Annotated in this window: 49 protein-coding genes and 2 pseudogenes (2 of these 51 running past the window's edge); 15 read left to right on the forward strand and 36 right to left on the reverse strand. The window is 48.3% G+C overall.

What is annotated here, in order from left to right; translation table 11 throughout:
* Positions 1-433: the 3' end of a putative 2-aminoethylphosphonate ABC transporter permease subunit gene (locus R4537_RS15125; protein ID WP_071179636.1), read on the forward strand. It extends 1283 nt beyond the left edge of the window; the window shows 433 of its 1716 coding nt (coding positions 1284-1716); the start codon falls outside the window, past its left edge; the stop codon is at positions 431-433.
* Positions 434-581: 148 nt separating this feature from the next.
* Here the strand turns inward: R4537_RS15125 and R4537_RS15130 are convergent, their stop codons facing one another.
* Positions 582-2198, reverse strand: coding sequence for an NAD(P)/FAD-dependent oxidoreductase (locus tag R4537_RS15130; RefSeq protein ID WP_071179635.1), 1617 nt, complete (start codon positions 2196-2198; stop codon positions 582-584).
* Between the two features lie 272 nt (positions 2199-2470).
* Between R4537_RS15130 and fdxA the strand changes: the two genes are divergently transcribed.
* Positions 2471-2794: a ferredoxin FdxA gene (gene fdxA / locus R4537_RS15135; protein ID WP_053034133.1), complete on the forward strand. Its 324-nt coding sequence runs from the start codon at positions 2471-2473 to the stop codon at positions 2792-2794.
* Positions 2795-2988: 194 nt separating this feature from the next.
* Here fdxA and R4537_RS15140 read toward each other — a convergent pair whose 3' ends face one another.
* The 7 genes from R4537_RS15140 to citC form a co-directional block, all read right to left on the reverse strand.
* Positions 2989-3723 (reverse strand): RNA methyltransferase, encoded by a 735-nt coding sequence (locus tag R4537_RS15140; RefSeq protein WP_071179634.1) that lies wholly within the window; start codon positions 3721-3723, stop codon positions 2989-2991.
* A gap of 126 nt (positions 3724-3849) precedes the next feature.
* Positions 3850-4791, reverse strand: a complete 942-nt coding sequence (gene citG, locus R4537_RS15145) for a triphosphoribosyl-dephospho-CoA synthase CitG (RefSeq protein WP_071179633.1) — start codon at positions 4789-4791, stop codon at positions 3850-3852.
* Complete coding sequence (gene citX, locus R4537_RS15150) at positions 4769-5305, reverse strand: citrate lyase holo-[acyl-carrier protein] synthase (protein ID WP_000018094.1); 537 nt, start codon at positions 5303-5305, stop codon at positions 4769-4771. The genes citG and citX overlap by 23 nt, the downstream gene beginning before the upstream one ends.
* Complete coding sequence (gene citF, locus R4537_RS15155; protein ID WP_071179632.1) at positions 5302-6831, reverse strand: citrate lyase subunit alpha; 1530 nt, start codon at positions 6829-6831, stop codon at positions 5302-5304. The genes citX and citF overlap by 4 nt, the downstream gene beginning before the upstream one ends.
* 10 nt (positions 6832-6841) lie before the next feature.
* Positions 6842-7717: a citrate (pro-3S)-lyase subunit beta gene (gene citE / locus R4537_RS15160; RefSeq protein ID WP_000164137.1), complete on the reverse strand. Its 876-nt coding sequence runs from the start codon at positions 7715-7717 to the stop codon at positions 6842-6844.
* A complete protein-coding gene (gene citD / locus R4537_RS15165; RefSeq protein WP_000684014.1) occupies positions 7714-8010 on the reverse strand; it encodes a citrate lyase acyl carrier protein in 297 nt (98 codons plus the stop codon). The genes citE and citD overlap by 4 nt, the downstream gene beginning before the upstream one ends.
* A gap of 51 nt (positions 8011-8061) precedes the next feature.
* Positions 8062-9117, reverse strand: coding sequence for a [citrate (pro-3S)-lyase] ligase (gene citC / locus R4537_RS15170; protein ID WP_071179631.1), 1056 nt, complete (start codon positions 9115-9117; stop codon positions 8062-8064).
* A gap of 276 nt (positions 9118-9393) precedes the next feature.
* Between citC and citS the strand changes: the two genes are divergently transcribed.
* The 6 genes and pseudogenes from citS (at position 9394) to R4537_RS15200 (ending at position 16709) form a co-directional block, all read left to right on the forward strand.
* Positions 9394-10740 (forward strand): citrate/sodium symporter CitS, encoded by a 1347-nt coding sequence (citS, locus tag R4537_RS15175; RefSeq protein WP_071179630.1) that lies wholly within the window; start codon positions 9394-9396, stop codon positions 10738-10740.
* A pseudogene (locus R4537_RS15180) lies at positions 10733-11108 on the forward strand (OadG family protein). Before citS ends, R4537_RS15180 begins: the two are co-directional and overlap by 8 nt.
* Before the next feature lie 18 nt (positions 11109-11126).
* Positions 11127-12926, forward strand: coding sequence for a sodium-extruding oxaloacetate decarboxylase subunit alpha (gene oadA, locus R4537_RS15185; RefSeq protein ID WP_071179628.1), 1800 nt, complete (start codon positions 11127-11129; stop codon positions 12924-12926).
* 15 nt (positions 12927-12941) lie between these two features.
* Positions 12942-14243, forward strand: coding sequence for a sodium ion-translocating decarboxylase subunit beta (locus tag R4537_RS15190; protein WP_000427748.1), 1302 nt, complete (start codon positions 12942-12944; stop codon positions 14241-14243).
* Positions 14244-14313: 70 nt separating this feature from the next.
* The gene (locus R4537_RS15195) at positions 14314-16011 is read left to right on the forward strand and encodes an ATP-binding protein (protein WP_080483645.1); all 1698 of its coding nucleotides are present in this window, start codon (positions 14314-14316) and stop codon (positions 16009-16011) included.
* 13 nt (positions 16012-16024) lie between these two features.
* Positions 16025-16709 (forward strand): annotated as a pseudogene (locus R4537_RS15200) (response regulator).
* Positions 16710-16731: 22 nt separating this feature from the next.
* Here the strand turns inward: R4537_RS15200 and R4537_RS15205 are convergent.
* The 3 genes from R4537_RS15205 to R4537_RS15215 all read right to left on the reverse strand — a co-directional run bounded on the left by R4537_RS15205 (position 16732) and on the right by R4537_RS15215 (position 18554).
* Positions 16732-17004 carry a hypothetical protein gene (locus R4537_RS15205; protein ID WP_000961035.1) on the reverse strand — a complete coding sequence of 91 codons (273 nt, stop codon included), beginning with the start codon at positions 17002-17004 and terminating at the stop codon, positions 16732-16734.
* 163 nt (positions 17005-17167) lie between these two features.
* The gene (locus R4537_RS15210) at positions 17168-17497 is read right to left on the reverse strand and encodes a DOPA 4,5-dioxygenase family protein (protein WP_071179627.1); all 330 of its coding nucleotides are present in this window, start codon (positions 17495-17497) and stop codon (positions 17168-17170) included.
* Between the two features lie 148 nt (positions 17498-17645).
* On the reverse strand, positions 17646-18554 hold the full coding sequence (locus R4537_RS15215; protein WP_000920407.1) for a LysR substrate-binding domain-containing protein: 909 nt from the start codon (positions 18552-18554) through the stop codon (positions 17646-17648).
* Positions 18555-18657: 103 nt separating this feature from the next.
* Between R4537_RS15215 and R4537_RS15220 the strand changes: the two genes are divergently transcribed.
* Both R4537_RS15220 and R4537_RS15225 read left to right on the forward strand, forming a co-directional pair.
* On the forward strand, positions 18658-19920 hold the full coding sequence (locus R4537_RS15220; RefSeq protein ID WP_071179626.1) for a D-amino acid dehydrogenase: 1263 nt from the start codon (positions 18658-18660) through the stop codon (positions 19918-19920).
* Positions 19921-20297: 377 nt separating this feature from the next.
* Positions 20298-21848: an alanine/glycine:cation symporter family protein gene (locus R4537_RS15225; protein ID WP_071179625.1), complete on the forward strand. Its 1551-nt coding sequence runs from the start codon at positions 20298-20300 to the stop codon at positions 21846-21848.
* Positions 21849-21927: 79 nt separating this feature from the next.
* Here the strand turns inward: R4537_RS15225 and R4537_RS15230 are convergent, their stop codons facing one another.
* The 7 genes from R4537_RS15230 to fepB form a co-directional block, all read right to left on the reverse strand.
* Positions 21928-23910 (reverse strand): alkyl/aryl-sulfatase, encoded by a 1983-nt coding sequence (locus R4537_RS15230; protein ID WP_057554557.1) that lies wholly within the window; start codon positions 23908-23910, stop codon positions 21928-21930.
* A gap of 104 nt (positions 23911-24014) precedes the next feature.
* Positions 24015-24929, reverse strand: a complete 915-nt coding sequence (locus R4537_RS15235) for a LysR family transcriptional regulator (protein ID WP_071179624.1) — start codon at positions 24927-24929, stop codon at positions 24015-24017.
* 15 nt (positions 24930-24944) lie between these two features.
* The gene (locus R4537_RS15240) at positions 24945-25658 is read right to left on the reverse strand and encodes a vibriobactin biosynthesis 4'-phosphopantetheinyl transferase VibD (protein WP_071179623.1); all 714 of its coding nucleotides are present in this window, start codon (positions 25656-25658) and stop codon (positions 24945-24947) included.
* Between the two features lie 2 nt (positions 25659-25660).
* A complete protein-coding gene (locus R4537_RS15245) occupies positions 25661-26500 on the reverse strand; it encodes an ABC transporter ATP-binding protein (RefSeq protein WP_071179622.1) in 840 nt (279 codons plus the stop codon).
* Between the two features lie 116 nt (positions 26501-26616).
* Positions 26617-27693: a FecCD family ABC transporter permease gene (locus tag R4537_RS15250; RefSeq protein WP_071179621.1), complete on the reverse strand. Its 1077-nt coding sequence runs from the start codon at positions 27691-27693 to the stop codon at positions 26617-26619.
* The gene (locus R4537_RS15255; protein ID WP_071179620.1) at positions 27672-28724 is read right to left on the reverse strand and encodes a FecCD family ABC transporter permease; all 1053 of its coding nucleotides are present in this window, start codon (positions 28722-28724) and stop codon (positions 27672-27674) included. Before R4537_RS15255 ends, R4537_RS15250 begins: the two co-directional genes overlap by 22 nt.
* Positions 28721-29680 carry a Fe2+-enterobactin ABC transporter substrate-binding protein gene (gene fepB, locus R4537_RS15260; RefSeq protein ID WP_071179619.1) on the reverse strand — a complete coding sequence of 320 codons (960 nt, stop codon included), beginning with the start codon at positions 29678-29680 and terminating at the stop codon, positions 28721-28723. The genes R4537_RS15255 and fepB overlap by 4 nt, the downstream gene beginning before the upstream one ends.
* A gap of 195 nt (positions 29681-29875) precedes the next feature.
* Here fepB and vibH point away from each other — a divergent pair, with 195 nt between their 5' ends.
* Positions 29876-31192, forward strand: coding sequence for a norspermidine-2,3-dihydroxybenzoate synthase VibH (gene vibH, locus R4537_RS15265; protein WP_080483640.1), 1317 nt, complete (start codon positions 29876-29878; stop codon positions 31190-31192).
* 11 nt (positions 31193-31203) lie between these two features.
* On the opposite strand, the gene R4537_RS15270 is transcribed toward vibH, so the two are convergent.
* Positions 31204-31983 carry a 2,3-dihydro-2,3-dihydroxybenzoate dehydrogenase gene (locus tag R4537_RS15270; RefSeq protein WP_230610354.1) on the reverse strand — a complete coding sequence of 260 codons (780 nt, stop codon included), beginning with the start codon at positions 31981-31983 and terminating at the stop codon, positions 31204-31206.
* Between the two features lie 176 nt (positions 31984-32159).
* Here R4537_RS15270 and R4537_RS15275 point away from each other — a divergent pair, with 176 nt between their 5' ends.
* Complete coding sequence (locus R4537_RS15275) at positions 32160-33347, forward strand: isochorismate synthase (protein WP_080483639.1); 1188 nt, start codon at positions 32160-32162, stop codon at positions 33345-33347.
* Between the two features lie 10 nt (positions 33348-33357).
* Entirely contained in the window at positions 33358-34989 is a 1632-nt protein-coding gene (locus tag R4537_RS15280; protein WP_071179616.1) for a (2,3-dihydroxybenzoyl)adenylate synthase, read from the forward strand.
* Positions 34990-35089: 100 nt separating this feature from the next.
* Here R4537_RS15280 and vibB read toward each other — a convergent pair whose 3' ends face one another.
* The 3 genes from vibB to R4537_RS15295 all read right to left on the reverse strand — a co-directional run bounded on the left by vibB (position 35090) and on the right by R4537_RS15295 (position 38770).
* Complete coding sequence (vibB, locus tag R4537_RS15285; RefSeq protein WP_000997092.1) at positions 35090-35971, reverse strand: vibriobactin biosynthesis bifunctional isochorismatase/aryl carrier protein VibB; 882 nt, start codon at positions 35969-35971, stop codon at positions 35090-35092.
* 311 nt (positions 35972-36282) lie between these two features.
* Positions 36283-36876, reverse strand: a complete 594-nt coding sequence (locus R4537_RS15290) for an acetate uptake transporter (RefSeq protein WP_000104914.1) — start codon at positions 36874-36876, stop codon at positions 36283-36285.
* Between the two features lie 190 nt (positions 36877-37066).
* A complete protein-coding gene (locus R4537_RS15295; RefSeq protein WP_071179615.1) occupies positions 37067-38770 on the reverse strand; it encodes a chitinase in 1704 nt (567 codons plus the stop codon).
* 393 nt (positions 38771-39163) lie between these two features.
* On the opposite strand from R4537_RS15295, the gene R4537_RS15300 reads away from it, so the two are divergent.
* Positions 39164-39928: an N-acetylmuramoyl-L-alanine amidase gene (locus tag R4537_RS15300; protein ID WP_071179614.1), complete on the forward strand. Its 765-nt coding sequence runs from the start codon at positions 39164-39166 to the stop codon at positions 39926-39928.
* A gap of 186 nt (positions 39929-40114) precedes the next feature.
* Here R4537_RS15300 and R4537_RS15305 read toward each other — a convergent pair whose 3' ends face one another.
* The 3 genes from R4537_RS15305 to guaB form a co-directional block, all read right to left on the reverse strand.
* Complete coding sequence (locus R4537_RS15305; protein ID WP_071179613.1) at positions 40115-41791, reverse strand: GMC oxidoreductase; 1677 nt, start codon at positions 41789-41791, stop codon at positions 40115-40117.
* 326 nt (positions 41792-42117) lie between these two features.
* Entirely contained in the window at positions 42118-43671 is a 1554-nt protein-coding gene (gene guaA, locus R4537_RS15310) for a glutamine-hydrolyzing GMP synthase (protein ID WP_071179612.1), read from the reverse strand.
* 106 nt (positions 43672-43777) lie between these two features.
* Positions 43778-45241: an IMP dehydrogenase gene (gene guaB / locus R4537_RS15315; protein ID WP_000944162.1), complete on the reverse strand. Its 1464-nt coding sequence runs from the start codon at positions 45239-45241 to the stop codon at positions 43778-43780.
* Positions 45242-45448: 207 nt separating this feature from the next.
* Here guaB and xseA point away from each other — a divergent pair, with 207 nt between their 5' ends.
* Positions 45449-46789, forward strand: a complete 1341-nt coding sequence (xseA, locus tag R4537_RS15320; protein WP_071179611.1) for an exodeoxyribonuclease VII large subunit — start codon at positions 45449-45451, stop codon at positions 46787-46789.
* On the opposite strand, the gene R4537_RS15325 is transcribed toward xseA, so the two are convergent.
* The 11 genes from R4537_RS15325 to pepB all read right to left on the reverse strand — a co-directional run.
* Positions 46770-47003, reverse strand: a complete 234-nt coding sequence (locus tag R4537_RS15325) for a zinc ribbon domain-containing protein (RefSeq protein ID WP_000369855.1) — start codon at positions 47001-47003, stop codon at positions 46770-46772. The genes xseA and R4537_RS15325 overlap by 20 nt on opposite strands.
* Positions 47004-47307: 304 nt before the next feature.
* Positions 47308-48192 (reverse strand): alanyl-tRNA editing protein, encoded by an 885-nt coding sequence (locus R4537_RS15330; RefSeq protein ID WP_071179610.1) that lies wholly within the window; start codon positions 48190-48192, stop codon positions 47308-47310.
* A 53-nt stretch (positions 48193-48245) separates the two neighbouring features.
* Positions 48246-49730 carry a ribosome biogenesis GTPase Der gene (der, locus tag R4537_RS15335; RefSeq protein WP_000249400.1) on the reverse strand — a complete coding sequence of 495 codons (1485 nt, stop codon included), beginning with the start codon at positions 49728-49730 and terminating at the stop codon, positions 48246-48248.
* Positions 49731-49922: 192 nt separating this feature from the next.
* Positions 49923-51083 carry an outer membrane protein assembly factor BamB gene (bamB, locus tag R4537_RS15340; RefSeq protein WP_071179609.1) on the reverse strand — a complete coding sequence of 387 codons (1161 nt, stop codon included), beginning with the start codon at positions 51081-51083 and terminating at the stop codon, positions 49923-49925.
* Between the two features lie 12 nt (positions 51084-51095).
* Positions 51096-51710 (reverse strand): YfgM family protein, encoded by a 615-nt coding sequence (locus tag R4537_RS15345; RefSeq protein WP_071179608.1) that lies wholly within the window; start codon positions 51708-51710, stop codon positions 51096-51098.
* A 36-nt stretch (positions 51711-51746) separates the two neighbouring features.
* On the reverse strand, positions 51747-53015 hold the full coding sequence (gene hisS / locus R4537_RS15350; protein WP_001140461.1) for a histidine--tRNA ligase: 1269 nt from the start codon (positions 53013-53015) through the stop codon (positions 51747-51749).
* A 25-nt stretch (positions 53016-53040) separates the two neighbouring features.
* Positions 53041-54165 (reverse strand): flavodoxin-dependent (E)-4-hydroxy-3-methylbut-2-enyl-diphosphate synthase, encoded by a 1125-nt coding sequence (gene ispG, locus R4537_RS15355; RefSeq protein ID WP_001163465.1) that lies wholly within the window; start codon positions 54163-54165, stop codon positions 53041-53043.
* 10 nt (positions 54166-54175) lie between these two features.
* A complete protein-coding gene (gene rodZ, locus R4537_RS15360; protein WP_071179607.1) occupies positions 54176-55246 on the reverse strand; it encodes a cytoskeleton protein RodZ in 1071 nt (356 codons plus the stop codon).
* Positions 55247-55559: 313 nt separating this feature from the next.
* The gene (rlmN, locus tag R4537_RS15365; RefSeq protein ID WP_071179606.1) at positions 55560-56681 is read right to left on the reverse strand and encodes a dual-specificity RNA methyltransferase RlmN; all 1122 of its coding nucleotides are present in this window, start codon (positions 56679-56681) and stop codon (positions 55560-55562) included.
* A 174-nt stretch (positions 56682-56855) separates the two neighbouring features.
* Positions 56856-57284 (reverse strand): nucleoside-diphosphate kinase, encoded by a 429-nt coding sequence (ndk, locus tag R4537_RS15370; RefSeq protein ID WP_001162853.1) that lies wholly within the window; start codon positions 57282-57284, stop codon positions 56856-56858.
* 203 nt (positions 57285-57487) lie between these two features.
* Positions 57488-57671 carry the final stretch of an aminopeptidase PepB gene (gene pepB, locus R4537_RS15375; protein WP_071179605.1) on the reverse strand. The gene runs 1106 nt beyond the window's last position, so 184 of the gene's 1290 nt are visible here — the last part of the coding sequence; its start codon lies beyond the right edge, outside the window; its stop codon occupies positions 57488-57490.

Genomic DNA, 57671 nt, shown 5'->3' on the forward strand with positions numbered 1-57671 from the left:
CTTTTACGGCGGGCTGATGATCATGGTGTTATCGAGCGTGGTGCACTTCTACTCGGTCGCGCATTTAACCGCAGTCACCGCCCTCAAGCAGTTGGATCGTGAATTTGAAGCAGTAGGCGACTCTTTAAAATCGAGCCGGCTCAATTTATTTCAGCGCCTGATCTTACCGCTCTCTTTACCGGCGATTCTCGACATCGCGCTCTACCTGTTCGTCAACGCGATGACCACAGTTTCTGCCGTGGTGTTCTTGTATGGGCCACACTCACGCCTTGCATCTGTCGTGGTCATGAGTATGGAAGAAGCCGGAGGAACGGCACCTGCGGCAGCGATGGCCTTGGTCATTTTTGCCACGTGTGTAGCCGCCAAGGCATTGCATGCGTTATTACACTATTGGCTGACCTTCTCGACAAGTCGCTGGCGTCAGCGCACTTAGCAAAACATTGTTTGCCGTGGCGTAGCCTCTCATCAACGCCAATAAAAAAGCCCCGAGTAATAACAACTTGGGGCTTTTTTGTTGCTAGCGACTTACCGTTGCAAGCTCGCGTAAATGTTGCAAGCTCGCGTAAATTTTAGCTTAGTGTTTATGCTTGCGTTAACTGCGCCATCATGTCACGTGCGACCGCTTCTGCGACTTTGATGCCATCAATCCCCGCTGACAAAATACCACCCGCATAACCCGCACCTTCACCGGCTGGGTAGAAGCCTTTCAGGTTGATGCTTTGGAAATCTTTGCCGCGCTTGATGCACACCGGAGATGAAGTACGCGTTTCCACGCCAGTCAGCAAGCCATCTTCAGAAGCAAAGCCTTTGATTTGACGATCAAACTCAGGGATCGCTTCACGAATCGCTTCTACCGCAAAGGCAGGCAGCGCTTTGGAAAGATCGGTAAGCTTGATGCCCGGAGTGAAAGAAGGTTGTACATCGCCCAGTTCACTTGGGTTACAGCCTTTTAGGAAATCACCGATTTTCTGCGCGGGCGCATCGTAAGTTTCGCCGCCCAGTTTATAAGCGTTCGCTTCCAATTCACGTTGCAGACGAATGCCCGCCAGCGGATCGCCTGGGTAATCTTGCTCTGGCGAAATACCGACCACAATTGCGCTGTTGGCGTTACGTTCGGCACGTGAATATTGGCTCATGCCGTTGGTGACAACGCGCCCTTCTTCCGACGTTGCTGCCACTACCGTGCCACCCGGACACATACAGAAGCTGTACACGGTGCGGCCATTTTTACAATGGTGTACCAGTTTGTAGTCTGCCGCGCCTAGAATCGGGTGGCCCGCACTGGGTCCAAAACGCGCTTCATCAATCATGGATTGCTTGTGCTCAATGCGAAAACCGACCGAGAAAGGCTTGGCTTCCATGTACACGCCACGCGCATGCAGCATCTCAAAGGTATCACGCGCACTGTGTCCGACCGCGAGCACCACGTGACGAGATTGAATCTCTTCACCGTTGGAGAGTGTCACGCCGGTGATTTGACCATCTTGCATGTGGATATCGTCAACGCGGGTGCTAAAACGAATTTCGCCACCCAGTTCGATGATTTTTGCGCGCATTTTTTCAATCATGGTCACCAGTTTAAAGGTACCGATGTGCGGTTTACTCACATACAAAATCTCTTCTGGCGCGCCCGCTTCAACAAACTCGGTGATCACTTTGCGTCCATAGAAGTTAGGATCTTTGACTTGGCTGTACAACTTACCATCGGAAAACGTACCTGCGCCACCTTCACCAAACTGCACGTTAGATTCAGTATTCAGAGTACGCTTACGCCAAAAGCCGAAAGTATCTTTGGTACGCTCACGCACCTCTTTGCCGCGCTCAACGATGATCGGGTTAAAGCCCATTTGCGCCAGCACTAAGCCAGCAAACAGGCCACAAGGACCAAAACCGATCACCAGTGGACGCTCAGGAAGGTTTTCAGGTGCTTTGGCGACAAATTTGTAGGACATATCCGGCGTTGGGCGCACATGCTGATCTTTGCTGAATTTGGCGAGCAGTTTTTCTGGGTTCGCCACTTCAACATCAACGGTGTAAATCAGTTGGATATCGCTTTTTTTACGAGCATCGTAACCACGTTTAAACAGTGTGAAAGAGAGGACTTGCTGAGTAGGAATTTTCAACTTGGCAGCAATGGCATCAAGTAGCGCGCCTTCCTCATGGTTGAGCGGCAGCTTAATTTCAGTTAAACGTATCATGGGATGTCTCGTGGGTCATGGGTGTCTTAGCCTAACCACTGGCGTGGCGGCTCACAATGGCGCGCATTTTACGAGAATTCGCCTTCACTGTCATATTAAAAGCTCAGTCATAGTAAAAGCTCTGTCCTAGTAAAAGTTCAGATTAGAGTTGAAATAGCGACCATCGAAACGGCGTGGGTTGAATTTTAGCGGCGGCGCAGTATCATCCCCGTTCTTGATTTTTGCGTACACTGTAGGTGTGCGAAACGGCTAACTAGATAGAGCGAATTGTCATGGCTTTTGTCGTCACCGATAACTGTATCCAATGTAAATACACCGACTGTGTGGCGGTGTGCCCAGCTGATGCGTTCCATGAAGGGCCGAACTTTATGGTGATCAACCCGATTGAGTGCATCGACTGTGGGCTGTGTGTGCCGGAATGTACCGCGCAAGCCATTTTTCAGGAAGACGAATTGGTGGATGACCAACGGATTTTTATCGAACTCAACGCTGAGTTGGCGGAGCATTGGCCAAATCTGACTGAAGTGAAGCCGGCGATGGAAGACGCCGCAAAGTGGGATGGCGTGCCAAACAAACTGGATATGTTGGAGAAGTAAACCCCAACCGCGAGCTTGAGCGCGCAATCCCTTAAGACCGAAATGCCTTAAGACCGCATTACCTTAAGATCGAAATGCCTTAAGACCACAGCGCCTTAAGAAAAAAGCCTAGAGATGAAAAAAGCGTCGGACAGTCCGACGCTTTTTGGTTTTAGGGATATTCGTTTTAGGTAAATTCGTTTTCGGTAAATGGATTAACTATGCTGACGGCGGATATTGTCGAGAATGATCCCCGTTGCCATCGCCACATTGAGTGACTCTGCGCCGCCAAAAGCCGGAATGGTGATCTTATCCGTCACATACTGCGCCGCTTGCTCGCGAATACCGTGAGATTCACTGCCCATCAGCAAAATGCCTTCGGCTTGAAAAGCGGTTTGATGCACGCTCACCCCTTCCAAAAATGCACCGTACACTGGCAAATTCGCCTTGGCTAAGTAGTCAGGTAAATCCACTTGGCTGACTTGTACGCGGCCAAAACTGCCCATCGTGGCGCTGATGGTTTTCGGGTTATACGGGTCGGCGCAATCTTGGCTGGCGATGATGTGCGAAATACCATACCAATCCGCGACACGAATAATGGTGCCCAAGTTACCGGGGTCGGAAACGCCATCCAACGCAATCATCAACCCTTGTGCTTTCGGCACCTCAATATATGGGATCGCCACCACCGCAATCGCGGCGTTGTTGCTCACCAAGGTGCTGACTTTGGTTAAATCATCCAAGGTTGCTTCAATACACTCGAAACCGGCTAAGGCTTGTGCGTGCTCGGCGAGAAACTCGGCGGTCGCAAAAATGTGTTGTACGTTCAGCGTGCTATTGGTCAGCTCTAGGACGTTTTTCTCGCCCTGAACCAGAAATAAGCCGTGCGCTTTGCGCTGTTTCTTCTGCCCTAAAGCGCGAATCAATTTGAGTTGGGTTTTCGAAATCATGGTGCTGTCCGAGATAAATGCCGGCGAATTATAGTGCAAAGCCCCTACGAGCTAAAGGGGCGCGAAAAAACTAAAAAGCCCTGCTGTCGAGGCAGGGCAGTATGAAAAATGAAGTAACCAGTAAGCTTAGTGACGCACTTTAAATAACTGCACCAATTCGTAAATAAGCCAAGTGGCGGCTAATAAATCGGCGCTGCCGCCGGGGCTTAAGTGTTTTTCAATCAGCGCACTATCGAGCGCGGTAAGAGCTTGCTCGATTTCTTGATATAAAAAGCCACCTTTGGCGAGCAGTTGCTGCGCTTGTTCTTGCACAAAATGTAGCCCTGCTAATCCACCCCGTGAAACAAGATTGCTGTCGTTATTATTGGCCATCAACACCAATAAGGTATGCCACAAGGCTTGCTCGGTGCTGGCACCTTTGGTTAAACAGGCTTGGTAGGCTGGCAGCGCATGTTGCATCACCATCGCAAGGCCTGAAGCAGCTTCACCGCGTGCGCCAGTCAAACCATACTGGCGATAAATGCGCTCGCCTGCGGTTTCAGGTTCACAATCACGCTTGGCTTTTAGCTCATCGATAACCAAAAACTGGCACGCTTGGCGAATGGTTTCACCTATATGCTGCGCATCGATTTTGAGTTGATTGGCTTTAAGCCACCCCACCGAGCCGCAAATAAGCCCCAAGATGAAAATCATCCCTTTGTGGGTATTCACCCCTTGTGTGGCCGCAAACATGGCTTGCTCAGCTTCAATGCCAATCGGGCGCAAAGCGCTCAGTAGCTGGGCAGCCGGATGTCCCGCACTCTCCCAACCAGCACTGACAAAAGAGTGCAGATAAGGCGCGATCGCCTCAGCGCTGGCGATAAAAGTGTTGAGATCCATATCGCGGTGCGCACCATTATTGGCGGTATCCACCAAACCCGGTTTAGGGGTGAGATGCACCTCCAACATCATGGCATGGTAGGCCAGATGCCCCACTAAGCGGGGCAAGCTGAAGGTCTTTGAACCTGAAGAGGAAGACGCTTGGCTAGACAGTTCAAGCAGCAGATCAAGCGCAGCAGGAATAGTCATGCGTCATCTCCTCAATTTTTGCCAACAAAGCTTCGACACTGTGCCGCCGTGAGCGAGCACAGATCACCGCATCTCGTTCACACAGCAGGCAGCGCCGTCTTGGCAACTGCGCACCTTGGCGCGAAATAATATGTCCATCGACATCAATTACATCCAGATCCATCAGTCGCCCCAGCGGGTGCTCGCGTTCAATCTTCATCATGGCTTTTTTCAGCATGCTGGCCGACGGAGCCTGAATCACCACAAAGGCTTCCGGCCCGGTTTTTTCCACCAGCAACTGACAAGCCACTTGCCGCCAGCCCGTTTGCTGACACAGTTCTTGAATGGCACGCATACCTGCATCCATCACGGTTTGGCTGGCAGCGTTGAGCTTAACCGCGCCCGGCATGTTAACCGTGAAAGAAACCAGAGGCAGTGAATGGCGCTTTAGCCACTCACCTTGTTGCCGAACCCGCACTTCTTTACGCAGAAGGAGCTGGTCCAGACTGACTGAAAGATCCGGATGGTGACTCATAGGCTTTTTACCTGCTTGATAACATCAATGATCGAACCGTCACGGTAGTGAACAAAGGCAACGGTTTTGTCTTCAAATTGCAACGGCTGGGGTTTACCCGTCAGCAACTCGGCACGCTGTTGCAACGCTTCAATCTCGACAACGGGCAGTTGCGCCGCGATGAAACGCGCTTTCAGTTCGGGACGATTCGGGTTAACCGCGATACCTTGATCCGTCACTAGTACATCTATGGTGGATCCTGGGGTGATGACATTAGTGACTTTCTCGACCACGGTCGGAATACGGCCACGCACCAAAGGCGCCACAATAATTGATAAGTTTGCCGCGGCCGCCGTGTCACAGTGACCGCCAGATGCGCCACGAATTACCCCATCAGAGCCGGTGATCACGTTAACGTTAAACTGGGTATCAATTTCCAACGCGCTGAGGATAACCACATCGAGCCTATCCACCGCCGCCCCTTTCGAGCTTGGGTTGGCGTATTCGTTAGCAGAAATTTCCAGATGATGCGGATTGCGCGCTAACGAGCCCGCCGCCACCGAATCGAAACACTGCACATCGAGCAAGTAATCAATCAGTCCCTGTTCATGCATTTCCACCATAGTCGCAGTGATACCACCGAGAGCGAAAGAAGCGCGAATGTCTTGACGCAGCATCTTCTCTTTCAAAAAGCGCGCAACCGCAAGCGATGCACCGCCCGAACCAGTCTGCATTGAAAAACCATCATAGAAATAGCCAGAATGCTCAATGACTTCTGCAGCGCGTTTGGCAATCAACAGCTCGCGTGGGTTGGTGGTCATGCGCGTGGCATCCCCACCGATTTTGCTTGGGTCGCCCACTTCCGCCACCTGCACCACCGCATCAACACGATCTTGAGTAATCGATGCAGGGAAATTCGGAAAACCGACGATGGCTTCGGTCAGCATCACCACTTTTTCAGCGTGTTCGGCATCAACTTTGGCATAGCCGAGTGAGCCGCAATTCGATTTGCCTTTAAAGCCGTTGGCGTTGCCAAACTCATCGCAACAAGGTACGCCAATAAACGCCATGTCGATGTACAGCTCACCGCTTTGGATCAAATGCACACGACCACCGTGCGAGTGAATATGCACGGGCTCATCAAGCAGGCCGTTAGAAATGCTGTCGGCCAGCGCTCCGCGGATCCCTGAGGTGTAAATCTTGCTCACTACGCCATTTTTGATGTGTTCAATCAAAGGCGAGTGACAAGAGGTGAGCGAGCTTGAGGCGAGCGTGAGGTTTTTAATGCCCAATTCTGCAATCACCTCCATCACCAGATTGACGGTTTTATCGCCGCCACGAAACGCATGGTGGAAAGAGAGGGTCATGCCATCTTTTAAACCAAGATCGACAATCGCTTCGCGGATCGAACTTTTCACCTTACGGTTTTTCTTGGCAGGCTCATCCAGCAGATGCGGCGTGATCGCGTGCGCTTGGGTGTAAGGCGTCAACGCGTAGCGTTCCACTTCCAGCACAGACAGAGGGTTATTTAATGTATTGATACTCATGAGATGACCTTTAGTGTTTGATGCCGGATTCAGCACGTTGCAGTGTCCAACGTGCGCGTTCGATGATGGGTCCATCGACCATTTTGCCGTTAAGGGAAACCACGCCTAGCCCTTTCGCCGCGGCTTCTTCAGCGGCTTCGATGACTGCGATGGCGTGATCGACCTCTTTTTGGGTTGGAGCAAACACGTTGTGCAGCAGGTCAATCTGGCGCGGGTTAATCAGTGACTTGCCATCAAAGCCAAGCTGCTTGATGTGCTCCGCCTCACGCAAAAATCCCTCTTCGTTGTTAGCATCGGAATAGACGGTATCAAACGCCATGATCCCGGCAGCACGCGCCGCTTGCAGAATAGAGCAGCGTGCAAACAGCAGCTCAATCCCTTCCGCTGAACGCTGAGTGCGCAGATCGCGCACATAGTCTTCCGCGCCAAGCGCAATCCCAATCAGGCGGCGTGAGCTAAAGGCAATCTCAACCGCGTTGTTGATGCCTTGCGCGCTTTCAATCGCGGCCAACATACGCGTGCTGCCGACTTCGCGTCCGCATTCACGCTCGATCTGCTCGATGACTTTTTCCATCTCAATCACATCGTTGGCGTTATCGGTTTTCGGCAGACGCACCACTTTGGCTCCGCCGCGCACCACGGCATTAAGGTCTTTGATACCGAATTCAGAATCGAGCGGATTGACCCGCACCACGGTTTCCATCTCTTGATACATAGGGTGTTGCAGCGCATGGAACACCAACATCCGCGCGGTGTCTTTTTCACGCAGCGCGACCGAGTCTTCCAGATCAAACATGATCGAATCCGGTTGATAGATAAAGGTATTGCTGAGCATGGCGGCATTCGCGCCCGGCACAAATAACATACTGCGACGAAGTTTGGTCATGATAGTTGGCTCCACTCAATGTTCTGAACATCACAAGCGCGCATCACCGCCGCCTGTACGCGCGCGCGGATCACACAATCCAGCGCACCTTTGTCTTCTATGGTGACCAGCGCATCGTGCACTTGCATCGCGTCTAGGGTGTGCAGCACGACCTGACGAATTGCATGACCAAATTGCTGCTCGACGGTACTGTCTAACACCAGTTCAATACCGCCATCGTTATTGGGTTCAATCCGAACCTGAAGATCACTGGATTCCAGTGTTCCCGCAAAGGCGGGATGGGCAATTTTCATGGGTACAACCTTGTTAATGAGTTATTGGATAAAACAGTGTCAGCACCGCGCTCATACCGCTAACCGTTGCGGTGCGGTCTGTAGCGAATGTTCCGCATAGTGCTGGCAAAGGTAGGAATAGGTCGTTTTCGGCACGAGATCGGCAATCGCAGCAACGCCAAATTGTTTGAGCAAGTAACGCACGCGCGATGCTGAAATCGGCTGCGAGGCTTGCTGACTGCGCTCAATTTCAACGACTTGGATCGGCGCACTGACATCGTGCGCTTCTTCTAGCCAGCGGCGCATGGCTTGGTTGTAGTGACGCGTCACCGTACAAATCGGCTCACTGCCGACAAAGCGGTGCGTAATGCCAAGGGCAGGCGCGATAGAATGGCGAAAAATACTTAAATCCAGCGCGGTATGGGATTGATTGACCACTTGCTGATCTTTAATAAAATAACTGGGAAAGGTCGCGCGTGAAATAATATAATCCGAACCGGAATGAATAGTTAAATTCAATAAATGTTTACTACCCGCTTTAATCATTGCCATGCGGTCGGCATAAGAGAAATCTTTATTCTCTGCTTTTACGACAAATAAATGCACCCAATCACATTGTTCACAGGCTTGTTCAATTAAATATTGATGACCTAAGGTAAATGGATTGGCATTCATCACAATACTGCCAATTTTACGCCCAGACATTTTTAACAACTGCAACTGCTTGCAATAAACAGAGAGACGATTAGGGCTATTTTCTAATAAAGCAATATGCGGTTCGACTTTATCGACCAAGAAAAATCCACACTGTCTGAATAAATCAATATTAGCAGGCTTAGTAAATAGAAAGAGTGAAAAACGCCCCATTTCATAAGCGAAGTTGGTTAATTCGGTCATCAGTTTGAGCGCAAAACCAGTGCCTTGCAGCGCAGGAGAAACCGCGATGGACTTCAACACGTGCCCCGCAATTCCGCCGCAAGCGATGATTTGGTTTGTGCCATAAGCCACCACAAAATGCTCGACATCGTCATCCACGGTCAGCTGATGCTGGCAGAGAAACTCTTTGATCTGTAAGAGCTTGGTTCGATTCTTGGTTGAAACTCGCGAGAAGGTATAAATATCCACCATGGTCGGCTTCCTCACCTATTTTTTCTGGCTTTATTATCTAAATTCAGCCGAAAAGGTTTAATGAGGGTAATCACTTTATTTCCCGCCGTTAACGCTCTTTATGGTTTTAATGAATTTAATTCCTATCTCTTTGATTTTTAATTTCATTTAAAATTTAAACCATAAAAACCATTGAGATTTTTAAAGCCACTGGTTTGGATGACTATTTTCACAATTATCACTGACTATTTTATTTAATGTAGTAAAGGTCTTAATAACCTCATTGGACATGGAATTATGAACGAGAAAACCCTACATTTAGATAAAAAGTCCGCAGTCATAGGTGGATTGAATCTAAGCCAAACGAAAATATTTGGCACACCACTCCCTTTATTTTTATTTTTACTGGTCACCGTATTAGCCGCTCATTTTACTGACACTTTACCTAGCGGTCTGGTGGGTGGTTTTGCGTTTATGTTTGTCGTTGGTGCTATATTTGGCGAAGTCGGCAAACGCCTACCGATTTTTAATAAATACATCGGCGGTGCGCCGGTGATGATTTTCTTGGTTGCCGCTTGGTTCGTACACATGGGCTGGCTTAGTGATCGCGAAATCAAAACCGTGACCGAAGTGATGGATAAGAGCAAGTTCTTGGATCTGTTCATCGCAGTGTTGATCACTGGCTCAATTCTGGCGGTCAACCGTAAACTGCTGATCCGCTCTCTGGCCGGCTACATTCCAACCATTCTCGCTGCGGTAGCGGGTGCTGCGGTATTCGGTATCGCTATCGGCCTCGTATTTGGTATCACGCCTGATCGCATCATGATGCTGTACGTGCTACCGATCATGGGTGGTGGTAATGGCGCAGGTGCTATCCCGCTTTCCGAAATTTATGAGTCGGTCACAGGTGGCTCCAAAGAGCAATACTACTCGGTTGCTATCGCGATCCTGACTATTGCCAATATTGTGGCTATCGTCGCTGCGGCAGTCATCAACATCATTGGTGAAAAGATCCCATCCTTAACCGGTAATGGCGAACTGGTACGCAGCTCGAAACTGGATGTGAGCGAAGAAGCGAAAAATCTTACTGTTACTCACCGTGAAATTGCCATCGGTTTAATGCTGGCCGCTTGCGTCTACACCTTCTCTTATTCGCTATCAAAAGAGATTTTGCCTGGTTTTGGTTCGATTCAAATCCACACCTTTGCTTACATGGTGGTGATCATCGCCATCCTTAACGCGGCCGGTTTGTGCAGTGATGAGATCAAAGAAGGCGCGAAACGTCTGTCGAATTTCTTCTCAAAACAGATGCTATGGCTATTGATGGTCGGCGTTGGTATTGCTTACACCGATCTGGCTGAAATCATCAACGCGCTAACTTTTGCCAACGTGATCATTGCTACGGTGATCGTGATTGGTGCGGTTATCGGTGCCGCTTTGGGTGGTTGGGCAATGGGTTTCTACCCAGTTGAATCTTCGATTACTGCAGGGCTATGTATGGCTAACCGTGGTGGTTCGGGCGACCTTGAAGTGCTTGCCGCCTCTAACCGTATGAGCTTGCTCTCTTACGCACAAATCTCTTCACGTCTGGGTGGCGGCATTGTGCTGGTCATCGCCAGCGTCGTATTCGGAATGTTTGTTTAACCCTTTAACCCTTGCTCCTTGGGATTATTTGGCGCGCTTAGCGCGCCTCTTTTTTCTCTCCGTTTTCAACCCTGTTTTTGCCACTGGAAGTGACCATGCAATCAACCTCACTACTCCTCGAAGGAATGAATTTGTTGACGCTGGGGATGGGCTTTGTGTTCATCTTCCTGATTTTCTTGGTATTTACGACTCGTACCATGTCGTACTTAATTGTGCGTTTTGCGCCGCCGGAAGTGCCGGCCAAAACAGCCAATAAAAAAGCCCCAGCTAACAAGGTCAAGCCAAACCTAGCTAAAAACCAAGGTGAATTACTCGCGGTACTCACGGCCGCCGTCCATCACCATAAAACACAACAAAAACTGTCTTAAGTGAAGGAGAAACCACAGATGACTCAGGCGATCAAACGCGTTGGTGTTACGGATGTCGTATTGCGCGATGCGCACCAATCTCTTTTTGCCACCCGTTTACGAATTGACGACATGCTGCCGATTGCGCAGCAGTTAGATCAGATAGGTTATTGGTCTTTGGAATGTTGGGGAGGCGCGACCTTTGACAGCTGCATCCGCTTTTTAGGCGAAGACCCATGGCAACGTCTACGTTTACTCAAACAAGCCATGCCCAATACACCACTGCAAATGCTGCTGCGCGGGCAAAACCTGCTTGGCTACCGTCACTATGCCGATGATGTGGTGGATACTTTTGTTGAGCGTGCGGTGAAAAACGGCATGGATGTATTTCGCGTGTTCGATGCGATGAACGATGTACGCAACATGCAACAGGCGCTGCAAGCAGTGAAAAAGATGGGCGCGCATGCGCAAGGCACGCTCTGCTACACCACCAGCCCAGTACACAATTTACAAACTTGGGTCGATGTAGCGCAGCAACTGGCGGAGCTCGGTGTCGACTCAATTGCCCTGAAAGATATGGCCGGCATTTTGACCCCGTATGCCGCTGAAGAGCTGGTGTCTACCCTGAAAAAACAAGTGGACGTAGAGCTGCATCTGCACTGCCACTCCACCGCTGGCCTTGCCGATATGACTCTGCTTAAAGCGATTGAAGCGGGCGTGGATCGAGTAGATACCGCGATTTCCAGCATGAGTGGTACTTATGGTCATCCAGCGACCGAATCACTGGTTGCCACCTTGCAAGGCACGGGCTACGACACCGGATTGGATATCAGCAAACTCGAACAGATTGCGGCTTATTTTCGTGATGTACGCAAAAAATACCACGCCTTTGAAGGCATGATGAAAGGCAGTGATGCGCGCATTTTGGTGGCTCAGGTTCCGGGCGGCATGCTGACCAATATGGAAAGCCAGCTCAAGCAACAAAACGCATTGGATAAACTCGATTTAGTGCTCGAAGAGATCCCACGCGTACGTGAAGAGCTCGGCTTTTTGCCTCTGGTTACCCCGACCTCACAAATTGTCGGTACACAAGCGGTGATCAACGTGGTGCTGGGTGAGCGTTACAAAACCATCACCAAGGAAACCAGCGGTGTGCTGAAAGGAGAATATGGCAAAACACCAGCACCGGTTAACACCGAGCTGCAAGCTCGTGTATTGGCGGGCGCAGCAGCCATCACTTGTCGCCCTGCAGATTTGATTGCCGCCGAAATGCCAACCTTGCAAGACCGTGTATTGCAGCAAGCCAAAGAGCAGCACATCACCCTCGCCGAGAATGCGATTGATGATGTACTGACCATTGCGCTGTTTGATCAGGTAGGCTGGAAGTTTTTAGCCAACCGCCATAACCCAGAAGCCTTTGAGCCTGTGCCACAACTGGCAAGTACAGCCAACACTCCGAAAGCGCCAACAGAAAAAAGCAAAGTACAGCCCGTGGAAAGTCACGGTGTGTACACCATTACGGTGAACAACCAAAGCTATGTGGTGAAGGTGGATGAAGGCGGTGACCTGACGCATGTTGCTCCCGCGCCATCAGCCAGCCATGCACCAGTTCCGAGTGCAGCAGAAGGTGAAAACCTCGCCGCACCGCTCTCTGGCAACATTTGGAAAATTCATGCATCAGCTGGCGATGAAGTGGCCGAAGGCGATGTACTGCTGATTTTAGAAGCCATGAAGATGGAAACCGAAATCCGCGCGCCACGTGCTGGGGTGATCAGTGCCATTGAAGTCAATGAAGGCGATGCCGTACAAGTCGGTGATGCTTTGTTGGTATTGGCGTAATCAGAGGCGGAAAGTATGGAAAATATTTTAGCCATGGTGCGTGATTTTGGCCTGTTCCACCTTCAGTGGGGACAGGGCATCATGATCCTTGTTGGGTTAGTGTTGCTCTATCTTGCCATCGTCAAACGTTTCGAGCCTTTGCTGCTGGTGCCGATTGGTTTTGGTGGCATTTTATCTAACCTGCCTGATGCTGGGCTTGCCATGTCAGCCATCGAAAATGCCGTGTATGCGGCCAAACCGGAAGTGATGGCGGCGTTTTCAGAAGTGCTGCAACTTAGCTCCTACATGCCGGCCGACATCAAGCAAGCCTTGAGCAGCGCAACGCCACTACAGATGACCACCCTGCACCTGCTTGCTGAGCAGTACCAATACAGTGATGGCATGCTCTATCTGTTTTACAGCATTGCGATTGCCTCTGGCGCGGGCCCGTTAATCATCTTTATGGGTGTGGGCGCGATGACCGATTTTGGTCCTCTGCTCGCCAACCCTAAAACCCTGCTGCTCGGCGCGGCGGCTCAGTTTGGTATTTTCACCACCGTATTGGGCGCATTGGCATTAAGCAGTTTAGGGGTGATGGATTTTAGCGTGGCGCAAGCGGCGGCGATTGGCATCATAGGCGGTGCTGATGGCCCAACCGCGATATACGTATCGAGTATGCTCGCACCAGAATTGTTGGGAGCGATTGCGGTCGCCGCTTACTCTTACATGGCGTTAGTGCCTATGATTCAGCCGCCGATCATGCGTGCGCTCACCACACAAGAAGAGCGCAAAATTCAGATGCAGCAGCTGCGTCAGGTGCACAAGCTGGAAAAAATCGGCTTTCCGCTCCTACTGCTGATCTTGATTGCTCTCTTGCTGCCTTCGGCAACGCCACTGCTCGGCATGTTCTGTTTTGGTAACTTGATGCGCGAATGTGGCGTGGTGGAGCGTTTATCCGATACGGCGCAAAACGCCCTCATCAACATAGTGACCATTTTCCTTGGCTTGTCCGTCGGCTCCAAGCTGATGGCAGATAAGTTCCTGCAGCCTCAAACCATCGGCATTTTGGTGCTCGGTATTGTGGCGTTTTGTGTCGGCACCGCGGCTGGGGTGTTAATGGCGAAACTGATGAACCGTTTCACCACTACCAAACTCAATCCGCTGATTGGTTCGGCTGGAGTTTCGGCTGTACCGATGGCGGCACGCGTCTCCAACAAGGTCGGGCTTGAAGCCAATGCTCAGAACTTTTTGCTGATGCATGCCATGGGACCCAACGTCGCGGGGGTGATTGGCTCTGCGGTCGCCGCTGGGGTAATGATCAAATATGTGATGGGCTAAACATAATTGGTTGGGGTTTCTTAGACCCCAATCAATAAGCCTCATTTATAGCAAGGATAGACTCGCCGGCATGAACATATCCCTCATGAATTTTTTACACACCAAGGTCTGCCAGACACTTTCGTTTCAACAGAGAGTCGGCGCTCTGTTGGTGGCAATGGTGGTGATCCAGCTTTCGCTGGTGGCCGGCTTTTTTCATCAAACCTTAAGTGAAACTTTACAAGATCAGATCAGTACCAAAGCGCTAATCCAAGCGCGCGAGATTGCGACCGATCCCAATCTCATTGCACTGATCCAACAACATCAGCTTGCTGACGTGCAGGCCAAAATCGATCGTTTACAACGCATCTCGGATGCCAATTTTATTGTGATTGGCGATGCTAATGGCATTCGTATCGCGCATCCAGATGAGCAAAAAATTGGTTTACCGATGCAAGGCGGAGATAGCCGTCGCGCATTAAAAGAGGGCGAATATTACACCTCAACCCAAAAAGGCAGCCTAGGCTGGGCCATTCGTGGCAAAGCGGCGATTGTCTCTCCATCGGGAGAGATCCTCGGTGTGGTTTCTGTTGGCTACCTGCTCGATAACATCAGCAGTTGGCTGCGGGTTTACTCCTATCCTGTGATTTTCACTGTGCTGCTTTTAATGCTGCTTTCTGCGCTCGGCGCTTGGATCTTTACCCGCCATATCAAACAGCAGATGTTCAATATGGAGCCGGAAGAGATCGCCATGAACCTCAACCTACAGCAGTCGATTTTGCAAAGTGTGTATGAAGGTATCGTCGCGATCAGCTTGAAAGGGGAGATTCTTTCCGTCAATGCTAAGGCCCTGAATATTTTGGGTATTGCCCACCAGCCGACTCATTTGATTGGCCGTAATGTTCAAGAGTTCATCACTCCAACCTGCTTTTTTATGGGCGCAAGCCCGTTTGGCAAGTTGGCGCAGCAAAACCGTGTCAGCCAGCAAGATGAACTGATCAGCTGTAATGGTGAAACCTTAGTCGCGAACCGTGTGCCGATCAATTCTGGCCAGCAGCAAATCGGCTGGGTGGTCAGCTTTCGTCGCCGCAATGATTTCAATACGCTCACCTCGCAGCTTACCCAGATCCGTCAACATAACGATAATCTACGCATGATGAGTCACGAGTTTGCCAACCGCCTCTCGACCATCGGCGGCTTAATTCAAATCGGTGCGTACGACGAAGCAGTGAAAACCATTCGCCGCGAAACGGCAGAGCAGCAACAACTGATCGATTTCATCGCCCAAACTTTTCACCCGAAAGTGATCGCGGGGTTATTGCTGGGGAAATACAGCCGTGCCAAAGAGTTAGGACTGTGTTTAGAGTTCGATCCGCTATCGCATCTGCACCAAGAGCCACAGTGCATGACCTCAGATGAACTGGCGGCGGTACTTGGCAATCTGCTGGATAACGCATTTGAAGCCACGCTAAAAAATCCACACAGCAATAAAACCATTTCCCTGCTGCTGACCGATAACGGTGCGGAATTGGTGATTGAAGTGGCGGACAACGGCATCGGGATCTCGGCCGACATCGCGCAAACTTTGTTTCTCAAGGGAGTGAGTAGCAAAAACCAAGAAGGACACGGTATCGGACTTTACCTTATCCATCAATTTGTCACTCAGGCTCATGGATCGATTCTTATCGACAGTGCGGAGCCGCAAGGGACTATTTTTTCTATTTTTATTCCCAATAGACCCAAAACGCTTGCGGCGGAAAACCTTCCAGCGCTTGCCGAACGGGCATAAGAAGAGTTTGATTATGATGGAATTAATCGACGTATTGATCGTAGAGGATGAAACGAGTATTGCTGACGTGCACAGCTTTTATCTCAAACAAACCGCCCGCTTTCGCCCAGTCGGCGTGGCACAAAGTATCAACGAAGCGCGCAATATGGTGCGCATTCTCAAACCTAAACTGATTTTTTTGGATAACTACCTGCCTGATGGTCGTGGCATTGAGTTTTTGAAAGAGCTAACCCATCAACCACAAGCGCCGGATGTCATTTTTTATCACTGCCGCTTCGGATATGGAGACCGTGCGCGAAGCGGTACGCTGTGGGGTTTTTGATTACCTGTTAAAACCGATCGCCTACGATCGAGTACAAAACTCGCTGGAACGGTATCTGAAATACATCAGCTCGCTGCGCGCCAATGACAGTGTGAATCAACGACACGTCGATGAGCTGTTTAATTTTCAAGCCAAAACCGAGCCGCTTGATGGGTTGCCGAAAGGGATTGATGAGCTGACCTTAATCAAAATCCAAGAGATTTATCACCATGAACCGCAAGCGGCCTACACTGCAGAATTGTTGGGACAAGCGATTGGGATAAGCAAAACCACGGCCAGACGTTATTTGGAATATTGTGTGGCCAGTGGTTTTCTGGAAGCTTGTATTCAGCATGGTCGGGTGGGCCGTCCTGAGCGTCTTTACCAAAAGCGCTAGTCAACCCATTGCTAGACTGAATTTATAATGTGTAATGGAAGGGGATCACTTCGGTGCTCTCCCCTATTTCCAACATCCCCTCTAAGTTGTTGCTGTGACACTGACAAAGTGGGATCACAAATACCCCTTCTTCATCTTTATCGCACTTCACTAGCATCGCCTGAGAAGATGGCGTTAAGCAGTTAATCTCAGCGCAAAACGCCTGATTATCACGGCTAAAGTGCTGCCAATAGGCCAACCAATTTTCTCGCGCTTGGGCAGAAGCCAAATCTCTAGAAACTTTTCTTACTAACATCGCATCACCACTGTGGCTATTGAGTCGCCCTATTAGAATGGATTTCGACTCCGCTAAGCATGAAGCGATTCAAAGTTCGCCGTAGCGATAAAAATCTTATTGGTTTTTATGTGGTTATCTTCAATTCCGATTTAATCAACGTTGAGTCATCGCCTAAGAAGACTCACTCTGTATAACGGAAAATAGTGCGATTTAAACCTAGCGGCTCACCGAGCCAGCGGATGCGGTCCTCTTGATGGTCATAAGCATCATCGCCCGATACCGGATGGATCAGTACACTTAGCGCGCCGCGATTTTCCTCTAACCATTCCAGTAAGCCGTGTTGGTTATCGCGAAAATGCATTTCAAACATCGGCTTAACATGCGGGCCAACACGACGCGGAACTAAACCAAATAACGCGATCACATCACGGCGTTCACGGGCAATTTGTTGGCGAAAGCGCTCCGCGACAATCGCTTGGTCTGGGTCAAAATAAACATGGGCATGGAACATAATCACTCCTTAGGAGAGAACAACAGGACGAGGTCAGCATAGCGCTACACTAAACACAATATCAGCAGTCGAATTTGCACAATAAGGTCGATTTCTTCGAACGAGAGTGCAAAACACACCGCCCCTATAGCCTAGAATCGCGATCGGTTTAGCTAACCTGCGCCGGAATTTGCTTTTGCAACCACTGGCAAAAAACTTGCGTCGCGTCAGTGGCTTGGTGAGTAATCAAAAAGTAGCCAGCCTTGGCTTGAATGGGAGCAAACGGGGTAACCAAACGCCCTGTATCGAGTTCGTTTGAAAGTAAGGCAGTACGCGCCATTGCAATCCCCACTCCGGCCTCTGCAGCAGACATCGCCATATCCGTGCGGTTGAAATAGTGATCACGCCGCTCAGGCAAGGTAATTCCCATCTGGTGAGCCCAGTAGTGCCACTCTTGGTCGCGTGCCGCATTCGCCCACGGCATCGCATCATGCAGTAGCACGACCTGCTGCCAATTTTCTGCGTTTGCCCAATCCTCCTGTAACCAGGAATGGGCTGCGAGATAGTTCGTGCTCATCACGGGCAATAACCACTCCTCCATCAATAACTGCGCATCTCGCCGTGGATAAGGTAACGCGCCATAATCAATCGCCAGATCGTAATCACGCCGCTCACTATCCACCAACGCGCCTTCCGCGAACGTCTGAATCTGAATTTCCGGATGACGGCGATAAAAGTCCTCTAGCCGCGGAACCAACCACTTAAACGCAAATGATGGCGTCAGTTTCAGCCGGATCTCTTTTCGCTCCGTTGATGGCACTAAACTGTGAATTGTCTGCTCAATATCTTGATAGCTACGTTGCACCGTTGTCAGTAAGATTCGTCCTGCCTCAGTTAAACGCACCCCGCGAGAGTGCCGTTCAAATAAGCTAAAACCCAACTGCGCTTCTAACTGCAACATTTGTTGGCTGATCGCCCCCGTGGTGAGGTGGAGAGCTGCTGCAGCTAAGCTAAAGCTGGAGTATTGAGCTACCTGCATAAAAGTATGCAAGCTGGCAACTTGCTGGCTTTTTAACATAGGTTTGCTTTTAGTTTTACTAAAGGGTGGTGATAATTTTTATCGATTGTTAATGAAAAGTAAACCTCCGAAACTGAGCCGAAAATTAAGCAAGGAGTCAATGATGGAAGTTTTGGTTTTAGGCAGTGGTGTGGTCGGATTAACCAGCGCTTGGTATCTTGCGCAGGCAGGCCATGATGTCACCGTCGTCGATCGCCAATCACGTAGCGCCGAAGAAACCAGCTTTGCGAACGCAGGGCAAATCTCCTATGGCTACTCTTCCCCTTGGGCTGCGCCGGGCATTCCGCAAAAAGCTCTAAAATGGATGCTGGAAGAACATGCACCACTCAAAATCCAACCCTCGCTTGATCCTGCATTACTGAGCTGGATGGGCAAGATGCTGCTCAACTGCCAGTTGTCGCGCTACCAAGTTAACAAATCGCGGATGTTGGCGATTGCCAACTATAGCTGCGAGTGTTTAAAAGCGCTCAATCAAACCTATTCGCTCGATTACCAAGGTCGCCAACGCGGCACTTTGCAAGTATTTCGTGATGAAAAGCAGTTAACCGCGATTGAAAAAGACATGCAGCTTCTAGCGCAAAGTGGCGTACGTTTTGAGTTACTGAATGTCGCCCAGTGTCTGACTCATGAACCGGGGCTCGCCCCTGTGCAGGAAAAACTGGTGGGCGGCCTATGGCTGCCGGATGACGAAACGGGCGATTGTTACTTGTTTTGCCAACAGTTAACCGAACTGGCCAAGCAACAGGGTGTACGTTTTCATTTTGATTGCCACATTCAGCAACTGGTTTATGAGGGCAAAAAGATCATCGGTGTCCAAACCGATTTAGGCTTGCTCAAAGCGGATGCTTATGTGGTCGCACTGGGCAGTTATTCGACCTCATTGCTTAAACCGCTGGGGATTGAAATTCCTGTCTACCCAGTAAAAGGATACTCGTTAACCTTACCGATTATTGATGAAAAATTTGCGCCGCAATCGACCGTGATGGATGAAACCTATAAGGTTGCGCTGACTCGCTTTTCTGATCGGATCCGCGTGGCGGGAACGGCTGAGTTAGCGGGTTTTGATCCAGCGATTCCAGAAGCACGTAAAGCGACGATTGAGATGGTCGCACGTGATTTGTTTCCGCACGGCGGCGATTTTGCAAAAGGGCAATTCTGGACCGGTTTTCGTCCCATGACTCCCGATGGCACACCAATCATCGGTGCCACTCCCTATACCAATCTCTATACCAATACTGGGCATGGCACACTGGGATGGACCATGGCTTGCGGCTCCGCCAGTATTCTGGCCGATGTGCTCACCCATGGCGAAAGCCCGCTCAGCCGTTTGGGGCTAGATCTGTTCCGTTATCCGAAAGCATCTTAAATGCGCGGCTTTTTGGCTCTGCCTGCAGGAGCATGGCAGAGTCATCTCTCACAATCCACACGCCATCCGCACGCCATCCGCAGTGTAAAACTCCAATAAGCTGACTAAATTATGGTCATTTATTATTTATTTTTATCCTACTTAACCAAAGCATAAAATTTTTATCTAGCACATATCACCCACCAGATTGACCAAAAATTCACCACACCCTCCAATACTCAGCCCGTTGTACAACGAATAAACAGTTTTTGTGTTCAGCGTCACGCATCCATTCTTTGCCAGATAAAAGAATTAACATTTGAGTTACAAAAAGATTAATATACCGAACACACAACAGACACAATAAACACAACAACTCATTTACAGGGAAACTACTTATGCAGTCATTTGTTGATTTTCTGAATGGAATCATCTGGAGTCCGGCGCTGATTTATCTCTGCCTCGGCGCTGGCTTGTTTTATTCCGTTCTGACTCGTTTTGTACAGGTTCGTCACTTCTTCGAAATGTGGCGCCTACTTCTGAATAATAAAGAATCCTCAAAAGGGATCTCCTCTTTCCAAGCGCTCGCCGTATCACTCTCAGGCCGTGTGGGTACTGGTAACATTGCTGGGGTTGCTGCCGCTATCGGTTTCGGTGGCCCGGGTGCGGTATTCTGGATGTGGATGGTTGCGTTTTTTGGCGCAGCCACCGCTTATGCAGAATCCACACTGGCGCAAATTTATAAAGAAGAAGACAACGGTGAATTCCGTGGTGGCCCCGCTTACTACATCGAAAAAGCCATGGGTCAAAAATGGTACGCTTGGATCTTCGCGATTGCGACCATCTTCGCTTGTGGGGTATTGCTGCCTGGCGTGCAGTCTAACAGTATCGGCAACGCCGTGGAGTCAGCGTTCGGCTCTGGCCCTATGATTGAAACCGCAATCGGCACTTTTAGCTTTGCCAAAATTTTCACCGGTACCGTGATTTCAATTCTACTTGGCTTCATTATCTTTGGTGGCGTAAAACGTATCGCAAGCTTTACCCAGATAGTGGTGCCTTTTATGGCTCTGGCCTACATCATCACTGCATTCGTGATTATCCTGCTCAATATCAGTGAAGTACCGCGCATTTTTGCCATGATCATCGGCGATGCATTCACGCCTATGGCAGGTGTAGGTGCTGCGATTGGTTGGGGGGTTAAACGTGGGGTTTACTCTAACGAAGCAGGTCAAGGTACGGGCCCTCATGCGGCAGCGGCAGCCAGCGTACAACATCCTGCACAGCAAGGTTTGGTACAATCTTTCTCTATCTATATTGATACCTTGATGGTCTGTTCAGCAACAGCGTTCATGATTTTGATCACTGGTGCATACAACGTACACGGCGCAGGTGAAGGTATTTTCCTAGTGCAAAACCTGCCAGCAAACATCATTGCCAGCAGCCCTGCCTTTACTCAAATTGCGGTAGATAGCGCCCTGCCCGGTATCGGTAAACCTTTCGTGGCATTTGCACTGTTCTTCTTCGCCTTCACCACTATTTTGGCTTACTACTACATTGCAGAGACTAACGTGGCTTATATTCGCCGCACGTTTAAAGTCAATGGTTTGATGTTCATCCTTAAAATTGCACTGATTAGTGTGGTGTTTTACGGCACAGTCAAAACCGCTAACTTAGCGTGGGCACTAGGCGATGTGGGTGTAGGTGTCATGGCGTGGCTGAACATTGTCGGTATCTTGATTATCTTCTTCATGGCCAAACCGACTATTATTGCCCTCAAAGATTATGAAGAGCAGCAAAAACAGGGTGTAACCGAATTTACTTTTAACCCAGTGAAACTTGGTATCAAAGGGGCAACTTACTGGGAAGGAAAATACCTTCGCAAAACGGGCAAAGCCCCAACCGCGGAAGTGAAAGAGACCCAAAGGGTAGAGCAAACTAGCTCACTATAAGAAAAAGCAGTGAACACAACATAAATAAGTCAAAGGGTTAGCATTCGCTAACCCTTTATTTTTCAACTCAAGGTGAAGATTACTTCGTTTTCGGTTCGATAATATTGAACCAGAATTCGAAGTTATCCAGCATACCAGCGATATCGGTCAGCGCTTGCGCATTGCCTTCAATCTTCGCTTTGCCTTCTTTGGCCAACTGTTCAATGGTGGTTTTACCCATCAATACTTGATTGAGCTGAGCACGATTGAGAGTCAGCGTCATATCCGGATTCTCCGATTGAATGCCTTTTAAGTTATTCAAGTGGGCATTTTCCAGTTCAACCAAGAATTTCTCATTCACATCTGGCAAGACGAAATTAATGGTGTAATCAATACCAGCGGCTTTGTCGCCATTGAGGCGAACGCCCAAATAGTCGAGGAACAGCTCAGTATCCATCGCCACAACCGTATCAGCGCCTGCCGTCTTGGTTGCTGACACTTTCGGTACCCCATTACGCAACTCATACGCGCCCATCAAATAAGTGTTACGCTCCCCTGCCGATTCACTCTGGTAGCCCAGTTGCTCCAAGCAATCCGCCTGTAAGTAACGAGCTTGTTTATTGCTCGGCTCTGCAAACACGGCTTTATCGACAATCTCTGCACACCAACGAAACTCGCCTTTATCAAACGCTTCTTTCCCAAGCTTAATCACGTTATCCATGCCGCCCATCGCCGCGACATATTTAGGAGCCGCATCGGTTGGAGCCAATGGGCGTAACGTGGCGGGATTCATATCAAAATACCCCAGATATTTGTTGATCACCGCTTTAGCATTGCGGTGGTAACTACCGTGATAACCTCGGTTGTACCACTCGTGTGCTAACACATCCGGTACATGGAATTCGTCTTGAATTTCATTGATGGTGACACCGTGGTTGGCCAAACGTAAAGCCTGATCATGAATGTAGCCGTACATATCACGCTGTTTACGTAGGAAATGGTTGATATTGTCGTTCCCCCAACGCGGCCATGTGTGTGAAGCAAACATCACATCCGCCTCTTTCGCGTACATATGAATCGACTCATTGATGTATTTGCTCCACGCCTTGGCATCTCGCACTTCTGCACCACGTAAGGTGTAGACGTTATGCAAACCACCCACGGTGTTTTCTGCCATCCACAAGGCTTTAAACTGTGGGAAGTAGGTGTTCATTTCCGCTGGAGATTCGGTTCCCGGTGTATTCTGGAACTCCATGGTTACGCCATCGATCACCACAGTTTCCGTTTGCTCAGAAATGACTTTGGTTGGCGCAATCAAGCTCACTTCACCTTGCGCGACATTCTTACCAATCGCGGCATCCACCTGCCCGGTCGCCCCTTTCGGTAAAACGTTGCCATATTGATAAGTCGTACGACGCGACATGGCATTTCCTGCCAAAACATTCTCAGCCACCGCGTGATTTAAAAAGCCTTTCGGTGCGATGATCGGCACTTCACCTCGGTCGACCTGCTCTTGGCTCACAATACCTTTGACCCCACCAAAATGGTCAGCATGCGCATGACTGTACACCACAGCTTTAACGGGACGCTCACCTAGCTCTTGGTTAACAAAATCCAGCGCCGCTTTAGCCGTAGCAGGAACGGTCAATGGATCAAACACAATCCATCCCGTATCGCCCTTTACAAAGGTGATGTTGGCCAGATCGTAGCCACGTACCTGATAAATGCGATCCGTCACTTTATACAGGCCGTGATGCATATTCAGTTGCGCTTGACGCTGTAAACTAGGATGGATGCTGTCATAGTCGCGTCCATCCAATAAAAAGCGGTAATTACCCAATTCCCAAACCACCTTGCCATTCGCATCTTGAATTTCGAGATCTTTTTGCTGCGCGATCAGACCTTTCTCGACCAGTTTGAAATCTTCCTGATCCGCAAACGGCAGCGTATTGCGTTGCTCAGCCGCAAACGCTTTTGTGGTCGGGCTCGGGGCTTTGGTCTCAGCGGTCAATGAGTGAGCTAATACGGGCGCAGAGGCGGCCACTAATACCGCCAACAAAGTGGGTTTAAAGACTGTTTTCATTGGGAATCTCTCTTTTTAGTCATTAGGGAACAAGGACAAGGATATGAGAGAAATTGCCGACAAACGATTCGCCAAACAATAATCAATAGTTAAGCAGTGCTTAACTATTGAGGATTGGCGCAGAGAATCGCCTCAATTTGCTCGCGCAGCCAAATCAACCCTTTATCTTGCTGTTTGGCTTTATGCCAACACATAAAAGTCGGAACCGAGCGGATTTCAAACGGCAAAGGTTGGATCTGTAAACCCAATTTCTCCGCCCACATATCCGCTAAACGCTTTGGAGTAAAACAGAGCAGATCGGTGACGGATGCGGTCGCCATCAAATTGAGCATCGACTCACTTTGATAATGCACTCGACGTGCGGGCAGCACCTGATCGACTAGGCTAGAAAAGAGATAATTACCAAAGCGGCGACTGGTTAATGCAGTATGTTTTTCTGCAAAAAACTGCTCAAAACTGAGGGTACTTCCAAGACGAGGATGATTTTTGGCATACACCACAACCAAGGCCTCCTCCGCCACCTGTGTGGTGACGATAGAGGGATGGCTGATGGGTAATGCAGCCAGAAACAGATCCGCCTCTCGCTCACTTAATACTTGGCTTGGTGTGAAATGATCGTCCTCATAAGACTTTAAATTCACCGTGATATGCGGGGCGATGTCGCTGATTTTTTGCAAAAGTGGCGGTAATACCACCAAATCGAAATAGCCCTGACCGCCAATAATAAACTCACGCTTACTGGTTGCAGGATCAAAACCAGCATCGGTTTCTAAACCAAAACGAATGGCACTCAAGCCTTCCGCCACATGTTTGTGCATATTGAGCGCATACTGCGTCGGCTGTAACCCACGTCCCTGACGGATAAACAACGGATCACCAACTTGTTCTCGTAAGCGTGATAAATTTTGACTCACCGCTGCGGAAGTCATACCTAACTTATCCGCTGCTTTACTGACTGAGCCTAATTTCATGACAGAATCAAATACCGTCAGCAGGTTTAGATCATAATCACGCAGCATAATCAATAAGTTAACTCAAGTAGGTAAGGTGGGGACATGATACTCGATTTTGCCTAGCATTGGTAACGCGCTGACGGTTAATACTCGCTGCTGTTCAAACCAACGAAAGTAAACCTCACAACTCTGTTGTGCGGCATTAGGTACGCGCGTCAATGTGAAACTCATTTTGTTTGGCTCCAGTGAACTGAGCTGGGCATCGCTGAAATCAAGGTAGATTTGTACTTGTGGGAATAGCGCTTTAAATAGACTCTCTTTTGCAGAAAACAGCAAAGTCACCGCTGAAGCGAGATCGAACTGTTGCGCTAACAGCGCCCACTCTTGGGCGGTACCGATCATAGCTTGCACCTCACTAGCGGTTTGATGTGCGAGCCGATGTTCAATATCAATACCAAGCGAGAGGTGTTCTGCCTTAAGCACAGTGCATACTGCCCAACCGTCACAATGGGCGATCGAGCCCGTGATCCCCGCAGGCCATAGGGGCTCACGATGGGTTCCGATAGCAATTGGCCTATCGTAACCCTGCCCGATCTGTTTGAGCGCTTGCTGCGCTAACTTACGTCCTGCGACAAATTCTGCTTGGCGCTTAATCACGGCCTTGTGCAGGCTATGGTAGGTGGGAGACGCTAAATAGCGCTGCTGAGCCTCATCAAATTGCTGAGGATCGAATTGGCAAACCTGAATTGTCAGCCCTGCCAGCTCAATCGCTGGCATTGAAATCATAAAAGCCATGTTTAACCGCGCTTTAACGAATAAGGGATAATCAAAGGCGTGCAGGAGATAGGATCGGGCATCACCACACAATCAATCCCAAAGACTTGCTTAACCAATGCTGGAGTCACCAAAGAGTGTGGATCGCCCTGCGCAACGATTTTACCTTCTTGCAACACAATCAGATGGTCGGCGTAACGACACGCCTGATTCAGATCGTGCAGCACTGCGACTAGAGTATGTCCTTGCTGACGATTAAGCCGCCAAAAGAGATCGAGCAGTTCGATTTGGTGAGCAATATCAAGATAAGTGGTGGGTTCATCAAGCAGTAAATACGGCGTTTGCTGCGCCAGCGCCATGGCCACCCAAACCCGCTGACGCTGACCACCGGAAAGCAGATCCACACTGTGCTGCGCAAGCTCATGGACGTGAGTGGCTCGCATCGCCTCTTCTACTGCTTGTTCATCCGCCCTACTCCACTGGCGAAATAGCCCTTGGTGAGGATAACGCCCGCGCGAGACCAAATCGACCACCTTTACCCCTTCTGGTGTCAACGCGCTTTGAGGCAGTAATCCTAGTTGCTTGGCTACCACCTTGGTCGGTAAGTGGTGAATATTCTGACCATCCAGTAATACTTGCCCAGCCAGCGGCTTGAGTAAACGACACAAGCTTTTTAGCAAGGTTGATTTACCACAGCCATTAGGCCCAACTATCACCGAAAATTTCCCGTGCGGAATCGCCAAATCCAGCGCATTACACACCGATTTTCCTTCATAACCCAAACTCAGTCGCTCAGCCTTAAGCCTGTGATCTTTGGCCTTTAATACGGCGCTCTGTAAGTCGGCATCCCAAATTGTGTCCATAACGGCATTTCACTCAATCAAAATTCTCTTTATTCCGCACAGCGTCGAATGGCTCAAAGTACGGGCTGACGACTGCGCGCAAATAGCCTAAAAAACCTATCGGCATGTGCTGCGGCTTAAACCGTATTTTTTGAACGCATCAATAACATCAATAAATAAATGCCCCCAACCAATCCCGTAATTCGCCCGATGGGGAGGGTTAAGGCGAGCGGCATCCACTGAGTGAGCAAATCAGCCCCCAACAGTAAGCAAGCTCCCATTAAACCTGCACTCACCAGCGGAATATTGGCGGTTTGACGCAAGCGAGCGGCCAGTTGAGGAGCGGCCAAAGCGATAAAGGCGATCGGTCCTGCAGCACCTGTCGCTAATGCCGCCAAAGTCACCGCGGCGAGAATCATGAATAAGCGTATCGGCTCGACTGCGACCCCAAGTTGACGGGCAATCTCATCCCCCATATCAAGCATCTGTAATGAACGGGCAAGACCTTTGATAAGCGGCAGCAGCACCAACACGCCACACATGACAGGAAATACGTGGCTCCATTCTCGGGCATGCAGTGAGCCCGATAGCCATAAATTGGCGGTGATGGCGCTGTCTAAACTACCTTTGACTAGCAGCAAGCCATTGAGCGCCGTCAACACTGAACCCACGCCAATTCCGGTTAGTACTAGCCGATAGCGCCCGACCGTGCCTGACTTTACCGACAAAAGATAGACCGCGATGGCCGTCATGACTCCGCCAGCAATCGCCGAAAAAGCCACGGCTAACCCACTGCCGGCAAATAAAATAATTTGCAGCAAAGCCCCGGTGGCTGCGCCAGAGGTGAAACCAATGATGTCCGGAGAACCAAGCGGATTACGAGAGATCGACTGAAAAATCGCGCCGGAAAGTCCTAAGGCTGCGCCAGCAAACAGCGCCGTGAAAATCCGAGGTAAACGGATATCGAGTAAGACTTGCCGTTTGAACCCTGAGGTAATATCCCCCAATAAAATGGCAATGACGTCAGAGATTGAAATCGGCAATTTGCCGACACAGGTCGCAAGCACAATCAAAGCCAAGACAATAAGGCTTAGCACCGACGCAACCGCAATGTTGCGCCGCTCAACACGCAGCGTGTATGCCCCTTTTCGCCATAGCCAAAAGCGAGTTTGATTCGACCGACCTTCTGGGGCTACAGATGTGATAGTTTCCATCGTCTCACCAATAGCACAAAGACTGGCCCTCCGATTAAGGCGACCATGATCCCTGCACTGATTTCATCGTTTGAACCGATTAGCCGCCCGGCCAGATCGGCACCTAACAATAACAGCGCCCCAAGCAACATAGAGTAAGGCAGTAGGCGACGATGTTCAGCGCCCACCCAAAGCCGCGCTAAATGGGGCGCGGTTAAGCCAAGAAAACTGATTGGCCCAGCCGCTGCGGTTGCAGTGCCAGCCAACAGCGTGACCACGGCGGCAGAAGCTATCCAGATCCATAACGGATTGACGCCTAGTGCTTTGCCCGCGTCATGCCCGAGCACCACAGTATCTAATCCGCGGGCGAGCAAGATAGCCGCGATCAACCCGAGTAGTACGAATACACTTGTCGGCAGCAAAACTTCATATCCTCTGCCTTGCAAAGAGCCAATCGACCAATGTCGAAACTGGTTAAACACCTCTTGGGCGCTATTGAGCATAATCAAATGAGTCATAGACAAGAGCACCACCGTCATCGCCGCACCAGCCAGCACCACTCGAACGGGATTGGGGGATTGATTGATACCTGCCAGCAGATAAACGCCCACACTGGTTGCTGCCGCGCCAAATAAGCCAAACCACAAATAGTGCAGCATATCGGTTAGACCAAACACAGCAATGCCAATCACCACCATCAAGATTGCACCCGCATTGACACCCAAAATGCCCGGATCCGCCAATGGGTTACGCGTCATCGCTTGCATGATAACGCCTGCAGCACCAAGCGCTGCGCCCACCAATATCGCTAACCCCGTGCGCGGTACACGTAGGTAATGCACTAAAAGATGCTGAGTGTTCTGCTCATCAAAATGAAACAGCGCATCGAAAGTCACGGCATAAGGAATGTCGAGAGATCCGACAAACACACTGCTTATCGTCAATCCCATCAATGCCACCAGCATCAACCCCATTAGCCAGTAATCACGCCTAGCCAACGTAGGATTTTCTCGCTTTGAGGACGCAACTCTTATTCCCATCACCTCATTCATGGCATGACTAAAGATTGTGCTTGCTCGCCAGCAAAGCGTCGCAGCAGTGAGTTAATGATTTCTCGGGCACTGAACAGGTCGATGCGAAATGAGTTTTCACCCAACGCATAAACTTGCTTGCGTTGGATCGAAGGCAAGTTTTTCAAAATCGGATCGTGGAGAAAAGCTTGAGCTTGCTGATCGGTCATCGTGATAAGAAACGTGGTTTCAGCCTGCAGTTGAGTTAAATGCTCATAATGGATGCGCAGAAAATCTCGATGGACGATGGAACCCGCTTGCCATGCTGGATCTGGCTCCTCCAACGCAACCCCGACCGATTGCAACAGTTGAGCATGAGCACTTTGCGCTTTCGCTACCGCGTTGACCACACCGGGGCCGTGGTAGCTCACAATATTGGCGCGCCCTTTGGGCAGATCCAGCACATCTCGCACTTGCTTTGTCCACTGCTCAAAATTTTGTATTGTGCGCTCCGCTTGATCTTCAAGTCCGGTAGCAAGCCCCAACTGCTGCGCCAAAGATTGCCAAGTTTGATCGCTGTAATCGACCAAGATGGTCGGTGCAATCGCTTGTAAAAGCGGAATTTGATCGCGAGCAGAATCCGCGCCTATCATGGAAACCACGATCAAATCCGGTTGTTCTACATACACCGATTCGAGATCGACACTTCCCGCAGGCCAAAGTTTTTTCACTTGGCGCTGCTCTGCCAGCTTTCGCCATTGCTCAAAAAAGGTGCTTTGCGTGGTCGCAGCGCTAGCAATGACTGGCGCATCTATCGCCAGCAGTGTTCCGGTCACCGTGACGGCCGTCGACAAAATTCGCTTTGGCTGAGAGGGAATCGTCGTGACTGAACCGTCCGCATTCTGAAAGGTTCTTGGCCAAACATTCTGCTGCGCGCTGACGAGACCACTGAACAGGCAACCCAATATCATAGACAATAAAATAAAAATGTTTTTCATTGTAATATTGATTCTCATTTCGTTAAAAGTTTACTATCGCTCATCAATCATCTTAGGGTGGACTCTAGAGAAAGGGGGATAAGTAAAAAGTGAACTCAGTATATCTATGCCCCCTCAGGCTCGCAACCAAGCCACCGAACACCGCCTCACGCGAAAGAGTAATTATGATTCTCCAACTGGATAAGGCTTAATATCGTGTCTATGTTATTGGCTCAAAAGCCTTTTTGGCAGCGCCATCTGGCTTATCCTCACATTAATCTCGACACCGTTGCCCATTCGCTACGCCTGACAGGGCCTTTAGACACCACGCTTTTGCTGCGCGCACTGTATTTAACCGTCAGTGAGATAGATCTGTTCCGTGCTCGCTTTTCAGCGCAAGGTGAGCTGTATTGGCACCCATTTTCTCCGCCTATCGACTATCAAGACCTCAGCATCCACCTTGAAGCAGAACCTTTAGCTTGGCGGCAAATAGAGCAGGATTTACAGCGCCCAACCACACTGATTGACGCGCCAATAACGAGCCATCAAGTGTATCGTTTGTCACACAATGAGCACCTTATCTATACCCGTGCGCACCACATTATACTGGACGGTTATGGCATGATGCTGTTTGAGCAGCGCCTCAGCCAGCATTACCAATCCTTGCTCAGTGGGCAGACGCCAACTGCTGCGTTTAAATCTTATCAATCCTATCTGGAAGAAGAGTTGGCTTATCTTACTAGCCATCGCTACTGGCAAGATAAGCAGTTTTGGCAAGGCTATTTACGCGAAGCTCCCGAGTTAGCGCTCACCTCTGCAACCTATGATCCTCAACTTAGTCATGCCGTGAGCCTCTCTTACACACTCGATAGCCAACTCAACCATTTGTTACTCAAGCTCGCTAACGCGAGTCAGATTGGCTGGCCTGATGCCTTAGTCGCGCTGTGCGCGCTCTATTTGGAATCGGCTGAACCGGATACGCCTTGGCTATGGCTGCCCTTTATGAACCGATGGGGCAGCGTGGCCGCTAATGTACCCGGTTTAATGGTTAACTCGCTGCCCTTGCTGCGTCTTTCTGCGCAGCAAACCTCGCTCGGTAACTACCTTAAACAGTCAGGGCAAGCGCTACGCTCACTCTATTTGCATGGCCGCTATCGCATTGAACAAATCGAACAAGATCAAGGGCTAAATGCTGAGCAAAGTTATTTTATGAGCCCATTTATCAATATATTGCCTTTTGAGTCCCCACACTTTGCTGATTGCCAGACTGAGCTCAAGGTGCTGGCTTCAGGCTCTGCAGAAGGGATTAATTTTACCTTTCGTGGCTCACCCCAGCATGAACTCTGTCTAGACATCACCGCAGATTTAGCCAGCTACCCGCAACCCCACTGGCAAAGTCATTGCGAGCGATTGCCACGTTTTTTCGAGCAGTTACTCGCCCGTTTCCAACAGGTGGAGCAAGATGTTGCACGCCTACTCGCAGAGCCTGCGGCACTGGCAGCCGCCACCTCGACACGGGCTATCGCCAGTTGAAAGATGAACGATCAATGATCGAGCGTGGCTCCACCATCCACTCGTAAATCATGCAGCGTGATGTGACCTGCTTTATCGGATAACAAAAACAGGACCGCTTGAGCAATATCCGCTGGCTCGGCAATTTTATTGAGCGGGATCCCCAACCGAAATTGCGCAGCATCTCCGGCAATGACTTGCGCCTCACCATACTGCTCAGTCCAAAGCTGTTGCTGCATAGCGGTGCGCGTAGAGCCGGGACTGACCAAATTGCAACGAATTCCGTAAGGGGCTAGCTCCATACCAATGCACTTAACCAACATGTGTAATGCGGCTTTCGAAGCGCCATAAGCCCCAATCGACATGCGCGGCGTATTGGCAGCATTAGACCCAATAATCACCATACTTCCCTGCTGACGCGCTTTCATACTTGAAGCGACACCTTGCATACAGGCCAACACACCAAAAGCATTCACGGTAAAAATAGAACTCACTTGTTCCAGTGGCATGTCATGCAATGGCGCAACATGTAGGATTCCTGCACAGCACACCAGATGCTCAAATCCCGCCACTTGCTCAGCCCATTGATTGACTTGCTCGCGCACCGCTTCAGGCTCTGCTAAGTCGAGTTTTTTTAAAGTGAGCTGGTCCGGATAACGCCCCAATAACGACTCACTCTGCTCTAGCAACAACTGCCACTCACAATCTGCCGCCATCACTTGCGCTCCCGCTTGCAATAAATGTTCAAGCACAGAGAACCCTATCCCACGCGCTGACCCCACTAGAAGAACCTTGCTGTTAACCAACGACATATTTTTCATCCCCTATCACAAACGAGATCAACCTTCACAATCATCACTTTGTTTATCAGACCAAATGGAAATTGCTTGCATTTATTAATAAAAACCATTCTCATTTGAATGTAAGCAAATGTAATCTGTTGCGCTTGGCAACGCAACCCATTCACTCGCAAATATGGATAAACAACATGGTCATGAAGCGTGAAGTGGTCGGATACACCACTATGTCTGAACATCTGATCGATACCCAACTCACTCACTCACCGTTTTTCTTTGCCTCAGCAAACCAATCAATGCTCGGTTGTGGGGTCGCTCATGCTTTTCAGCAAGCCATTCCTTTTGCTGAACTGGCTAACCAAGCCAAACAGCTTTTGCAGCAGGCCAAACGTGATGAGTGCGACAATCCATTACTGTTTGGCATAGTGCCGTTTGACCCTAAAACACCGACTCGATTTATGATTCCGCGCACCTTATACGTGTCGAGTAGCCCGCGCTTAAACCGTCCAGCTCACCTCACCCGCCAAGTAGCTAAGCTCATCTCCTCACCATCAGGAGAGCAATACAAGCAAGGTGTAAGCCATCTGCTCAACATGTTTAATCACTCTGGGCTGTCTAAAGTGGTGCTGTCGCGCGCCATTGAAATTGCCACCGAGCAAGAGATCGCACTACCGACCTTGCTGCGTAATCTGCTCGCGATTAATCATCACGGCTATACTTTTGCGGCCAGCTTGGACGAACAGCGGAAGTTGATTGGGGCAAGCCCTGAACTCTTGGTCGCCAAACGCGGAAACTATCTCATCTCAAACCCACTGGCTGGCTCGCGCCCGCGAAGTCAAGATGCCCAAGAAAATGCGCAGCGCCGTGCCTCACTGCTCAATACCTCCAAAGATTTGCATGAGCACGGTTTAGTCGTCGAAGAAGTCGAGCGGATCATGAGCCGCTACTGTCGTAACTTGTACACCCCCATGGTGCCTTCTGTGATTGAAACCGAAACCATGCTGCACCTCTCAACCCTGCTTGAAGGGCAAGTCAGCGATCCTGAGGTTTGTGCTTTGCAAGTCGCCGCCGATTTACACCCCACTCCAGCCGTATGCGGTTTTCCGCGCGAATCGGCTTATCAAGCAATAAGAGAGCTGGAAGAATTTGATCGTGGCTACTTCACTGGCATGGTCGGTTGGTGTGATGCACGTGGCAATGGTGAATGGGTAGTCACCATTCGCTGTGCTGAAGTGGGCTCTCACCAAATGAAGCTTTTTGCTGGCGCAGGGATTGTCGATCAGTCGTTACCACAAAGTGAACTGGAAGAGACGGGCGCGAAGATGAAAACCATCTTGGCTGCGGCAGGTATTGAGCTCAACGATGTGCTCACCGCTTAAGGAGATAAGAATGACAACCGATTTTACCCCTTGGCCAGAGGCGCTTGCCGCTCAATACCGTCAGTTAGGCTACTGGCAAGATAAAACCTTGCTCGATTACTTACAGCAAAGTGCTGAGCGTACCCCCAATGCGCTTGCGCTGGTCGGTGATAATCAGCAGTGGCGTTACCAAGCCATGCTCGAACGCATCGAACAACTTGCTGCCGGTTTTACCGAGCTTGGACTAGGCTGTGGCGATAACGTAGTGCTGCAATTAGGCAATGTTGCGGAATTCTATTTATGCTTTTTCGCTTTGCTGCGCCAAGGCATACGACCGATTCTGGCGCTCCCCGCTCACCGTTTAGCGGAAATTCGCTATTTTTGTCAGCACAGCCAAGCCAAAGCTTACCTCATTGATGGCGCTCAACGACCATTTGACTATCAAGCTTTGGCGCAAGAACTGCTTGCTTGCTGCCCAACACTGCAGAATGTGATTGTACGCGGCCAAACTCGAGTGACAGATCCAAAATTTATTGAACTGGCGAGTTGCTACTCGGCATCATCTTGTCAAGCGAATGCCGACCCGAATCAAATCGCCTTTTTCCAACTCTCCGGTGGCACAACGGGCACTCCCAAGCTCATCCCGCGTACCCACAATGATTACGCCTACAGCGTAACCGCCAGTGTCGAAATTTGCCGTTTTGATCAGCATACCCGCTATCTGTGCGTACTGCCCGCGGCACATAACTTCCCGCTCAGCTCCCCCGGCGCACTCGGTGTTTTCTGGGCGGGTGGCTGCGTTATCCTCAGTCAAGATGCGTCCCCCCAACACGCGTTTAAATTGATAGAACAGCATAAAATTACTGTTACCGCGTTGGTGCCGCCTTTAGCACTACTCTGGATGGATCACGCAGAAAAAAGCACCTGCGATCTCTCTTCATTGCACTTTGTGCAAGTGGGCGGGGCAAAATTTAGTGAAGCGGCCGCAAGGCGTCTGCCACAAGCCTTGGGCTGCCAATTGCAACAAGTGTTTGGAATGGCAGAAGGCTTGGTCAATTACACTCGTTTGGATGACAGTGCGGAAGTGATTGCTACAACTCAAGGTCGGCCTATCTCCGCTCACGATCAATTACTGGTGGTTGATGAGCAGGGTCAACCTGTCGCCAGCGGAGAAGAAGGGTATCTGTTAACCCAAGGTCCCTATACGATTCGCGGTTACTATCGAGCTGATCAGCACAATCAACGAGCGTTCAATGCACAAGGTTTTTACATCACCGGCGATAAAGTCAAACTCAGTAGCGAAGGTTACGTGATTGTCACCGGAAGGGCCAAAGATCAGATCAATCGTGGAGGGGAAAAGATTGCCGCCGAAGAGGTGGAAAATCAGCTTTTACATCATCCAGCAGTGCATGATGCCGCTTTAATTGCCATCAGTGACGAATACCTAGGAGAGCGCAGTTGCGCGGTGATCGTACTCAAACCCGAGCAGTCGGTGAATACCATCCAGCTCAAACGTTTTTTACACCAAGCGGGGCTCGCCGATTACAAAATCCCAGATCAAATCCAATTTATCGATCAACTGCCCAAAACATCGGTTGGAAAAATCGATAAGAACGCGCTTCGTCGTCGATTTGACACGCTCGGCTTAGCGTTAATGTCGTGAAATCAATGTAAAGACAATGAGTGAGTAGAGGGAATCCTTGAATAAGCGGTTCCCTTCCTACTTAGAATCCGTGTGTTAAGCAGGAAGGGAACTCGTTCAATCACGCAGAGCAAGGTTGATGTAAATTGGCTTGAATGGTCTGCCACCACTGCTGCAAAGTGACATGCTCCATCAGTTGAGCAAAGCTAATATCAGCACCTTGGGCTTTCCATTTTTCCAACAACTGAATCGCACGAATCGAATCTAAACCGAGAAACAGAAGGTTCTCCTGCACATCCACTTCATCCACACTCAGATTGAGCGCAGCGGCCACATCGTGTTGCATGGTTCGCAAGCTTAAGCCAGTAAGCTTTGAGTGTTGGGCGGCAATCTCTAAACACGCTTGTTGAGTGGATTTCACCGCACCAGTACGACCACTGATATAACGCAGACTGAATTCGTGATCACTGAGCGAGAAATCTGCCACGCCATCCCCAATCACAAAAGGCTGAATATCGAACATAAAGGCATCCAACGCAGTCGAGAGAATGCCAATGTGCGCATAGACCCCCGTAATGATTAACTGATCCCGCCCTGTTTCACGCAGCCAATCCAATAATGGCGATTTTTTAAATGCGCTATAACGCCATTTGGTAAGCTGAACATCACCTGATTCTGGAGCAAGAGGCGCAATGATCGCCGTCTCTTCACTCAAACCTGGGCCCCAAAAATCGCTCAATAATGCTCGCTCTGCAGGATCTTGATTCGCGGGCTGAGCCGTATAGACCACGGGGATCCCCGCTTGCTTGGCATGAGCTTTAAGCTGTTGTATATGCTTGATTAAACTTGGGATGGGTTCTGCCTGCGAGTCAAAATAGTGTACAAAGTACTCCTGCATATCATGGATAAGCAGTACCGCCCGCGATGCATCAATGCGCCAATCGACTTTATTAGTTGGTAATGATGCGGGTAAAGGGTAAGAAGCGATTTTAGGAATAGCCATGAAAGTACATCATCCTTATTGATACTCAGCCAACTGAGCGTTGTTAGTGTTGTTATGTCATCGCACGACGCAGCAGAAGCAGCCATTCGGCCGAATCTTCTGCCGATCAATAATGCAACGATGCTAACAACATCACTCATAGATGTAAATAATAACAATTATCATTTAATACAGTTTCACTTCATGGCGGCGCTTCTCATTGATCATCAGCACCAAACGTTGTGAGCTTCCCTCTCCTCACTCCGTTGAAAATCGCCCATAAAAAAGGGCTAGCCGATGGCTAACCCTTTACATGTTCCCAAATGTTTGACTTATGCAGCAAGCTCTTGCGCTTTCACTGGCTGCACACGTTTTTCGCCGATTGGCAGAACAACACGGCCGTATTCATTATTGAGCACTTGTGCCATAGCGAAGTAGATAGCGCTCGCGCCACAGAAGATGCCTTCAAAACCCGCGATAGTGCCAATCAGTTCGCTACCAGTGAAATCACGAGCAGCCAGCAGAGCAAACAAGATGGTCAGAGAACCAAATACCACTTGTTTCGCCGTTGGGTAGCACAGAGAACCAATGAACATAAAGCCAGTGAAAATCCCCCACAGAGCCAAGTACCAACCCATGAAAGGCGCAGGGCTTGCAGGCAGTCCCATGTGTGGCATTACGATCAAACCAACCAGCGTCAGCCAGAACAGACCGTAAGAAGTAAATGCCGTTGTACCGAAGGTGTCACCACGTTTAAAGCACATGATGCCGACGATAACTTGACTCAGACCGCCGTAAAAAATACCCATCGCCAGAATCATTGAGTCGATTGGGAAAAAACCTGCGTTATGGATATTAAGCAGAATGGTGGTCATACCGAAACCCATCAGACCGAGTGGTGCTGGGTTGGCTAGCTTAGTTGACATGTGAACTTACCTTCAGAGTGTGAATTCAAAAATGTTTGTAAAAATTACGCGCGGATTTTAATTAACAGGCAGATAAAAGAAAAAAGATCTTATTGGAAACTTAGATTGTTGAAACAGTTAGTTACAGATGCGAATAAAAAATCGCCCAACCTAAGTTGAGCGATGAAATAAACAATTTTAATACAATAACTTAGCAGGAGACCTTATCCCAGAACCAGTTAGATTGAGTGGGTGACTCCCAAACGCCTGGGCTGTTCTTAGCAATAAAGCATTGGCCGTTATAGGTCACTTTATCGCCATTCGAGACCTTAGTGACCCCAGGTTGCCACACAATGGCATCCGTAGGAGCAGGCTCTGTTGGCGGCACAGGTGTTGGCTCCGATGGTGGTACAGGTTCAGTGGGAGGTACTGGCTCGCTTGGCGTTGGCTCTGTTGGTGGTGTTGGCTCACCAGAAACTAACGCCCAAGGCCCGCCTTTAGAAGGTTCATCACCTTGTGTCCACCATTTAGCTTGGTAAACCGCACCTTTATAACTCACCTTGTCACCTGAGTTATAAACCTTACCCGCTTCCCACGCAGGGGCACCACCTACGGGAGGATCTGTCGGATCAGTTGGTAATGGATCAAGTTTTTCCACTACACGAACTTTTGGCCAGCTCGCATGTGAACCATACAGGTTAGTCACACACTTCTCATAATCCCCTTCCACCAAAGCAGAATACGCGGTTTGGAACCCCACCAACTCACATTCAAATGAGTAGCCACCCGGACGATCTGGGTAATATTTCCAGTTACCATCCCAGTTTGTGTAAAGCACATCGGTCGCACCATTGAGGTTAAGGCTACCGTAAGGCAGTTGCTGCCAGCAGGTATTCTTCTCATCGGCTTCAATAGGGATTTGATAATGCGCCGCTAAGCCTTCCCAATAACGAATACGGTTAACCGGCTGCCCTTTATCTTTGTTTTGCTCCCCGCACTCAATACCACCATTGATGATATTGATCGTAGTGCCGAAACCGTAACCAATTCCTGCATCAATTTCACGCTGTGAAGGCACCCAAGTACGATCAATCACATGCAACATAGCAGGCTTCGGTGCCTGTGGCGTGAGGAAGAACCAGATTGCAGACGCAAGGTTCAACCACGAATCAGCCACTAAACCGGGGTTATTCAACAATACTTTTGCATCACCATCAAACATGACTTCAGAGAAGGCACCGTAGTTAAAGTGGTAAGAAAGCTGTTTTGCTCCACGGCCAAAGTAACCTTGCCCAGTAGCACAAGGCCACTTCTTGTTTTGCCAGTCATTTTGACCACACCCCGTGGTATAACCTTCTTGACCTTCAGACCAGCCCATTTCACGCACATGCACCAGCGCTTGTTGCCACTCTTCCAGTGCTAATGGGTTATCAGAAATGTTGTCTTTCGCGATGTGTCCACCGGTTTCCTGAGCAAAGTGAGCAAAAGCGGTCACGATCGATTTTTTACAAATCGCGTCAGAATTGCGGCCATCGGTATACTCCGCACAAAATGCCGGGAATTTGCCAATCGCACGCAAGAAACGGGTATAGGTGTATTCAGGCGCCGCCATGTGAGTGAGGAAATTCCACTCAGACTCAGGAAATACGCGCTCAACCCGTTTCACGTTATCAGGGTTTGTCGCTAGTCCCGGCTCGATCGCATCGACAATCGCATTGGCGCGGGTCGCTAAGGCATTTGACCAAATGGCATACATAGGATTGGCGGTTTTGGCTTGCTCTGCTGCGGCAATATCGGCTTTAGCCACAACATATCCACCAGGATTTTGTGGATCCGGCTGAATATTCATCGCCGCTTGCGCAGGCAATGCACACGCCACAGCCACCCACCACGCGGTATGTTTGAGTTTAAACATGGATAAAAGTCCCTCTCAACTTAGAAATCCATTTGAGAGTAGGCTTATTGATAACTAATTTAATAGTGAAAAATAAGAAAAAAGACAAATTTGCGAGGCGTTTCCAAATTATATATAAAAAACACATATAAGTTTTAAACAAAAATAACAACATGAAAGAAAATTTAAACATCTTGATGTCTATAAAACAAGTCATTTTTATAGAGTAGCATCCCCATAAAAGCACAGCAGAAAATAACTTTTAACTAGTTAATATAGAAAAGTAATTTTCTCACATAAAAAAATCTAACAAGAAAATAAAAACTGACAAAAATACAACAAAAAAACAACCAAACAAGAAAAAATTATTTGATAATTAAGACTTAATCAAATTAACAAGATTAAGGGAACATTATGTTTAATATAGATTACAATAGTTACCGTTCTATAAGTGGATTTAACCAACGTACTCGATTTTTAATATTTCATTATACTGCTTTAAATTTTAGTGAATCAGTTAAAGCATTAACCAGTAACGCAGTTAGTGCACATTACCTTATCCCAGATCCAACTGATGCTACCTATATAGATTCTGGATTTAAAGATCTGCGAATTTTCAACTTAGTCAATGAAAATGATAGAGCTTGGCATGCAGGTGTAAGCGCTTGGTCTGGTAGAAGTAATTTAAATGACACGTCTTTAGGTATCGAGCTCGTGAATCAAGCAAGAGACGACAATGGGATAATAACTTTTTTACCTTATCATCCACAACAGATCGCAGCATTGAAATTAATCGCTATTAATATTCTACAACGTTATCCTGATATTTCACCAACAAATATCATAGGTCATAGTGATGTATCACCTGGTAGAAAAAGTGATCCTGGGGCTCTCTTTCCTTGGAAAGAACTCCATTTATCAGGAGTTGGAGCTTGGTATGACGAAGAAAGTAAAATCAAGTATTGTAAGCAATTTAAAAAAAATCTTCCCAATAAAATTGATGTCCTAGAAAAACTAAAAACTTATGGTTATGACACAACCAAAGCAGAGGATAATCAAGTGTACCAACAATTGATTCGAGCATTCCAGTTACACTTTCGCCCTGAGAATTATTCAGGAAATGTTGATGTAGAAACAGTAGCAATTCTTTACTCTCTTGTTGATAAATACAAATCCTAGGAAAATAATATATAGACCATTCTCTCATTTTATTATTAACAAGTAAGTGCGAGAAGGAATAAACACAGAAAAATCACTGACAAGACCGTAAATTAAATCGACATAAATGAAATGCAAGCGTCTTTAAGTTAAACAGAGATGGAATAAAATTCTATCTCTGTTTAACTTTTCATATTAAATATTTATTTAAAAGTCATCTTTAATAATTCGCTCAATATTTCTCTCGGCAAGAGCTGCAATTGTAAGAGATGGATTTGCTCCTCCTGTATTTCCAGGAAGTAGCGAGCCATCCATCACATATAGACCTGATACATTTTTCACTCGCCCGTAAAGATCCGTCGCTTTACCTATCTCCATACCGCCAACAGGATGAGCCCCCGTGAAAATAACATCATCAAAGCCTGGAGCGCCGAGACGCTGCCAATTTACTCTTGCCATCGTGTTGTTAACAGCTCTCACAGCATTCGTAGCATCAGCTTCCAAAGATTTAGGGTAATGCAATACTGCATCATCTTTATCAGCATCATAATAAAAATAACCACGATTCTTGAAATCAGCAGTAACAGCTAGCGTCATAGATACCCCAACATCAGCAATCGCTGCGTTCGCCCAATTCTCAGCGATCACCGGACTTTTTCCGTCTTGAGTAACATAGATTGCCGATGCAGAAGGAGAACCTTGTGGAAGTCCTTGAGGTAATCCAAACCAAGATTGACGAAATGCCATGCGATTCCCATTGTCTCCCCAGTTTTTGCCAACGTATTCGTTTAGATCTGAGAGAAAACCTTTCGCTTTGGCACGTACTAATATTCTTGGTGTATGATATGCTCCAGCCGCCATAATGAGTTTGTCACAAGTGACGACTTTTTCTTTAATTACCTTACCATAGGGATCTAACTCAACTACATCGATCTCATAAATATCGCCATTATGGCGAATTTCATTCACTTGATGATTATGATGAACCGTTACATTCCCGGTCGCTTCTGCCATAGGAATATAATTCTGATCTAGACTATTCTTACACCCATTACTATTACCAAAATTAGTCAAACCTATAGTAGCTGATGGAAGTGAATGACCATTCATTTCTTCTCTAATAATATCCCAATTCCAATTTCCATCAATTTTATAAGGCTTATATCCGGCTTTAACGGCCTCATTATCCCAATCACGTGAATGTTTGAAAGACGGACTATAATATATATCATCTGGCATATAACTGTAATGGAGAACGGACTGAACTCTAGGGTAATAGATATCAATCATTTCTTGATAAGATATTTCTGATGGGAAAAGGCGTTCGAAATATTTTTCTTTTGGGATTGCTTTTACGCCAGTATAGATAACAGAACCTCCGCCGACTGCAGTTCCCAATAATATATCTGAACCACCTTTATAATTTTCTCCTTCACGATCAATGATATCTAGGACACCACAAAACTTATCTATACTACGTGAGTCAATTACATTAAAAAATGGCAGTCTATAAGTTAAAGCCGGAAACGTTGTTGAAGTGCGATGCCAGAACATCCTGCCATCGGCCAACATATCATGTGCAAAGATTTTACGTTGTTTACTTAAAGGCCAACGGTTACCTCGCTCAAGAATCGCTGTTTGAATACCAGCTTCTCCTAACCTTAGAGCGCTCACTGCGCCTCCAAATCCACTACCAATAATAATTACTGGATAATGGTAATGAAGTCTAGGAGGTGGATTGAATAACTCTGGTATTAATATATTAAAATCCAATATCTTATTTATTGCTGTAGCATTAGACTTGGGAGAATATGGAGATAAAGCTGTAGCTACAGACATATAGATTATGGATTTAACAAATGTACGTCTATTTATTTCCTGCATGTCTTTCACCATCTTATTTATTGGCAAACAAAAATTTCTCATCATAGGAAGTAAAATACTAAATTTATATACACATTGAAAATTCAATAAAAATTCAACAATGCACAATAAGTATTACATGCATAGAAAAAACAAAGTAAACGCAAGATTAAGAAACTTAAGAAATTCATTAGTAAGTTAATAAAAAATTCAAACTCCAAACCAATTGGTTAGTTTGAATATAAAAACCTCAAAACAATAACAATTACTGCATAAAAAAGTCCGCAATTACGCGGACTTAGATATGATTTAGTGCCTGTTAGTGTCAGACCCTTCTTAAAGGATCATTATTCCCACTCAATGGTCGCGGGTGGCTTACCTGAGATGTCATACACTACGCGAGAAATGCCATTCACTTCGTTGATAATGCGGTTGGAAACCTTACCCAAGAATTCATAAGGTAGATGTGCCCAATGTGCAGTCATAAAGTCGATGGTTTCGACTGCGCGCAGTGATACCACCCAATCGTACTTACGGCCATCGCCCATGACACCCACAGAACGCACTGGCAAGAACACAGTAAAGGCTTGAGAAACTTTGTTGTACAGATCCGCTGCGTGCAGCTCTTCAATAAAGATCGCATCTGCACGGCGCAGTAAATCACAGTACTCTTTCTTCACTTCACCCAGTACACGCACACCAAGGCCAGGGCCTGGGAATGGGTGGCGGTAAAGCATGTTGTAAGGCAAACCAAGCTCAAGGCCAATCTTGCGCACTTCATCTTTAAACAGTTCACGCAGTGGCTCAACCAAGCCCATTTTCATGTCATCAGGCAAACCGCCCACGTTGTGGTGCGATTTGATCACATGCGCTTTACCGGTTTTTGAGGCGGCAGATTCAATCACATCTGGATAGATGGTGCCTTGCGCCAACCATTTTGCGTTTTTCAGTTTTTTCGATTCTTCATCAAACACTTCAACAAACACACGACCGATGGTTTTGCGTTTTGCTTCAGGCTCATCAATGCCTTCTAGCGCTTTTAGGAAGCGTTCTTCTGCATCGACTTTAATGATGTTGAGGCCAAATTTATCACCAAACATCTCCATCACTTGCTCGCCTTCGTTTAAACGAAGTAGTCCGTTGTCCACGAACACACAAGTTAAGCGGTTGCCAATCGCGCGGTGCACCAGCATGGCTACGACAGAAGAATCGACACCGCCCGACAGGCCAAGGATCACTTCATCGTCACCCACTTGTTCTTTGATACGAGCAACCGCATCTTCGATGATGGATTCAGAAGTCCACAGACGCTCACAGCCACACACGCCCAGAACAAAGTTCTCCAGCATCTGTAAACCGTTTTTGGTGTGTGTCACTTCGGGGTGGAACTGCACGCCGTAGTATTTCTTCTCTTCATTGGCCATCGCAGCGTATGGGCAGGTATCGGTCTCACCGATTTTCACGAAATCCGCTGGGATTTCGACCACTTTGTCTCCGTGGCTCATCCAAACGTCTTGCGTGAGATCGAGATCTTTAAATAGCGCCGATTCGCCAGAAATTTGTACCTGAGCGTATCCAAATTCACGCTCATCAGAAGTCGCGACACGACCTCCTAACTGCTCAGCCATGGTCTGCATGCCGTAGCAAACACCAAAGACAGGCACACCACTGTCAAACACATATTGTGGGGCTCGTGGTGAATTGGCTTCGGTCACGCTTTCAGGGCCACCCGAAAGAATAATGCCGTCCGGATTGAATTCGCGAATGTCCGCCTCTTCCACATCCCAGCTCCACAGCTCACAGTACACACCGATCTCGCGCACGCGACGGGCTACTAGCTGGGTATATTGAGATCCGAAATCGAGGATCAGAATTCGTTGGTCATGAATATTCTTAGTCATTGTTTAGCAGTCTTATCAGCCGAGTATTAATACGGGGGATTCTTCAACGGAGGCGAGTCTACTCGCCTCACATTGACTCATCAAGCATTTAAGCAAACGTTTACGCTTAGCCCAGACGGTAGTTTGGTGCTTCTTTGGTGATCTGCACATCATGTACGTGAGACTCTTTCATACCCGCACCAGAAATGCGTACAAATTGAGCTTTAGTACGCAGATCTTCTACTGTGGCTGAGCCAGTCAGACCCATACAAGAGCGTAGGCCGCCCATTTGTTGATGGATGATCTCTTTCAGATGGCCTTTATAAGCGATACGGCCTTCGATGCCTTCTGGAACCAGCTTGTCTGCCGCGTTATCGGTTTGGAAGTAACGATCTGATGAACCTTTTGACATCGCACCCAGTGAACCCATTCCACGGTAGGCTTTGTAAGAGCGGCCTTGGTAAAGGATCACTTCACCTGGGGCTTCTTCAGTACCAGCAAACATTGAGCCAACCATCACGCAAGAAGCACCCGCCGCAATCGCTTTCGAAATGTCGCCAGAGAAACGAATACCGCCATCAGCAATAACAGGAATACCGTACTCGTTAGCCACACCCGCTGCATCAGCAATAGCAGTAATTTGTGGAACGCCCACGCCAGTGACAATGCGCGTGGTACAGATTGAGCCAGGACCGATACCCACTTTCACTGCGCTTACGCCCGCTTCAATAAGTGCGCGCGCACCTTCAGCTGTCGCCACGTTACCACCAATGATTTCAAGGTGTGGATAAGCTGCGCGAGTTTCGCGAATACGCTGTAAAACCCCTTCGGAGTGGCCATGAGAAGAGTCGATCAGTAGAACGTCAACCCCGGCTTCAACCAGCGCTTTAACACGCTCTTCGTTACCCGGTGCTGCACCGACAGCGGCACCCACACGCAGACGGCCTTGCTCATCTTTACACGCATTAGGCTTGCTTTCGGCTTTATGGAAATCTTTCGCGGTGATCATGCCTTTGAGTTGGAACTCATCATTCACCACCAGAATTTTTTCAACACGCGCTTTGTGCATTTTTTCTTGCACTTCTGCACCCGTTGCACCTTCTTTGACTGTCGCGAGGCGCTCTTTTGGCGTCATCACAGCAGCCACGGATTTGGTGAGATCAGTAACGAAACGAACGTCACGGCCAGTGATAATACCAACCAGTTCATTGTTTTCGGTGACAACAGGGAAACCCGCAAAACCGTGGTAATGGGTAAGTTCCATAACATCAGCAATGGTTTGTTCTGGACGGACAGTGACAGGGTGAGTAACCACACCAGCTTCAAAGATTTTCACTTGGTGAACTTGAGCTGCTTGCTGTTCAATCGACATATTCTTGTGAATAAAGCCAATGCCGCCTTCTTGAGCCAGAGCGATCGCAAGACGTGCTTCCGTAACAGTATCCATAGACGCAGAAATCATAGGGATGTTCAGCGCAATATTTTTGGTTAACCGAGTGCGAAGATCGGCAGTGTTTGGAAGAACGGTGGAATGAGCAGGGACGAGTAAAACATCGTCAAAGGTTAGAGCTTCTTTTGCGATTCGTAGCATGTGCAATATCTCACAACAGGAGTGTTAACAACGGAAATCCACTTCATCGTTTCGCGTAACAAAGGGATTTATATTTGATATTGCGGACGGATTATACGCCCGAAGCAATCGGTTGACTACACATTTTTCTATTTTTAATTTGCATTCCACCCCTTGATATGTATTATATTGCGGCTAATTTCCATACCCACGTCTGAGGAATCAGCGTTGTCTTCTTCTCTCGCCAATCGAAATATCTACACCGTTTCCCGTTTAAATTCTGAAGTTCGTTTATTACTGGAAAATGAAATGGGGATCGTCTGGTTGGTGGGTGAAATTTCCAACTTCTCCGCTCCCGTCTCTGGTCACTGGTATCTCACTTTAAAAGACAGCCAAGCGCAGGTTAAATGCGCTATGTTCAAAGGCAATAATCGTCTGGTGAATTTCAAACCGCAAAATGGTCAGCAAGTATTAGTTAAAGCTCGACTTTCTCTTTACGAACCGCGCGGTGACTACCAAATTATTCTTGAAAGCATGCAACCGGAAGGGGATGGCCGTCTGCAGCAGCAGTTTGAACAACTGAAGATGCAACTTGCCGCCGAAGGTTTGTTTGCTCAGACGCGTAAAAAGCCATTGCCGGAAAATCCACGCTGCGTGGGGATTATCACCTCACGGACTGGCGCGGCTTTGCACGATATTTTGCACGTACTCAAGCGCCGTGACCCGAATCTACCTGTGGTGATCTACCCCACTCTCGTACAAGGTGAAGAAGCGGCTATTCAAATCGCCCAAGCGATTGGTCGTGCGAATACACGCGCCGAGTGCGATGTGTTGATCGTCGGTCGTGGTGGTGGCTCTTTGGAAGATTTGTGGTGTTTTAACCATGAAATCGTGGCACGTACTATCGCTGCGAGTGAAATCCCAATTATCAGTGCAGTAGGCCATGAAATCGATGTGACGATCGCTGACTTTGTCGCCGATGTGCGTGCACCTACCCCATCAGCAGCGGCGGAATTGGTCAGCCGTGATCATCGCCATAAACAGCAAGCACTCCATCAATGGCAAGCCAAACTGGCTAGTGCCATGCGCCATTATTTGGCGCAGCAAGATACGCAATTTGCCCGTTTACAGCACAAGCTCGATAAACAGCATCCTCAAGCTCGTTTAGAGCGCCAGCAGCAGCAACTTGATGAACTCAGCCTACGTCTTGAGCAAAAGATGCAGCAACGTCTGGCAACTCAGCAGCAACGCTGGGATCGCTTAAGCCATAAGATCGAGCTCCATTCGCCCATTCACTTGATCCGCCAGCAGCGTTTTAATCTGATCCAGCAAGAGCAGCGAATAAATCAGTCGCTCCAACGCTATTTGATCCAATCACGCCATCAACTCGCTTTGTTGAGTGAAAAGTTGGATGCGGTCAGCCCTCTTGCAACATTAGCCCGTGGCTATTCGGTGACACGCACCACACAAGGTGAGTTAGTGCGCCAAAGCGCCCAAGTGAAATCGGGTGACACTTTAGTCACCCAGCTAATGGATGGTGAGATTCTCTCTACTGTGAATTCCCGTTAAGCGGTTGGAAGACAAAACGGATTTTGGATTTCGATTTCAGCTCATTACACTGATTACAGAAATAATTCGCCGCACCACAAGCCTGTAGCTTTTCTAATTCACTGCCACACTCAGGGCAAAATCCGACTTTACGGTAATCTACCGTACAAGCGCTGCAGTGGTACTGACCTGTCCATTCTAATTCTTGGCCACATGTTGGACATGGGTTGTCCATAGCACTCTCCTTATCATTTTGCGTTGTGTCACATAATTCATCGAGATGGGATCCGACGCCATGATCTTTATCACGCCTACTCAGATCGATGCGACTTAATTAACCAATAACTGATACTCTTTTAAGCAGGATCCTAACCGGATCTTCTGCTCAAAAGGTTTTGATCAGCGATCTGCCATGAAAAGAACTTTTATATAACCACCCACCGAAAGCATAAGTTACATATTCTGCATTTCAATTTTAAACAGATTAAAAAACTATAAAAATAGTACTTTAAGGCAATTAGCAGAATATAGTGAAAAGATCACTCAAATTCTGAGGGTTGTGCACAACTGACTGCCTCAATATGCTGTTCATCGACTTGTTTCAGTGTCACTTGGATCGATTGAAAGGAAGTTAAACCCTTGCAGTGTGTGCCTCCACAAGGAATTCGTGCGATATTGGCTTCATGTAAGTCACATTCCCAATAACGTGAATCGGTCAAAGTTGAGCCCGTGCACTCAAGACGAATTGGGCTGGCTAAAGCTAGCCACTGCGCAAGCTGTTCATTAGTCTTTTGTTCTATAAAACTTAAATCTCTCAGCACATCATCACTATTTAAACCGCGCTTACGCAGTGTTTTCCCCAAACGATAGACATCGGTTGAACAATCAGGAGTAACATCACTTGAGATTTGGGCATAGCTGTTGAAGTCAAAATAACTCTGCGGGTCTTTACGCTCTGCATCTTTACGCCAATACCCCAGTGCTAAGACTTTATTGAGCGCTAAATAAGCTAAATGCCCTGCGCTATGACCTCGGCTTAAACTCGCTTGATATTGGGTATCGACTTGCAACTGAACCTTATCGCCCACTTGGCATGAGGGTGCGACTTCGCCAAAACGATGGATGACCACAAATACCCAGCCACTCTCTTCACGTTTCACGGGGATATCACTTCCAACGTACAAATGACCTGAGGCTTGTTCAATCGCCCCCACGACACAGTCAGTGACGACATACTCATCACCTTGCCAAATTAAGATTCCACGGTCAGCAGGATGATCGGGCCAAATATGACTGACAGGGTGAAAAGGCGTACTGTAGGTGACAATATCCATTCCATTTTGATGAGACTGAAGCAACATCACTTGAGTCTCTAGTGACGTAATTCCTTGTGGAAAGGTGACTTCTGTTGCGCAATAGGTCATGCATCTCTCTCCTTCAGAGACAAAAAAGCCCAAGTAAACTTGGGCTTTATAAATTATTTTCTACGGTTTTTCACCATGCTCATCAATCGCTTACGTTGTCGCTCTTGTGAGAGGGTCATTTTATTGGTCTTACCTTCAAATGGGTTTTCGCTATTTTGGAACTGGATACGAATCGGGGTACCCATGATTTCTAGCGATTTACGGTAATAGTTCATCAAATAACGCTTGTACGAATCAGGTAGCTCGTTCACTTGGTTACCGTGGATAACGATGATTGGTGGGTTGTAACCACCCGCGTGTGCATATTTCAATTTCACACGGCGGCCGCGCACCATAGGCGGCTGGTGATCATCGGTGGCCATTTTCATAATACGAGTCAGTACAGAGGTTCCCACACGCGTGGTTGCAGAGCGATACGCTTCTTGCACCGATTCAAACAAGTGACCGACACCTGTGCCATGCAGTGCAGAGATAAAGTGGATGCGTGCAAAATCAACGAAACCCAGTCGACGGTCTAGCTCTTTCTTCACGTGTTCTTTGACGTCAAAACTCAGGCCATCCCACTTATTCACCGCAATCACGATGGAGCGGCCAGAATTTAGGGCAAAACCAAGCAGGCTAAGATCTTGATCTGAGATGTTCTCACGCGCATCGACCACCAACAGTACCACGTTAGCATCTTCAATCGCTTGTAAGGTTTTGACTACCGAAAACTTCTCAACGGTTTCATTGATACGCTTACGGCGACGCACGCCCGCAGTATCAATCAACACGTATTCACGCTCATCACGTTTCATTGGGATGTAGATAGAGTCACGCGTGGTTCCCGGCATATCGTAAACCACTACTCGCTCTTCACCCAGAATGCGGTTAGTCAGTGTTGATTTACCCACGTTTGGACGACCGATGATCGCGAGTTTAATCGGCAAGTCTTGCAGGCGCTTGTATTCGGCTTCCGCTTCTTCTTCGCTGTACTCTAGCTGCTCTTCTTCTGGATCTTCTTCGTTGGTCAGATCTTCAAGTTGAGCTTGCTCAGATTCCATTTGCTCAGCAAACGGATTCAGCGCACGGTCAATCAATGCGCCCACACCACGGCCATGCGCGGCGGCAATTTGGTACATCTGATCCATACCGAGTTGCCAGAACTCCGCCGAAGCGGCATCCGCATCGATACCATCCACTTTGTTCACAACCAAAATTGCTGGCTTTTCAATGCGGCGCAGATGCTGAGCGATCGCTTCATCTGCAACCGTCAGACCCGCGCGGCCATCCACCATAAACAGCACCACATCAGCTTCATCAATCGCAGCGAGCGATTGCTGTGCCATTTTGGTCTCAACGCCTTCTTCAGAGCCATCAATACCGCCAGTATCGATCACGATAAATTCGTGTTCACCCAACTTAGCTTGACCGTATTTGCGATCACGCGTTAAACCGGGAAAATCCGCGACTAATGCGTCCCGTGTGCGAGTGAGTCGATTAAACAGCGTCGATTTACCGACGTTTGGACGCCCAACAAGAGCAACAACAGGTACCATAACAACCTCTACAAACTTTCATTTATGTAGTTATAGGTAAACACTCTGTCACAAGCGCTAAATTTTTACCTATAACCACTTTCATTATCATCATTATGATGGGCAGTTTCTCTCCATCAATCTGATGCCACTGGCAATAAAACGGCTCCTAACTGTTTCCAGCCAGGAGCCGCATGTGAATCATATCACAATTTACTGTTGAATCGTCAGCTTCTTTATCTGGCCATTACGAGTCACGATGACGTAACCGTCATTCAGCGCTAGCGGACCCACCGCAAAGCCGCTGCCATTAACCAGTTGCTGGGCAATAAATTCCCCGCTATTGCGGTCAATCCAGTGCAGATAACCTTCCGTATCGCCGACCACCAAATAATCATCAATCATTTTTGGCGCAGTAAGCAAACGATGCTCTAACTGAGTATTGCTCCAAAGCTCGGTACCGCTGCGTGTATCGACCGCTACCAGATGATCTTTATCGGTAACCAGATAGAGACGGCTACCATCCGTCGCCATATCGGTGGCTGACGAGTAATTGCGTTTCCAGATTGGCTGGCCTGAACGTAAATCGATCGCGATCAATTGTCCGTTAAATCCAACCGTAAACAGCGTGCCACCGATGACCAATGGGGAGGCATCCACATCAACAAGGCGATCAATCTCGGTTGCACCTTTTGGCTGACCGACAGGTTGTTGCCAAATCAGTTGACCACGTTCAGCAATCGCCGCAGCCAGACGGCCACTTGGGGTCCCCCAGAATACACCACCAGCAACCGCTGTTGGACGGCTATCGCCGCGCAGCGTCAGGTTAGGCACTTCCGTACTGATCGTCCACTTCTGTGCACCATCTTCTTGGTTAAGTGCAATCAGAGCACCACGGCTGGTGTTCACAATAATAATGTTGTTATCTGCTGCAGGCGCTGCTAGCACTTCACCTTCAATCGCCGAAGCCCATAAAGGTTTACCAGTCTCAGCATCTAAAGCATTGACTACGCCATTTTCGCTACCAATAAATACTTTACCAAACGCAGCAGTGATACCACCGGATAGGCGTGCAGAGCCTTCAATCTCAAGATCCGTAGTCCAAATCACCTTACCGTTTTGCGGATCAAGTGCTTTTACTACCCCATCTCGACTCGCCACGAAGACTTTGTCGTAAGCATAATCAGGAGCCAGCTTTGAGAAATAGTGCCCAACGCCATCGCCCACCGAAGCGCTCCACAGTGTTTTCGGCGTAAATTCGCTTTTGACGACAGGCAGCGGCGCCATAATGACGTTTTCTTCTTCACTAGCACAACCCGCGAGCAGAGCTAACACACCCGCAGCGACCAGCACTTGATTGAACAGCTTCTTCATCAGGGAGTGCCCTTACTTCGCGAGATCATCCAGTTTCATTTGTAGAGTTTGGCTAGCATCTTCTGCCTGTTGCGCTTCAGTATAAGCGGCATAAGCAGCTGCACTATCCCCTTTACGCATCAAGATATCACCACGTAGCTCTGCCACTCGGCCTGCCCAAGATTTCTCTTGAATGCTGCTTAGCTGCGTTAATGCGTCATCAAATTGGCCTTGCTCAGCTTGTAGACGAGCAACACGGAATGTCAGTAAAAATTTCAATGCGGCATCTTTGGTTGCCCCTTTTGCCCATTCCAATTGCGCTAACGCTTCATCCAACTGACCAGCTTCCACTTGAACTTTGGCTAACTGCATCGCAGCCAGTACTGCGTATTCTGTCTCTTTATTAGCGTCAATAAAGGTTTGGATGGTACCTTCTGATTCAATGCCTTTTGCCAGCAGTGCATCGATCGCTTTGCTATAGCTTTGTGAAGCTGCTTCTTGCGCAGCAACCACAGAGTCTTGATAGTAGCGCCAGCCAAATAGGCCACCAAGGCCAATTACTGCACCAAAGATCACCGCTTTACCGTTCTCTTTCCACCAATCTTTTATCGCTTCAACTTGTTGTTCTTCAGTATCGTAGAGTTCCACTTCCTGTCCTCTTATTTAAAACGTGCTGCTGGAGAATTAGGCTAAATGTGCCAGTAGTTTGGCTACTTCAGCTTGGGCAACAGTATTCTGCTCGCCTCCCGCCAAATCTTTTACCACAACGGTTTGGGCTGCAACTTCATCTTCACCCAAAACCAAGGCAATCGCCGCGCCCACTTTATCCGCGCGTTTAAATTGCTTTTTAAAATTGCCGCCACCGAAGTGAGTCATCACACGTAGGCCGGGCACTTGCTCACGTAACTGTTCCGCAAGCTTCATTCCCGCCATCATAGTACCTTCACCCGCAGTCACCATATAAACGTCTACACTGCGACGGACATCCGTATTACCGAGTGTTTCCATCATCAGCACCAAACGCTCTAAACCCATAGCGAAACCTACCGCAGGAGTTGGTTTACCACCCAGTTGCTCAACCAAGCCATCATAGCGACCGCCGCCACAAACGGTACCTTGTGAGCCAAGACTTTCGGTGATCCACTCAAAAACCGTGCGATTGTAGTAATCTAGGCCGCGCACTAAACGCTGGTTAACCGTGTATTCGATGCCTGCCGCATCCAGAAGTTCACACAAGCCAGCAAAATGTTGTTTTGATTCAGCATCGAGATAATCAGAGAGCTGAGGGGCATCACCTAAAATCGCTTGTACATCAGGATTCTTCGAATCGAGCACACGCAGCGGGTTGGTGTACATACGGCGCTTGCAATCTTCATCCAGTACGTTTTGGTACTGCTCAAGATAGTCAATCAAAGCGGTGCGATAATTAGCGCGAGCTTCTAGAGAGCCAATCGAGTTGAGCTCTAAACGCACATGTTGTGCAATACCCAATTCGCGCCACAGACGTGCTGTCATCATGATCAGTTCAGCATCGACATCGGGGCCATCTAGACCAAACACTTCCACACCACACTGATGGAATTGACGGTAACGACCTTTTTGCGGACGTTCGTGACGGAACATCGGTCCCATATACCACAAACGTTGCTCTTGGTTGTACAGCAAACCATTTTCGATACCAGAGCGCACACAGCCCGCCGTACCTTCAGGGCGCAGCGTTAAGCTATCACCATTGCGATCTTCAAAGGTGTACATCTCTTTTTCCACCACATCGGTCACTTCACCGATGGCGCGGCTAAATAGATGAGTCATCTCAACGATTGGCATACGAACTTCACTGTAACCGTAAGCGCTGATTACATTTTTCACCACGCCTTCCACTTTTTGCCAAAGTGGAGACTGGGTTGGGAGACAATCGTTCATGCCTCGGATTGCTTGAATAGTTTTTGCCACAATTCTTACCGTTATATCGTTGAGATTAATCTTGCTCTACTTGTTTGATATCGATGCGATTTTTTTCATCTAATCGTGCCGCTTTAGCGCGAATTCGCGCTTCTAATTGAGCGACGAGATCATCGTTATCAAATCGCTCTTTTTGACGCACGCCATCTTCATAGAACGCACTTTTCTTATTACTGCCCGCTAAGCCTAAATGAGAAACTTCCGCTTCACCTGGACCATTCACCACGCAGCCAATGATTGACACATCCATTGGTGTCAGCACGTCTTCTAGACGCTGCTCAAGGGCATTCACGGTACCAATCACATCAAACTCCTGACGTGAACAGCTTGGGCATGCAATAAAGTTAATGCCACGCGAACGAATGCGCAGCGATTTTAAAATATCAAAACCAACTTTGATCTCTTCTACCGGATCGGCCGCCAGCGAAATACGCAGCGTATCGCCAATACCTTCCGCAAGCAGCATACCTAGGCCTACAGCTGACTTAACTGAACCAGCACGCGCGCCACCGGCTTCAGTAATGCCAAGATGCAGAGGCTGATCAATCTTTTTCGCCAGCAATCGATAGGAGTCTACCGCGAGGAAAACATCAGAGGCTTTTACACTGACTTTGAACTGATCAAAGTTGAGGCGATCTAAAATATCCACATGACGCATCGCCGATTCCACTAAGGCTTCTGGCGTCGGTTCACCGTATTTCAGTTGCAGATCTTTTTCTAGCGAGCCGCCATTCACCCCGATTCGAATCGGAATGCCTTTATCGCGCGCGCAATCCACCACTGAGCGGATCCGCGCTTCGTTACCGATATTGCCCGGGTTGATGCGTAGACAATCCACACCGTATTCCGCCACTTTTAGCGCAATACGATAATCGAAGTGGATATCGGCCACTAAAGGCACAGAGACTTGTTGTTTGATCAGTTTGAACGCTTCGGCAGCTTCCATAGTCGGAACCGAAACACGCACAATGTCCGCCCCCACTTTTTCCAAAGACTTGATCTGCGCAACCGTGGCAGCCACGTCAGTGGTTCGGGTGTTGGTCATTGACTGTACGGCGATGGGCGCACCATCACCAATAGGAACGTCGCCCACATAGATACGTGTCGAAGGGCGACGTTTGATAGGAGACTCATGTTGCATAGACATTTTTCTAAGGTAAGGTCAATCTTGCTACTTTGCCGGAAGTATACCCAGAAAGGTCAACGGGTTCACTCGCTAATGTGATTGAAACACCTTCTGGCGCACCTAGCACCAGTTTATAAGGGCGCTGGCCACTCACACTCACACTCTGTCCTGCTTTTTTAACACCTGTTGACAGTGTTTTTCCGCTGGCATCTTTCACTTGGATCCAACAATCAGCAGAAAAATTCATCACCAATAGAGCAGTGGAGCTTTCAGTTGAAGAGGTCACTGGTCGGCTAGGTGCCGTTTCAGTTTGAGTCACAGCCGCAGGAACTTGAGGTTGGATCTGAACTGGAGCTTGCACTTGAGGCTGAACTGGCGCTACAGATACCGCCGCCGTTTCTTCAGCCACAGGTTTCTCAGTCAACACATCGGCTTCATTCGGTGCTGGCGGAGTCAATTCACTGGCCTCACCAGAAAGAGACTCTCTGCTCATCGGCGCTTCTTCACTGGCAGTTGCCGCATATTGTAGCTCATTGAGTGGAGGAACGGTCGCGAAGTCTTCATTAGCAAGACTGGCGCCATTGTTGGATTGAATATCAGACATAGCGCTCGGCGCAATGGTGGTCTTATCCGGGATTAAGCTGTTTTTCTGGCTATTTTGCCACCACCACAAAGTTGACATACCAATGATGACCGCTAAGATCACCCAAGTGATCAGCATGATTCGACTGTCGTGCAACTGACGCTTGGTCTTTTTCGAGAAGCTTTTCATATCCGGTAGAACTTCTGGCTTTTGGCAGTAACTGTCATCAAAAGCGCACAAGATCTCGGACTCACCAATACCCACTGCTTTGGCATACGAACGTAAATAACCGCGAGTAAAAGTGGCAACTTGACCATCTTCAAAACGGTTCTCTTCAATGCTTTGGATAATAGAAAGACGTAATCTGAGGCGGTCGGCGATTTGGCGCTGAGTCAGCCCCAAATCTTCACGTTTTTGTTTGAGTAAAGTGCCAGGGGAGACTTTCTCGATAGCAGGTTGGTTTACTTGCTCAGTCGTCTCAGGTTGGTTGTAATTTTGTTGTTCAGTATTCATCCGTAATTTCAATCTCTTAGTCAGGACTAAGTCGCTGAGCCATCCACTTTTATTTTTGATTATAGGTAGTAATGGAACAACTTTACTTAATCGGTGCAATCGGTTAGCGCGTCGCTTGGGTATAGCTCAAATCAAGTTTGAGAAATTTGCCTCATTCTAATAGATATTGTTGACTAAACAATAAAGAAATGGCCAATAAATCACAGTTAGCTCAAGGTTTTTCTTTGATTTGACATTTAAACGCAGTTATTTGTTGCCATATTAGGCAAAAATAAAGCCAGAGAAACATCTCTGGCTTATCTTATAACATCAATTACAGTGTTTTCACTGGAATAACTTGCCCATCAATTTGTTTGGCTTTGGTTCGTTTAGTACGATCAATCACATCTCCGACCAACTGACCACATGCCGCATCAATATCATCACCACGAGTTTTACGAATAGTGACGGTATGCTCATATTGCATCAAGGTTTTTTGGAAACGGTCGATGCGTGAATTACTTGGCTTCTTGTAGGGAGAACCCGGATAAGGGTTAAACGGGATCAGATTAATTTTACAAGGTGTGCCTTTCATTAATTCAGCCAATTCGTGTGCATGCTCAGTACCATCATTCACATGATCCAGCAGTACATACTCAACGGTCACCTTACCGCGGTTAGCATTTGAGGATGCAATATAGCGACGCACCACCTCTAAAAACGCTTCGATATTCCAGCGATCGTTGATCGGCATGATTTCGCTACGCAGCTTGTCATTCGGCGCATGCAATGAGATAGCCAAAGCCACATCGATTTGGCCAATCATCTGCTCTAAACCAGAAACTACACCTGAGGTAGAAACGGTCACACGGCGCTTAGAAAGGCCAAAACCGAGATCATCGAGCATGATTTCTAACGCAGGGATGAGGTTTTTCATGTTCAGCAAAGGCTCACCCATGCCCATCATCACCACGTTAGTGATAGGACGACGCCCAGTTTCTTTCTCTAGACCGATTTCACGTGCCGCACGCCAAACCTGACCGATGATTTCTGAAACGCGCAGGTTACGGTTAAAGCCTTGCTGAGCCGTTGAGCAGAATTTGCATTCCAACGCACACCCTACTTGGGAAGACACACATAAGGTTGCGCGATCATCTTCTGGAATGTAAACCGTTTCCACATCCTGATCACCCACACGCATTGCCCACTTGATGGTGCCATCCGCCGAGTGTTGCGCTTCCGAGACATAAGGTGCACGGATCTCACACTTGGCTTTGAGCTTTTCACGCAGCTGCTTGTTGATATTGTTCATTTGATCGAAGTCATCACAACCAAAGTGATAAATCCACTTCATGACCTGCTCGGCACGAAACGCTTTCTCACCCAGTTCTTCGGCAAAAAACGTGCGCAAACCCTTGCGGTCAAAATCGAGTAGATTGACTTTTTCTGTGGTCATGGGGCCTCTCAGGAAGACGGAACAGTAATAAGGGCGCGAATTGTACAGCCTTTATTTCGCAACAACAAGGGCTGCAAAACCGCGTCTTTTCTAAGGTGTTAATTCAAGACAGGTTATCTTTTTTATCCCAAATTTAGGCTCCACACAGGGAGCCTAAATACCCCGACTCAAAGACTATGGACGAGGGCAGATTTCCGACTCTGGAAAGAAAAATTCAATTTCACGAGCGGCGGATGCTGGGCTGTCACTACCGTGTACTGAGTTGTAACGCATGCTCAGTGCATAATCGGCACGCAGGGTACCGCAGGCGGCTTCTTCTGGGTTAGTTTTCCCCATCAGTTCACGGTAACGTGCAATAGCGTTTTCACCTTCTAAGACCTGCACCATGATCGGGCCAGAGGTCATAAATTCTTTCAGAGGTTCAAAAAACGGTTTGCCTTCATGCTCAGCGTAAAAGCCACTGGCTTGCTCTTCCGACAGGCGAACCATTTTCGCGGCAATGATCTGCAAACCGGCTTTTTCAATACGGTGGTAAATCTCACCAATCAAGTTGCGCTTCACCGCATCCGGCTTAATGATCGAAAATGTTCTTTCTAGAGCCATAAAATTTCCTTTTGTTTATTGTGCTTATGTTATTCCCAAGCGACTTGGCATCGCAGGTAGTCGGCAAGGGAGTTCATCTCCATCAGCATAGACACACTATGTGATTTGAATGAACGAACAGAGCCAACACCGCTGCAGCTTCAAGTAAGAAGGGTATACTTTTATTAATAAAAACAAGGCAGCTATACAAGCTGCCTTTAAATTTATGCTTGCTGCATCAAAATTCGTGCGAGCATTTTCACGCCCATGCCCGTCGCTCCTGCGGCCCATTTATCGCTGGCTGACTTGCGATACGTGGCTGAGCAGTCGAAGTGTAGCCAACCTTTTTGGTAGCCTTCCACGAAATAGGAAAGGAAGGCCGCGGCAGTGCTCGCGCCTGGAGAGTAA

This window comes from Vibrio paracholerae (assembly GCF_037672085.1).
GTDB classification, from domain to species: domain Bacteria; phylum Pseudomonadota; class Gammaproteobacteria; order Enterobacterales; family Vibrionaceae; genus Vibrio; species Vibrio cholerae.

Excerpts from the sequence above, each read along its gene's own strand:
- ispG (WP_001163465.1), bottom strand. The coding sequence starts at position 54,165 with ATGCAACATGAGTCTCCTATCAAACGTCGCCCTTCGACACGTATCTAT.
- R4537_RS15210 (WP_071179627.1), bottom strand. The coding sequence starts at position 17,497 with ATGTTCCATGCCCATGTTTATTTTGACCCAGACCAAGCGATTGTCGCG.
- R4537_RS15235 (WP_071179624.1), bottom strand. The coding sequence starts at position 24,929 with ATGCTGCGTGATTATGATCTAAACCTGCTGACGGTATTTGATTCTGTC.
- R4537_RS15215 (WP_000920407.1), bottom strand. The coding sequence starts at position 18,554 with ATGTTAAAAAGCCAGCAAGTTGCCAGCTTGCATACTTTTATGCAGGTA.
- R4537_RS15240 (WP_071179623.1), bottom strand. The coding sequence starts at position 25,658 with ATGGCTTTTATGATTTCAATGCCAGCGATTGAGCTGGCAGGGCTGACA.
- R4537_RS15305 (WP_071179613.1), bottom strand. The coding sequence starts at position 41,791 with ATGCAGGAAATAAATAGACGTACATTTGTTAAATCCATAATCTATATG.
- citE (WP_000164137.1), bottom strand. The coding sequence starts at position 7,717 with ATGACCAAACTTCGTCGCAGTATGTTATTTGTGCCGGGCGCGAATGCC.
- citX (WP_000018094.1), bottom strand. The coding sequence starts at position 5,305 with ATGAGTCACCATCCGGATCTTTCAGTCAGTCTGGACCAGCTCCTTCTG.
- R4537_RS15130 (WP_071179635.1), bottom strand. The coding sequence starts at position 2,198 with ATGATACGTTTAACTGAAATTAAGCTGCCGCTCAACCATGAGGAAGGC.
- R4537_RS15140 (WP_071179634.1), bottom strand. The coding sequence starts at position 3,723 with ATGATTTCGAAAACCCAACTCAAATTGATTCGCGCTTTAGGGCAGAAG.
- R4537_RS15325 (WP_000369855.1), bottom strand. The coding sequence starts at position 47,003 with ATGGACAACCCATGTCCAACATGTGGCCAAGAATTAGAATGGACAGGT.
- R4537_RS15290 (WP_000104914.1), bottom strand. The coding sequence starts at position 36,876 with ATGTCAACTAAGCTAGCCAACCCAGCACCACTCGGTCTGATGGGTTTC.
- R4537_RS15270 (WP_230610354.1), bottom strand. The coding sequence starts at position 31,983 with ATGTCGTTGGTTAACAGCAAGGTTCTTCTAGTGGGGTCAGCGCGTGGG.
- citD (WP_000684014.1), bottom strand. The coding sequence starts at position 8,010 with ATGAAAATTGCCCATCCCGCCTTTGCGGGAACACTGGAATCCAGTGAT.
- vibB (WP_000997092.1), bottom strand. The coding sequence starts at position 35,971 with ATGGCTATTCCTAAAATCGCTTCTTACCCTTTACCCGCATCATTACCA.
- citS (WP_071179630.1), top strand. The coding sequence starts at position 9,394 with ATGAACGAGAAAACCCTACATTTAGATAAAAAGTCCGCAGTCATAGGT.
- bamB (WP_071179609.1), bottom strand. The coding sequence starts at position 51,083 with ATGAAGAAGCTGTTCAATCAAGTGCTGGTCGCTGCGGGTGTGTTAGCT.
- oadA (WP_071179628.1), top strand. The coding sequence starts at position 11,127 with ATGACTCAGGCGATCAAACGCGTTGGTGTTACGGATGTCGTATTGCGC.
- citC (WP_071179631.1), bottom strand. The coding sequence starts at position 9,117 with ATGGTGGATATTTATACCTTCTCGCGAGTTTCAACCAAGAATCGAACC.
- fdxA (WP_053034133.1), top strand. The coding sequence starts at position 2,471 with ATGGCTTTTGTCGTCACCGATAACTGTATCCAATGTAAATACACCGAC.
- R4537_RS15190 (WP_000427748.1), top strand. The coding sequence starts at position 12,942 with ATGGAAAATATTTTAGCCATGGTGCGTGATTTTGGCCTGTTCCACCTT.
- R4537_RS15300 (WP_071179614.1), top strand. The coding sequence starts at position 39,164 with ATGTTTAATATAGATTACAATAGTTACCGTTCTATAAGTGGATTTAAC.
- rlmN (WP_071179606.1), bottom strand. The coding sequence starts at position 56,681 with ATGACCACAGAAAAAGTCAATCTACTCGATTTTGACCGCAAGGGTTTG.
- citG (WP_071179633.1), bottom strand. The coding sequence starts at position 4,791 with ATGACTATTCCTGCTGCGCTTGATCTGCTGCTTGAACTGTCTAGCCAA.
- rodZ (WP_071179607.1), bottom strand. The coding sequence starts at position 55,246 with ATGAATACTGAACAACAAAATTACAACCAACCTGAGACGACTGAGCAA.
- R4537_RS15245 (WP_071179622.1), bottom strand. The coding sequence starts at position 26,500 with ATGGACACAATTTGGGATGCCGACTTACAGAGCGCCGTATTAAAGGCC.
- R4537_RS15275 (WP_080483639.1), top strand. The coding sequence starts at position 32,160 with ATGGTCATGAAGCGTGAAGTGGTCGGATACACCACTATGTCTGAACAT.
- R4537_RS15250 (WP_071179621.1), bottom strand. The coding sequence starts at position 27,693 with ATGGAAACTATCACATCTGTAGCCCCAGAAGGTCGGTCGAATCAAACT.
- R4537_RS15255 (WP_071179620.1), bottom strand. The coding sequence starts at position 28,724 with ATGAATGAGGTGATGGGAATAAGAGTTGCGTCCTCAAAGCGAGAAAAT.
- R4537_RS15230 (WP_057554557.1), bottom strand. The coding sequence starts at position 23,910 with ATGAAAACAGTCTTTAAACCCACTTTGTTGGCGGTATTAGTGGCCGCC.
- R4537_RS15330 (WP_071179610.1), bottom strand. The coding sequence starts at position 48,192 with ATGACCTATTGCGCAACAGAAGTCACCTTTCCACAAGGAATTACGTCA.
- guaB (WP_000944162.1), bottom strand. The coding sequence starts at position 45,241 with ATGCTACGAATCGCAAAAGAAGCTCTAACCTTTGACGATGTTTTACTC.
- fepB (WP_071179619.1), bottom strand. The coding sequence starts at position 29,680 with ATGAAAAACATTTTTATTTTATTGTCTATGATATTGGGTTGCCTGTTC.
- R4537_RS15295 (WP_071179615.1), bottom strand. The coding sequence starts at position 38,770 with ATGTTTAAACTCAAACATACCGCGTGGTGGGTGGCTGTGGCGTGTGCA.
- der (WP_000249400.1), bottom strand. The coding sequence starts at position 49,730 with ATGGTACCTGTTGTTGCTCTTGTTGGGCGTCCAAACGTCGGTAAATCG.
- R4537_RS15225 (WP_071179625.1), top strand. The coding sequence starts at position 20,298 with ATGCAGTCATTTGTTGATTTTCTGAATGGAATCATCTGGAGTCCGGCG.
- ndk (WP_001162853.1), bottom strand. The coding sequence starts at position 57,284 with ATGGCTCTAGAAAGAACATTTTCGATCATTAAGCCGGATGCGGTGAAG.
- R4537_RS15195 (WP_080483645.1), top strand. The coding sequence starts at position 14,314 with ATGAACATATCCCTCATGAATTTTTTACACACCAAGGTCTGCCAGACA.
- R4537_RS15280 (WP_071179616.1), top strand. The coding sequence starts at position 33,358 with ATGACAACCGATTTTACCCCTTGGCCAGAGGCGCTTGCCGCTCAATAC.
- R4537_RS15220 (WP_071179626.1), top strand. The coding sequence starts at position 18,658 with ATGGAAGTTTTGGTTTTAGGCAGTGGTGTGGTCGGATTAACCAGCGCT.
- citF (WP_071179632.1), bottom strand. The coding sequence starts at position 6,831 with ATGAGTATCAATACATTAAATAACCCTCTGTCTGTGCTGGAAGTGGAA.
- guaA (WP_071179612.1), bottom strand. The coding sequence starts at position 43,671 with ATGACTAAGAATATTCATGACCAACGAATTCTGATCCTCGATTTCGGA.
- R4537_RS15205 (WP_000961035.1), bottom strand. The coding sequence starts at position 17,004 with ATGTTAGTAAGAAAAGTTTCTAGAGATTTGGCTTCTGCCCAAGCGCGA.